The following is a 44,966-nucleotide window of genomic DNA, read 5'->3' as shown; positions in this document are numbered from 1 at the left end:
GCTTTTTGCCATCCTGGCGTTTGTCGCTCACACGGGCAACGCGGTACTTGGTGGGGCCGCCCTGTTCTCGATGGGGATCGGCCTCGGCGTTCCGCTGCTGATCATCGGCTTGGGCGCGGGCACGCTGCTGCCGCGCGCGGGCGTCTGGATGGACGGCGTGAAGGTTTTCTTCGGGGTGGTGCTTCTCGCGGCCGCGCTCTGGATCGTCTGGCCGGTGCTTGGCGTGGCAGTGCAGATGTTGCTGAGCGCACTATGGCTCCTGATCGCGGCTGCGTCGCTGGGACTCTTCTCGCCGGCCACGGCTGCCGGCTCGATCTGGCGTCGGCTCGGGCGTGGCCTTGGCGTTGCGCTGACCGTATGGGCGGCTGTGCTGCTGGTTGGTCTTGCGGCCGGCTCGTCTGACCCGCTCAAGCCCCTCGCCGTGTTGGCCGCACGAGGTGGCTCAGCAGAAGCGCCCGGCACGCCAACGGCTTCGACGGCTCCTACGGCGAACGACCTCACCTTCGCCCAGGTACGCTCATCCGAGGAGCTTGATCAGGCGGTCAAGACGGCTGCGCAGCCCGCCATGCTGGATTTCTATGCGGACTGGTGCGTCAGTTGCAAGGAGATGGAGAAATTCACCTTCAGCGATCCGCGCGTGCATGCCCGCCTGCAGCAACTCAATCTGCTGCGCGCCGACGTGACCGCCAACAACAAGGATGATCAGGCGTTGCTGAAGCGTTTCAACCTGTTCGGGCCGCCGGGCATTATCTTCTTCAATCAGAGTGGCGCGGAAGTGCTGCGTGTCGTGGGCTACGAGTCCGCTGACACCTTCCTGCGCAGTCTCGACCGTCTCGCCACACCGCCGCAGTCGTAAAAAAAACGGAGGCGCTCAGGCAGCGCCTCCGTTCGTATCGAGCCAACAGAGTCAATCAGATACCGTAACTGCCTCCCGTTCGGGCTGTTTGCGGTTACTTCTGCGCGCGCAAGATCCGGGCGGCGTCCAGCGCAAAGTACGTCAGCACCCCGTCAGCGCCCGCTCGCTTAAACGCGAGGAGGGATTCCATCATGGCCTTGTCGTGATCCAGCCAGCCGTTTTGCGCGGCCGCTTTCAGCATCGCGTACTCGCCGCTCACCTGATACACATAGGTCGGAAAACGGAACTCGTCTTTCACGCGCCGCAGGATGTCGAGGTATGGCATGCCGGGCTTGACCATCACCATGTCCGCGCCTTCTTCGATGTCCGCACGTACCTCGCGCAGCGCCTCGTCGGAATTGGACGGGTCAATCTGATAGGTCATCTTGTTGCCCTTGCCGAGGTTTGCCGCGGAACCGACGGCATCGCGGAACGGACCGTAGAACGCCGACGCGAACTTGGCCGAGTAAGCCATGATGCGCGTATGGATGTGATCCTCGCTTTCAAGCATCTCGCGGATCGCGCCAATGCGCCCGTCCATCATGTCCGAAGGCGCGACGATATCCACGCCAGCCTCGGCCTGCGCACGCGCCTGCTCGACGAGGATCTCAACGGTTGCGTCATTGATCACGTAGCCCGCTTCATCAAGCACGCCGTCTTGGCCGTGACTGGTGTACGGATCGAGCGCGACGTCGGTGAGCACGCCCAGATCCGGAAAGCGCTTCTTCAGTTCGCGCACGGCGCGCGGGATCAGCCCAGCGTCATTGATCGCTTCGCGCCCGTCGGGCGTTTTCAGCGAAGGCTCGATCACCGGGAATAGCGACAGCACCGGTACGCCCAGCTCAACGCATTGCTCGGCTACGGCCATCAGCAGATCGACCGATACGCGCTCGACACCGGGCATCGAAGGCACGGCTTGCCGGACGTTGTTGCCTTCGATGACGAACACCGGATAGATCAGGTCGTTGGTGGTGAGAATGTTTTCTCGCATGAGACGGCGCGAGAAGTCGTCGCGGCGCATGCGGCGCGGACGGTAGTGTGGGTAGAAGCTCATATCGAATGTCGTGGAAATAGTGGAGATGTCAAAAAACGCCCGCCTCCGCCTAGCGAAAACTCTTTTCAAGACAATGGTATATCATGACGATCGAGCAAGGCGCTTCGCGCTGACCTCCCCGCTTCTCCTCCCTGAGCGGGTGCCTGTCGTTTTTTCGATTAGGCTGTTTGGCCCGCCGTCAGTAGCGGCGGGTTTTTTTATGGACGCTCGAAAATGGGGCCGGGCAGGTTCCGCTCGGCACCCAAATCCTCCCCGCAAGCCTATTCGGCAGCAGCCGAATCATCCGTGGCGGCGGGAATCAGCCAGCTCTCGATCAGTTCGTGGGCCTCGTCCAGCCCGACACGTTTAAGCGCCGAAAACAGCTGCACAGTCAGTTCGCCCTGGTAGCCAGCGGTACGGTATTCGGCCAGCCCCTTCTGCGTCGCCCGCAAGGCGTTGATGCTCTCCTGCCGCGTCAATTTGTCGCACTTCGTCAGCAAGGTGTGGATAGGCTTGCCGGTCGGCGCGAACCACTCAATCATCGTGCGGTCCAGGTCGGTGAGCGGGCGGCGCGAATCCATCATCAGAATCATGCCGCGCAGTTGCGAGCGTGATTGCAGGTAGCTCGACAGCAGCGCCTCCCAATGCGCCTTGGCCGCGCCGGGCACTTCCGCATAGCCATAGCCCGGCAGATCGACCAGATGTGCGACGGGCTCATCAGCAGGACCGACCGAGAAATAGTTGATGTGCTGTGTGCGTCCCGGCGTCTTACTGGCGAATGCCAGACGTTTCTGGTTGCACAGAAGATTGATCGCAGTCGACTTGCCCGCGTTCGAACGCCCGGCAAACGCGATTTCAGGTTGCGCAGTGGCCGGCAAATCACGCAGGTGATTGACGGTCGTATAAAAACGGGCTTGATGGAGCAGGAAGGACATGGGGAGAACCAGGATGTGAGACGCCGGGGAACCCGGGCTGGGGACGGGTCAAGCCCGACTGGCGCCTAAGCGATTAGCGAGTTATTGTACAATACGATGGTTTACTGAAAACCTGAGGGGCCAGCGCGCGTGCCTCCGCGGTAAATCAGTCGCCGTCGTATTTTGCAGAACCTCTAATTCCCACAAGACGAAACAGGGTGTGCGAATGAATCGACTGTGCAAAGCTCTGATGGTGTTCCAAGTAGCGGCAAGTCTTTCAGGTTTAGCAGTTCAGGCGCGAGCAGCAGATCCGGCAAAACCGGACGTCAATCGGGGGCAGGCCATAGCGGCTCAGGTTTGCGCGTCATGTCACGGTGCCGACGGCAACAGCGCAGGCGGGGCCTATCCCAAGCTGGCGGGCCAGCATCCCGAGTATCTCGTCAAGCAGTTGATGGATTTCAAAACGCAGCCCGGCGCCAAGCAGCCCGCGCGCAATAATGCGATTATGGCTGGTATGGCTGCGGCGCTGTCCGACCAGGACATGGTCAACGTAGCCGCGTATTTCGCCGCGCAAACGCCGAAACCTGGCTACGCTCACAACAAGAACACTGTGCCGCTGGGCGAGAAGATTTATCGCGGCGGCGTGGCCGAGCGGGCCGTTCCGGCGTGTGCGAGTTGTCACGGTCCCACCGGTCAGGGCATCCCTGTCCAGTATCCGCGTTTGTCTGGTCAGTGGGCGGAGTACACGGTGACGGAACTCAATGCGTTCACCCAAGGCCCGGGGGCACGCAATAATAGCGATGTGATGCATACCATCGCGTCGCGGCTGTCGGATAGTGAAATCAAGGCTGTCGCCGATTACATCGCGGGCTTACATTAGGAAGTCCGCACGCAAGTGCAACCGGCCCGTCGAGGCCGGTGAAAAACAAGAAAAGGGTGATGGCGTCGTGCGCTTCGAGCGTCAGCGACGACCGTTCACCCTTTTTTGCTGTTCAGTCGGAGTGTGAATGAGCGTCACCACGTCGGAAATCGAAGTGAAGTCGGCCCAACGGCCCGTGCGTCGTAGCATCGAATTGCTAAGTTCGATGCGCTTTGCGATTTCATTGCTGGTGATCCTGGCTATCGCCAGCATCATCGGCACCGTTCTCACTCAGGACGACCCGTATCCCAACTATGTCAATCAGTTCGGCCCGTTCTGGGCCGATATCTTCCGCTCGCTGAGCCTGTACACGGTTTATAGCGCGTGGTGGTTCATGCTGATCCTGTGTTTTCTGATGGTGTCGGTGTCGCTGTGCGTGATCCGCAACGCGCCGAAAATGATCGCCGACATAAAGAGCTGGAAGGACAAGGTCCGCGAGTCCAGCTTGCGCGCGTTTCACCATAAGGGCGAGTTTGCGGTCCGCGGCACGCGGGCAGACGCGGCAGCCTTGCTCACTAAACTGTCGGGCCGGCTCGGCTACAAATTCGTCACCCGTGAGTCGAATGGCGCGACGCTGATCGCCGCCAAACGCGGTACGCTGACCAAGCTCGGCTACATCTCCGCTCACCTGGCAATCGTCATTATTTGTCTGGGTGGCCTGCTCGACAGCAATCTGCCTATCAAGCTGCAGATGTGGATGTTCAACAAGACGCCGCTCAACAGCAACACCGTGATCAGCGACATTCCCCCCGAACACCGCCTGTCGGAGTCGAACCCGACCTTCCGCGGCTACGCCTGGGTGCCTGAAGGTGAGCACGTTTCGACGGCGATCCTGAACCAGCCGACCGGCTCGCTGATTCAGGACCTGCCGTTCTCGATCCAGTTGAACAAGTTCATCGTCGACTATTATTCGACCGGCATGCCGAAGCTGTTCGCGAGCGATATCGTTGTGATCGATCACAAGACGGGCGCGCGTATCCCGGCGCGGGTCGAGGTGAACAAACCGTTTGAGTACGACGGTGTTTCGATTTACCAGTCGAGCTTCCAGGACGGCGGATCGCAGATGCAGATGACCGCCTTCCCCATGACGGGTGACACCGCGAAAACGGCGCCGTTCGCCGGCACCATCGGCAATAACGTGCCGTTGGGCAAGGCGGTTCCGGGCGCGGATGGGCAGACCATCGAATTCGCCGATTTTCGCGCCATCAATGTCGAAAACATCTCGAACGGCAGCGGCGCCAACGACGCGCGCGGCGTTGCCCATCAGACGCTCAAGGAAGCCTTCGACGAGCGCCTTGGCTCTGGCGCGAAGAGCTCCAAGCCGCTGGATCTGCACAACGTGGGCCCGTCGGTGCAGTACAAGGTGCGCAACAAGGATGGTCAGGCGCGCGAGTACAACAACTACATGCTGCCGGTGGACGTGGGCGGCGAGAAGATGTTCCTCGCCGGCATGCGCGTCAATCCGGACGATCCATTCCGTTATCTGCGCATCCCAGCAGACCAGGGCGGCACGGTCAACGAATGGATGAACCTGCGCGCGACGCTTGAAAACCCAGCCATGCGTGCCGCTGCCGCTCACCGTTTTGCACTGCGTTCAGTACCCGCTTCCAACGCCGATTTGCAGCGTCATCTGGAAGAGAGCGCTCTACGTGTGCTGACCCTCTTTGCTGGCGGCGATAGCAGCGTCGGCTCGGTGCAGGGCGGTCAGAATATTGGCGGCTTCCAGGCGATTGCGGCGTTTATCGACCGCTCGGTGCCCAAGGGCGAGCAGGAAAAGGCGGCCGCGCTTTTGCTGCGTATGCTGGAAGGATCGACGTGGGATTTGTGGCAACTGGCCCGGGAACAGGCCGGTGAACCGGACGCGACGGCGACGGCCGACACGAGTCTCTTCATTCAAAGTTCGATCAACGCGATATCTGACAGCTTTTTGTATGGTTCGCCGGTCTATTTACACCTCGACTCATTCAAGCAGGTGCAAGCTTCGGTATTTCAGTTGACGCGCGCGCCGGGCAAAAAAGTCGTGTATCTTGGCAGCCTGCTCCTCGTATTGGGCATCTTCTCGATGTTCTACGTCCGCGAACGGCGTCTCTGGTTCTGGATCAAAGATACCGATCACGGTACGAACGTCGTGATGGCCATGTCGAGCGCACGCAAGACGCTCGACTTCGACAAGGAGTTCATGCAAACGCGCGACGCTGTCGGCGCCGCGCTGGGCGCCCGACCCACTGACGCAGCCGACCACGCCAGCACCTCGGGTGCAGCACCGTCCGCAGGCTCACAAGATTCGACCCGGTAAGATCATGGACTTGACTCAGGTTTCCTCATCCCCGTCACGCGGCAATACGCCGTCCAAGAATGCGCCGGCCGGTCCCGCGCCGTATCCGGGATTGCTTGACGAGCGTCCCTTCCTGAGGCGACTCGGCCTGTTCGACTGGCTGTTCGCTCTGGCAATGGTGGCGGGTGCGGGTTTCGCGCTGTGGCGCTATCACCCGTTCATGAACTACTACGACAAACTGGTGCTGGTGTGCGCAGTGCCGGTGTTCGTCACGCTCGGCTGGCGCTGGAAACCGGTGCGTTTGCTGATCCCATGTATCGCGGTGCTGTCGCTATTCGCCATTCAGGTTTATCAAGGTGACCTGACGCGCGCGGACAGCACGTTCTTCCTCAAGTATTTCCTGTCGAGCCAGTCTGCGATCCTCTGGATGAGCGCGCTCTTCGTGCTGGCCACGTTTTTTTACTGGATCGGCCTGCTGTCGCGCTCGCCCACGGGCGCCGCGATCGGCTCGAAGATGACGTGGGCCGCCGTGCTGATGGGCTTCGTCGGGATGATGGTGCGTTGGTATGAGTCGTACCTGATCGGTGCGGACGTGGGTCATATTCCCATCTCGAACCTGTATGAAGTGTTCGTGCTGTTCTGCCTGATCACTTCGCTCTTCTACCTGTACTACGAGCAGCACTACAACACCCGCGCGCTGGGCGCGTTTGTGTTGCTGGTGATCAGCGCCGCGGTTGGCTTCCTGATGTGGTACTCGATCTCGCGCGATGCGCAACAGATCCAGCCACTGGTGCCGGCGCTGCAAAGCTGGTGGATGAAGATTCACGTCCCGGCGAATTTCATCGGCTATGGCAGTTTTGCGCTTTCCGCGATGGTCGGCGTTGCGTATCTGGTGAAGGAACACGGCATGCTGGTTGATCGTCTGCCGGCGCTTGATGTGCTCGACGACCTGATGTACAAGTCGATCGCGGTCGGCTTCGCGTTCTTCACCATTGCTACGATCCTCGGCGCGCTGTGGGCGGCGCAGGCGTGGGGCGGCTACTGGAGCTGGGACCCGAAGGAAACCTGGGCGCTGATCGTGTGGCTAAATTACGCCGCCTGGCTGCACATGCGGCTGATGAAGGGACTGCGCGGCGCCGTCGCTGCGTGGTGGGCGCTGACAGGCCTGCTGGTGACGACTTTCGCGTTTCTCGGCGTCAACATGTTCCTCTCCGGGCTGCATAGCTACGGGAAGCTGTAAGATCTGCCGTCTTGAACCGACTAAGAACCGCCGAGTGCTGCGCACCGGCGGTTTTTTCATTGTGGCGGAATATCCGTGCATCCAGTGTGTTCGTCAGAACAGTACCTATGGATGCGTAGTCGAACGGTCATCAACCTGGCCCGCGGGGCCGGCAGGAGTTGCATATGTGGATCAAGCGACCCGACAGGGCGGCGCTGCAAGGCGACGACATCGCTCACAGCGAGATCACACCCCAACGGGTGTACCAAAGCCGCCGGCGAGTGCTGCAGGCCATTGGCGCGGCTACGGCAGGCAGTCTGATTGGCGTGAGCGGAGAGGCGCTCGCTGAGTATTCTTCGCCGGACGCAAAGGGTAAGAAGCTGGCGGCGAAAACCAATCCGAAGTTTGTTGCGGTGGACAAGGTTACGCCTTACAAAGACATTACCACCTACAACAACTTCTACGAGTTCGGTACCGACAAGAGCGATCCCGCGCAGAACGCGGGAACCTTGCGCCCCCACCCTTGGCGCGTGAGCGTTGAAGGAGAGGTGAAGAACGCCAAGGTGTATGACATCGACGATCTGCTCAAACTGGCGCCGCTCGAAGAGCGTATCTACCGGCATCGCTGCGTGGAAGGCTGGTCGATGGTGATGCCGTGGATCGGGTTTCCGCTGTCGGAACTCATCAAGCGCGCTGAGCCGACCGGCAACGCTAAATACGTGCAGTTCATCACGCTCGCGGATCCCTCGCAGATGCCCGGTCTTGCGACGCCGATCCTCGACTGGCCGTACTCCGAAGGATTGCGGATGGACGAAGCGATGAATCCACTCACGTTGCTGACCATGGGCCTCTACGGAGAAGTGTTGCCCAATCAGAACGGTGCGCCGATCCGTATCATCGTGCCTTGGAAGTACGGCTTCAAGAGCGGTAAATCGCTGGTGAAAATCCGCTTTGTGGAAAAGCAGCCCTCTACCAGTTGGAACACGTACGCGCCGACCGAATACGGCTTTTATTCGAACGTAAATCCGAACGTCGACCATCCGCGCTGGAGTCAGGCAACCGAGCGGCGCATCGGCGAGGATGGGTTCTTCACGCCGAAGCGCAAGACGCTAATGTTCAACGGGTATGGCGACCAGGTGGCGTCGCTTTATCAGGGCATGGACCTGAAAAAGAACTTCTGATGGGAAACGGCGATGGCCTCTGAAACGCAAACTCCATCCGACACCGCCGTGCGCCGTATGCCGCCGCCGGCGAAGCGCTCCGCCGCGACAGGTGCGCGCTGGGTGGTGCCGGCGAAGATCGCGGTGTTTGTGGCGGCATGGTATCCGCTCGCGCGGATCGTGTTCTTCGGCTTGACCGACCGGCTGGGCGCCAATCCCATTGAATTAATCACGCGCTCGACGGGATTGTGGACGCTCGTGTTCCTGTGCATCACGCTGGCCGTGACGCCGCTGCGCCGGCTGACCGGTGTGGCCGCGCTTGTCCGCTTCAGGCGCATGCTTGGTCTTTACACGTTCTTCTACGCCACGCTGCACTTCACCACGTATCTCTGGTTCGACAAGTGGTTCGACGTGGCCGCGATCTTGAAGGACATCGGCAAACGGCCGTTCATCATGGTCGGCTTCGCGGCTTTCGTCCTCCTGATCGTGCTCGCGATCACCTCGCCGCGGGCAATGGTGCGCAAGCTCGGGCGGCGCTGGCAGACCTTGCATCGCGCCATCTACGCGATTGGGGCGCTGGCGATCCTGCACTTCTGGTGGATGAAGGCGGGCAAGCATGATCTGTTGCTGCCGAAGATCTACGGCGCGATCATGGTGGCGCTGTTGGGATGGCGCTTGCTGGTCTGGTTGCGTGAGCGGTTTGCGATGGCTCGTAAAAAGCGGTGACCGCACGCTGCACTGGCGTCACCGTCCGCACCGGCGGAGACTGCTTTATCCGAGAACAAAATCCGAGAACAAAAAAGGCGACGCCGCATTACCGGCATCGCCTTTTACCTGGAGGGCGCAGCGCGAACGGCGCTACCCGCGTCAATCCGGCAGAACGGCTTCGCCAGCGAACAACTGCTTGACCTCTTCGCGAGCGCGCACCACGTGCACCTTACCGCCGTCCACCATAACTTCCGCGGCGCGCGGGCGTGTGTTGTAGTTCGAGCTCATCACGAAGCCGTACGCGCCGGCCGAGCGCAGCGCGATCAGATCGCCCGGTTCGACAGCCAGCAGGCGTTCACGTCCCAGCCAGTCGCCGCTTTCGCAGACCGGACCGACCACGTCGTAAACGTGAGCCGGCACATCGCGCTTCACTACGGGTTCAATCGCGTGATAGGCCTCGTACATGGCGGGTCGTGCGAGATCGTTCATGGCTGCATCGACGATCGCAAAATTCTTCTCGGCGCCGGGCTTCAGAAACTCGACGCGTGTGAGCAGGATGCCCGCATTGCCGACCAGCGAACGCCCCGGCTCGAAATACACCTCTCGATGCCCGTGACCGCGCGCTTCAATGCGATCGAGCACGGTACGGACGAACTCGCCAATCTCAGGCGGCGTCTCGTCGTCATACGTGATGCCTAAGCCGCCACCGACGTCGATGTGACGAATCTTCAGGCCGTCTGCTTCAATCTGGTCAATCAGTTCGAGCAGTTTGTCCACGGCGTCCAGATACGGCGCGACTTCGGTAATCTGCGAGCCGATATGGCAATCGATGCCGACCACGTCGAGATGCGTCATTGCGGCAGCGGCGCGATATGTGGCACGTGCTTCATCGAACGCGATGCCGAATTTGTTCGACTTCAGGCCCGTGGAAATGTATGGGTGCGTTTTCGCGTCCACGTCCGGATTCACTCGCAGCGAGACCGGAGCCGTCTTGCCCACCGACGCCGCCACCGTATTCAGACGGTCGAGTTCGGGAATCGATTCGACGTTAAAGCCTTTCACGCCGGCCAGGAGCGCCTCGCGCATTTCCTCGGCGCTTTTGCCCACGCCGGAAAAGACGACGTTCTCGGCTTTGCCGCCAGCGGCAAGTACGCGGGCCAGTTCACCGCCCGAAACGATATCGAAGCCCGCGCCTAGACGCGCAAACACGTTAAGCACCGCGAGATTGCTGTTTGCCTTGACGGCCACGTGGACGCTGGCACGGCGTCCGGCGCACGCGCCGGCATATGCTTGCCATGCGTCGGTCAGTGCGGCACGCGAATAGACGTACAGCGGAGTGCCGAACTGTTCGGCCAGCGAGACGGCGGACACGCCTTCAGCGTGCAATACGCCGTCGACATAGGCAAATGCGGATCGAGTCATGCGAAAGTCTTATTGATCGGGTGTGCTGCTGGAGGCAGGCAGTTGCGGCGCCGATGCAGCGGCGTCCGGTGCGGTATGCAGTTCGGTTTCCGGCGACAGCGACAACGGCGTGCCTGACGTATCGGGTATCGTCCCCTCAGGCGCCTGGGCAGTGGTTTTTGCGGCGTCAGGAGACGGAGCGAGGGTTTCGTCAGTGGGTTTGGCGGGCAGCGGCGGCACGGTTGGCAGGTAGAGCGCGCCGCGCTGACCGCAGCCAGCTAGCGCACAACCTGCGAGAATGACCAATGCCGCTACAATCGCCCGGGGCGCCCTTGGGCGGAGCGCTCTCGAGCGCATCCGAGAAACGACTCGCATGACTGTCCCTGAATAAATAATCGTTGGAGTTTAGCATGTCCGATAGCGAATACCTGACCCGCGCCGAGGCTGCGCTCGCGGCCATTGAGCGTGCCATCGACTACACCGAAGCCGACATCGAATTCGAGCGAAGCGGCAATGTTTTGACGCTTGAATTCGAGAATGGCACGAAGATCATCGTCAATCTGCAGCCGCCCATGCGCGAGATCTGGATCGCCGCGAAAGCGGGCGGTTTCCATTTCCGCTACACCGACGACGCGTGGCGCGATACGCGTAACGGCACCGAGTTTTTTGCTGCGTTGTCGGACTATGCGACGCAACAAGCCGGCGAGCCGGTTCACTTCGAGCCGTAAGCACTGGCGGTCAAAGCTGACGCCTCGGTTGATTTGCGGTGGCGCCTGAGCGGGTGGAGAAACCCGCCACGGGTGGCCGCCGGCACGGCCGTCCGGTAAGCCCAGAATCTCTAGTGGCCGCGGAACAGATTCATGATGTCCTGTTTCTCCTGGTCGCCAACCTGTTCCGGAGCCGGTGCCGATGCAGCCGCGTCGCTGGCTTCGGCGTCGAGCGTGGCCTGGCTGACGCCGACCGTCGCAACGAATCCGTTACCCGGCGTGAAGTTATCGAAATACAGTTCGTCGCCCAGCGTGACCACGCCTTCGGGCATCGGCATCTTGTATTCCGGCACCCCCTTCAATGCCTTAGCCATGTAGTCGATCCACACCGGTAACGCGAGACCGCCGCCGGTTTCCTTGTCGCCCAGGCTGCGCGGATTGTCGTAGCCGATCCATGCCACCGCCGTGAGGGTGTGCTGATAGCCACCAAACCATGCGTCACGCGAATCGTTGGTCGTGCCGGTTTTGCCGGCCAGGTCCGTACGTTTCAAGACATTGCTTTTCGCACCCGTGCCGCGCTGAGCGACGCTCTGCAACAAGCTGTTCATCACGTAAGCGTTACGCACGTCGATCGCGTGCGGCGCGCTTTGTCCCGCGACAAGCGGATGGGCCTGCGCAACCACAAGACCACGCTGATCGGTGACTTCCGCAATCAGATACGGGTTGATGCGATAACCGCCGTTGGCAAACACCGAGAAACCGCCTGCCATCTGCAAAGGCGTGACGAGTCCGGCGCCCAATGCCATCGGCAAATAAGCCGGATGGCGATCCGCGTCGAAGCCAAAGCGCGTGATGTATTGCTGCGCGTACTTGGGACCAATCTGGTTGAGGATGCGGATCGACACAAGGTTCTTCGATTTCTGCAGCGCGGTGCGCATCGTCATGGGACCATCAAAGCCGCCACCGTAGTTCTTCGGCTCCCACGCCTGGCCACCGGTTTCAGCGGCGGTAAAGAAGAGCGGCGCGTCATTGATCACGGTGGCCGGCCCCAGTCCCTTTTCAAGCGACGCCGAGTAGATGAATGGCTTGAAGCTCGATCCCGGCTGGCGCCATGCCTGGGTGACGTGATTAAACTTGTTCTTGTTGAAGTCGAACCCGCCGACCAGTGCGCGGATCGCGCCGTCTTGCGGCACAACCGACACGAAGGCACCTTCCACCTGCGGCAACTGGGTAATGGACCAGGTGCCGTCGTCCTCTTTGACGACCCGGATGATGGCGCCAGGACGGATGCGCTGGTTCGGCTGCGCGCGTGGGCCAAGCGCGAACGATGCGAAGCGCAGGCCGTCGCCTGACAACGTTACGACGTTGCCGTCGGCAAGGGTCGCGAGCACCTGCTTCGGCGTCGAGGTGGTGACGACTGCCGCGAGGATCTCGCCGTTGTCGGGATGTTCCAGCAGCGCGTCGTCGATGGTCTGTTCACGCTCGTCCGGATCGCTGGGCAAATCGATGAACGCTTCCGGGCCGCGATAACCATGGCGCCGTTCGTAGTCCATCAAACCCTTGCGTAGTGAGCGATAAGCGAGGTCCTGATCGGCGGAATCGATCGTTGTTGTCACGTTCAATCCGCGCGTGTAGGCCTCTTCGTGATACTCGGCGTACATCATCTGACGCACCATCTCGGCAACGTACTCAGCATGCACGCTATATTCCTTGGCGGCGCTCTTGACGACGAGCGGCTGGCTGCTTGCTTCGTCGTACTGTTCTTGCGTGATGTAGTGCAGTTCGAGCATGCGCTGCAGGATGTACTCCTGACGAATCTTGGCCCGCTTCGGATTGACCACCGGGTTATAGGCGGACGGCGCCTTGGGCAGCCCGGCTAGCATGGCCGATTCCGCGAGCGTGAGGTCCTTCATGTTCTTGCCGAAGTACACCTGCGCGGCGCTCGCAAAGCCGTAGGCACGCTGACCGAGATAGATCTGATTCATGTAGACCTCAAGAATCTGATCTTTCGTCAGCTTCGACTCGATCTTATAGGCGAGCAACATCTCGTAGATCTTACGCGTGTAGGTTTTTTCGCTTGAGAGAAAGAAATTTCTGGCCACTTGCATCGTGATCGTGCTGGCGCCTTGCGTGGCGTGACCGTTGGTCAGTGCAACGAAACCCGCCCGTGCGATACCAGTCAGGTCGACCCCACCGTGATCGTAGAAACGTGCGTCTTCAATGGCCAGCACGGCTTTCTTGAGATTGTCGGGCACGTCCTGGATACGGACGATGTCGCGCCGCTCTTCGCCGAACTCGCCAATCAGCACATGGTCGGCCGTATAAATGCGCAGCGGCACCTTGGGGCGGTAGTCGGTGAGGGCGTCGATGGACGGCAGGTTCGGCGTGGCGACGACGAGGGCATATCCCAGCACGAGACCGGTGGATGCGATGCCCGCGACCACAAGAACGACTAGCCCCAGAAGGAGGTTTAACCACAACGAACGTTTGCGCTTTTCAGGCGCGGAGGGGGGTGACGCAGGGGACGAGGATTGCATATGAACACCAAAAAACAGTCCCGCGATTATAGCCGCCTGGGACGTTAGCTTTCGACATGCTTACGGACCCCGGTCGCGCCTCGCAGGGCACGACTTAACTGTAGCCGCTTTGAGATCGTATCGGGAACGGTGAGCGTCGCGTTAGCCATCTGGCCGAATATCGCTAGCTTTGGCGGCTTTGCACAATTGCCTCAGTGCCTGCGTCCGAATGGTTCGGCGTATGCGTCTCACGGGAGGTGTGTGTGATAGCGACCAGAAATTCGTTGCTCATGGCGGTGCGGCGTTTTGCTGCGGGAATCGACGTGGGGCCGCAAGCTGCGCGGCTCGTGGTGTTGAGCCGACGTACGCGAGGAGTCGATGCCGTGCGCCTTGAGTACGTGGCCGCGGAGCCGCTCGCCGCCGGCGCAATGGCGGGTATCGAGATCGTGGACCGTGGCGCCGTCAGCCGTGCATTGCGCAATCTGTTTGCCGGGCTGCCTCGTGCTTGCGCCAACCGTACGTTGCGCTGCGCGATGGCGCTGCCCGGCTCGGCGACGCTCATGTCAAGCCTTCCGTTGCCGGGCTTCAGCGGAGCCGGCGGCCGGGTGTTGGCTGACGCAACCACGCTCACGGCGATGGAGGCGGAGGTGATGAGCGAAGCAGAGCGCGTTGCTGGAATCGAGCGCCATGCCCTTGCGGTTGACTGGTTCATCGACGATTCGCCGCGTTGCGCGAACACGGTGACGATTGCGGCCGCCGCCCGTCAACATCTGGAGGCGCGTATCGAATGCGCAGCCGCCGCCGGCGTCACGTTGACGGCGATTGACGGCGAACCGCACGCTGCCTTGCGTGCTATGCGGCACACGGCGATGTTCGAACTCGAGCCGCACGAATCGTATGCAGCGATCTGGATCGGAGCAGACGGCGTGTATGGCTGGCGTATTCAAGACGAAGTGATCGTCGCCGACATGCGTTATCCAGCGCCTGAACACAACGACCTGGCAGACGCGCTGCGCGACCTCGCAGACGGTGAAGTCATCGGCTGCGCGATACTCGGCGGTGAAATCGAACTGCTGGACGGCGTTGGTTTCTCTATTGCCGATCTGGGCGACGTACTCGGTTGTTCGATGCTCCCGTTCGAATGCGCGTCGCTGGGAAAGTGCGCCCAACCTTTGCCCGTGGAACTGCTGCGTGAGCCAACCTACGCGGTCGCAGTCGGCCTTGCCTTGCGCGGGGTGATGGAATGACGTCGCTGAACTCACCCATGCCGGCTCGTGGCCACAGGTTCTGGATTGGTGGCTTCAACCTGTTGCCCTATCGGCGTAGCAATGCGCGCCGTGCGCGGCGGCGTTGTCTGATCGAATGGCTTGTCGCGGCGCTCTTAGGCTGCGCTGCACTGCTCGCCACAGTGGGATGGCAAGCATTTGAGCGGACACGACTCGATGCGCAGCGTACATCGAACGAGCGCGTACTCGCGCAACTCACTGCGCCGCTTGCCGAGCATGCGAGGCTTTCGCGTGAGATGGATGAGCGGGGCAAACGGGCCACCCGCGCAGTTGACTTGTCCATGCCATTGACGCGCCTCCTCGACCTTCTCGACACCCTAAGCGGCACGCATGCAGAAGGGGTGATCCTCCAGCAACTACACCAACGCCTCCACGAGACAGAGTTGCTCGCGACGGCGAACGATCCGGTCGCCTCTGCTGTCTGGCTCAAACAACTGGGCACCGTGCGTGGCGTGAAGGGTTCTGAGGTCACAGATTTACATCCGCTGGCTCGTGCGCGGCCCGGCACAACAGTGAGCGGCACTGGCGCGCTGGAATTTGCCGCTCGACTGCGTTGGGACGAAGAGGGTGAGCGCGAGAAGAACATTAAGCCGCAACGAGAGGCGTCCGCTTCGGTATCTGATGCGCGCTCTCGCGCGGCAGACAACTCGCGAGGTGCGCGATGAGCACGATCCTGACGCCACATGCCAGCCTCGCGAACGAAGCGTTGACTGCCTTCAATTGGATGAATCGGCTGCGTGTGCCTCTTGCCGAGTGGAGCCGCCGCAGACGGTTGCTGGTTGCCGTCGTGATCGCAGCGTCGGTGTACGGCGTCGGGGCGAACGCGTGGATCTCAGCCGATCTGGGCGGCATGCAGGCAAGCCGCGCGGCACTTGATGAAGTACAGCACCATGTGGAGCGGGCCAATCGTGCGCTCGCCCAATTACCAGCGCTGCGTCGTGATGTGGCGGCCTCACCCGTCGGCCTGCTGGCTGGCGAGTGGACTTCGGCTGACGATCTGCGGGTGGTGTCCCTTCTTGCGGCCCGCAGTGGGGTGTCATTGCTGACACTGACGCCAGGCGCGGCAAGCGGTGCAGGTCTGGACGCGATGCGCACGCTGCACTTCACCGCACAAGCCGATTTTCTACATCTGATGGTGTTTCTGCGCGGGCTGTCGGACCTGCCGGTGCTTGTCGTTCCCGAGGACGTTACAGCGAAGCGCAGCGGCAGCACGCTTGCCATCAGCGCGACGCTTCACGTCTTCAATGCGCTAAGCCCGGTATCGACGAGCCCTGAGCTTTTCGCGGACGACGATCTGGATGCCGACGACGAGGAGATGGTGTTCTACGATCCGTTTTCACCTCAGTCAGAGGCCGGTGGCGCGGCTGCAGACGCAGCACTGTTGCGGCTGGTCGGGACGCTGCGCGACCGTACTCGCCATCTTGCGCTACTCGAAACCGCTGACGGTGCGACCACAATTGAACGAGGGCAGCGTCTCGGTGACGATCGCGTCACGGGGATAGATGCATCCAGCATTACGCTGACGAATGCCCTCGGCACGCGCACGCTCTCCATGCCGGAGGCATCCTGATGAGGTGGCTGAATCGAACCTTCTCGGCGCTCGGCTGCGCTTTCGTTTGCTTATACGCTTCGGGTGGTGCGGGCGTGGCGCACGCATCGCTGCCACCGCTGCCTGCGAGCATGTCACTTGACGACACCGTTGCGCCCTATGACGCGCCACCGCTGCCACCCACCGCCGCGGCCGAAGTGCCCAACCCGTTTTCGCGCGGAGAGCCTTCGGACGAGTCAACAGCTTCCGCTCGTTCGGACACCGGCGACGGTGAATCAGCCAGCGATTCAATGCTCGAGGGGACACCGCTAGCGCCGCTTACCAAGGTGAGTTCTGCGAGTACAACAACACCACGCGACGATGCAGCTTCAAGCACGCTTGAAGGGCCGCCGGTGCCACTTGCTCCATTGCAGCGTCTCGGCGACGTAGCAGCGCGCACCGTCGACGACGGCGTGATCCCGGACAAGCCCATCACCCTCAACTTCCAGCACGCGGAATTGGGCGCGGTACTGCACGCGTTCGCGCAGTTCACCGGCCTGAACATCGTAGCTAGCGAGCGTGTGCGGGGGACGGTGTCGTTGCGGCTCGACAAGGTCTCCTGGCGCACTGCTTTCGACACCTTGCTTGACATCAACGGCCTGGCAATGGAACGGCACGGCAACGTGATCTGGGTCGCGCCGCTAGCGGACCTGGCGGCGCGCGAACGGCAGCGCTTTGAATCCCACGCGCGGGTTGCCGACCTGGAGCCGCTCGCCAGCCGCACCTTCGAGTTGCACTACGCGCATGCCGAGGACGTGAAACGGCTGCTCAGCGGCTCGGGAACGCAGCGCGTGTTATCAAAACGCGGCGCAGCGATGGCCGATCCACGCACTAATCTACTGTTCGTGACGGATCTGGAGGCGCGACTTGCGCAGATTGCCGAGCTGTTGAGGTCGATCGACCGGCCGTCGCGGCAGGTGTTGATCGAAGCGCGTATCGTTGAAGGCGAACAGGGCTTTTCGCGCAACCTTGGGATACGGCTTTCAGCGGCTGCGGCGAATACGGACGGCGGGACAGCGAAGGGGCTGTCAGGCGGCAAGGACGGGACGGTCTACGACTTGGCGGCGGGGCCGCTTTCCGGATTCGATGCAGCGACGGCCGGTCTCACGTTGTTCGCGGCTCATGCGACCCGCTTGCTCAACATCGAATTGAGCGCGCTCGAAGCCGAAGGGCGCGGCGAAACGGTCTCCAGCCCGCGCGTCGTCACCGCCGACCGGATGAAAGCTATCGTCGAGCAGGGCACCGAGTTGCCATATCAGGCAAAAGTCGGGCAGGGTGTCTCCGGTGTGCAGTTTCGTCGTGCCAGCCTCAAACTGGAGGTGGAGCCGCAGATTTCTCCTGACGGAAGAGTCGTACTGGATCTCGATATCGCCAAGGACAGCGTCGGCGAGCAAACCGAAGCTGGGCCGGCCATCAACACCAAACATGTGCAGACGCGCGTCGAGGTGGAGGACGGGGGAACGGTATCGATCGGCGGAATCTATGCGACAGATGACCGGGATGATGTGACTCGGGTGCCACTCCTGGGCAAAATACCCCTTTTGGGCGCACTTTTTCGCCATACGGCACACCGTGACAAACGCAGCGAGCTGGTTGTGTTCATCACGCCGCGCGTTGTGCAGACGAATTGAGCACCCGCCGCAGCTGCGGCCCGCAGGCTCGACAAGGCAGTCGCTTTGCCAGTAAGCTGCGGCACGAACCATACCGGATTAGCCAGAGGACACCGTTGCAAGCGCGGGACGAACACGCCAATGTATTTTTTGTAGGACTCATGGGGGCAGGCAAGACCACCGTGGGTCGGGCGGTGGCGCGCCGGCTGGATCGTCCGTTCTTCGATTCCGATCACGAAATCGAGGCGCGCACGGGCGCGCGCATCCCGGTCATTTTTGAACTGGAAGGGGAAGCGGGCTTTCGCGACCGGGAATCGCAGGTGATTGCGGATCTGACTGGACAGCAGAAGATCGTGCTGGCCACCGGCGGGGGCGCCGTACTGCGTCCCGAAAACCGCGAAGCGCTGCAAAACAACGGCGTTGTCGTCTATTTACGCGCCAATCCGCATGACTTGTGGCTGCGCACGCGGCGCGACAAGAATCGCCCGCTGCTGCAAACCGAAGACCCCAAGGGGCGTCTTGAGCAGCTTTACGAGGTGCGCGACCCGCTTTACCGCGAGTGCGCGCATTTCGTCATCGAAACCGGCCGGCCATCGGTCAACGGCCTCGTCAACATGGTTTTGATGCAGCTCGAGATGGCCGGCGTCGCCAAACATCCTGCGTCATAATGGCAAGCATGATTACCGTCAACGTCGAACTGGGCGATCGCGCCTATCCCATCCATATCGGCGCCGACCTGATCGGCCAGACCGCGCTGTTCGCGCCGCATATTGCCGGTTCTTCGGTCACCATCGTGACCAATACCACGGTCGATCCGCTCTACGGCGACGCGCTGCGGCAGGCACTGGCACCCCTTGGCAAGCAGGTATCGACGGTCGTGTTGCCGGACGGCGAGGCGCACAAGAACTGGGAAACGCTCAATCTGATTTTCGACGCGCTGCTCGGCGCGCGAGCCGACCGCAAGACGACGCTGATCGCGCTGGGCGGCGGTGTGATTGGCGACATGACGGGGTTTGCCGCCGCCAGCTACATGCGCGGCGTGCCGTTCATCCAGGTACCGACCACCTTGCTGTCACAGGTGGATTCGTCGGTGGGCGGCAAGACGGGCATCAATCATCCGCTCGGCAAGAATATGATCGGCGCGTTTTACCAGCCGCAGGCGGTGATTGCCGACATCGGCGCGCTGCGCACGCTGCCGGCACGTGAATTGGCAGCCGGCATCGCCGAGATCATCAAGACCGGGGCCATCGCGGATGCGGGTTTCTTCGACTGGATCGAGGCAAACGTCGGCGCGCTGAACCGCTGTGAGCCGCAGGCGCTCGCCGAGGCGGTCAAGCGTTCTTGCGAGATCAAGGCGTCAGTCGTGGCGGCGGACGAGCGCGAAGGCGGACTGCGCGCAACCCTCAATTTCGGCCACACGTTCGGCCATGCGATCGAAGCCGGTCTTGGCTACGGTGAATGGCTACATGGCGAGGCGGTGGGCTGCGGCATGGTGATGGCAGCGGATTTGTCCGTGCGCCTCGGCCACCTCGACGAAGACGCTCGCAAACGTCTGGTTGACGTGATCAAGGCCGCTAATTTGCCCACCCGTGCACCGGCGTTGGGCGCCGCGCGCTATGTCGACCTGATGCGCGTCGACAAGAAAGCAGAAGCGGGCGAGATCAAATTCATCCTGCTGAAGCGTTTCGGTGAAACGCTGATCGGCCCGGCACCCGACGCCGCCGTGGACGCCACGCTCGCCGCCGCCGTCTAGCGGCGGCAAGCGCAGCGTCTTTCGCGGGGTGCCTTCCATGTTTCGGAGATGCTGGTGAGTGAAAGCCGCAGCGACACCCTGAATCAATCGTCCAGCGGCGCCTTTACGAGCGCGCCGGCAACCTTACCCGCAGCTCCCACGCTCGCTGCACTTGAAGCCCATCTCGCGCCCTATGCGGCGCATTCTGCACAGTCTCGCGGGCGTCGCCATCCAGAACCTGCGCCTGGCGCGCGCACCGAATTCCAGCGCGACCGCGACCGCATCGTTCACTCCACCGCGTTTCGGCGCCTCGAATACAAGACGCAGGTGTTCGTGAATCACGAGGGCGATCTGTTTCGCACCCGGCTCACGCACAGCCTGGAAGTGGCGCAGATCGCGCGTTCGGTTGCCCGCAATCTGCGGGTCAACGAGGATCTGGTGGAAGCCATTTCGCTTGCGCACGATCTCGGCCATACACCGTTTGGTCACGCGGGGCAGGACGCCCTCAACGAGTGCATGCGCGAGCATGGCGGCTTCGAGCACAATCTGCAGAGCCTCGCTGTGGTGGACGATCTCGAAGAGCACTACGGCGCGTTTGATGGGCTCAACCTGTGTTTTGAAACGCGTGAAGGCATCCTGAAGCACTGTTCGCGCGAAAACGCGCGGCGCCTCGGGGCGCTTGGTGAGCGTTTCATTGAGGGGCGGCAGCCGTCCATTGAGGCGCAGATTGCCAACGTGGCAGACGAAATTGCGTATAACAATCACGATGTGGACGACGGTCTACGCTCCGGTTTGCTCACCGTCGAGCAGTTGGCCGAGGTGGAACTTTGGCAGGCGCATTTCGAGGCCGCGCGCGCGGACTATCCACGGATCGAAGGCCGCAGGCTGATCCACGAGACGGTGCGGCGGATCATCAACACACTGATCGTCGACCTGATCGATACGACGACCCAGAACCTCGCGCGGCACGCGCCGGCAAATCTCGATGCGGTGCGCGCCGCGCCGCCGCTGGTTGCACACAGCGCGAGCGTCGCCGCGCAAGCTGCAGCGCTCAAGCGCTTCCTGTTCAAGAACCTGTACCGGCACTATCGCGTGATGCGGATGGCGAACAAAGCGCGACGGGTGGTCATTGGGCTGTTCGACGCGTTCACCGACGACCCGCGCCTGCTGCCGCCGTCGTACCAGTCGGCTGATCCGGCGCAACAGCCGCGGTTGATCGCCCACTACATCGCGGGCATGACGGATCGCTATGCGCTTAAGGAGTATCAGCGGCTCTTTGTGATCACAGACAACTGAGCGGAAGACCTCGGGCCAGTCCACGACTATCCAGGAATGAAGCCGGCGCCCGGAAGACCGTTACGTCTCTCTGGCAGACAGGGCGCGGCCCGCTACGCAAGGCAGCGAGCAACTGCGCGCCCCATCACCCTCCGTCAGGAAACGCGGTCAGGGTCAGCCATCACGTCATCGCGCACGCGCGAACAGCGCTCCCGCAATCAACGCGATACCACCCACTATGGCAATCGTCTGCCATGGGTTTTCGTGCACATAGTCATCGGCCCCCGACAATGCGACCTCGGCGCGTTGGCGCACGACATCACGGGTGTCGTTCAGACGCTCGCGCGCGACATCCAGCCGCTTGCGCAACTGGGCGCGAAGCGCGACGGCATCGGCTTGTGTCCCGTCTGACAGGGTATCTTCGAGTTCAGACATCAATGAGCGAAGCTCAGTCGCGATGTCTTCTGCCGCATGGCGGCTATGGCGCGCAATACGGCGCGCGCGGCGGCTCGTCGTCGTCCAGGATTCGCCCAGGGCGTCTCTCGTGTTCGGTAGTGCAGTCATGGTCGCTCCGTCGTTGATGAGTCAAAGGGAAATCCCGCTGAAACCGAACGGGAAACACCCAGTGACGCAACTTCAGTGCCCAATGGAAAACAACTCACGAGCCAGCATGAAACCGCCACCCGCCTTAGCCGCAGGTGATTCCGTCTGGCAACCCGGCGGCATTATTTGCACCAGAACGGTGGCCTCGTTGGTCAAATTTACAAAGCGTCGTGTAGCGGCGCCCTGTTAGCCGCTTTTTCTCGCCGGGCAAATGAAAATGCCGCCATGAATGCATGACGGCATTGTTCAAGCCCCCAAAACTCGACTACCCTTAGTCTTACTGTCAGAAGCGATAACCGATGCTGACGTAGCTGACGATCGGGTTGAGCTTGATCTTGGTCTGCGATTGAACGTTGAGCGTACCGACCGGTGTCTCGGCGTTCGTGCTCAACTTCGCAGTGGCGCTGAGCGGCAAATACGACAGGGAAATACCGGCGAACCAGTGCTTGTCGATGTTGTAATTGAAGCCGGCATTAAACACGGGCTCCCACGAACTATCCGTAGATACCGAGGTCGGACCATGCAGTACCTGTTGCTCGAACGTGCCGTTGGTGATCTGCGCATCCGTGAACGAGACACGGCTGACACCAATGCCCAGATACGGACGGAAGCTCGCGTTTGCGTCGCGGAAGTAATACTTGAACAGCAGGGTTGGGCTCCACTGTTTTGCTGTGCCCAATGTGCCGTACGGCGCGAATGCGCCCGAGCCTTGCAGGTTGAACTTTGGCGGCACGCCGATCACGAATTCCGTCGCGATATGGTCGGTGACGAAGTAGCCGGCGGTAAAGCCGATGGTGTCCGCGTTATCGAGTGTGGCGCCCGTATTGGGAAGGGTCACGTTGACAGGCGAACCGCCTACGCTTGTTTCCTTGAGCGGATCGCTACTGGATTGAGGTGAAAGATGGAACCAGCCCGTTGTGATGTAAAAGCTTCCGGCCGATTGAGCGTGGGCTGCCGTCATGCAGGCAAGCGCCGCGATCCCCGTCATGGCCTGTTTTAAATTCATATGTGCTCCTCCAGAAAAGGCCCGCTCATTATGACTAGAACGTTTGAAACAAACCATACGCGAGTGTTAGAGCTTTCTCCCTAAGCCCCGCGTGGTTTCTGGCTCAGCCGCTTCCTGTCGAATCGCACGGGCGTGCGGCTTTTAGGACCTTCGGGTATATACCAACGCGACTATTGGATAATCCAGCATGGCACGGCTCGCACGTCTTTATGTTCCTGACCAGCCGCAACACGTCATCCTGCGCGGACTGGATCAGCAGCCCGCATTCATCGACGACCAGGATTACGAGCTCTTCATCGATTGTCTGAAGGCGGCTTCCCGAGACCATCACCTGTCCATTCACGCTTATGCGTTGATGCCGGGCGCGGTGCAACTGCTCGTCACGCCGACCGAGGAGTCGAGTTTGCCCAAGGCGATGCAGGCGGTGGGTCGCCGCTACGTCGCTCACTTCAACCGGCGTTACTCGCGTCGCGGCACGTTGTGGGAGGGGCGCTACCGGGCCACGGTGATCGAGGGCGAGCGTTACTTCCTGCTGGCAAGCCGCGTGGTGGAGATGTGTCCGGTGCGTGGGCAACTGGTTAGCGCGCCGGAAGACTATCGCTGGTCAAGCTATCGGCACCACATTGGGCTCACGCTGGACAGTCTGATTACCGATCATCCGTTGTACTGGTCGCTCGGCAACACGCCGTTCGAGCGGCAGCGTGCCTACCGCGAGCTGTGCGAACAACCGCTCGATGAGCGCGAGGCTAGCCAGTTGCAGCAGGCCACCCTCAAGGGCTGGGTGCTCGGTAGCGACTCCTATCGGGAGTGGGCGGCGCGGGCAGCGAATCGCAGAGTATCTCCGCTGCCGCGCGGGCGGCCCCGCAAGGTCCGCGAGACGCCCCAAACTCAATAATTCCTTCTGCTTCAGATAGCTGCAAAGAAAACGGCATCACCGCATGCCGTTTTCTTTGCACCGTTTTGATATGGAACCAATAAAAATAAGGTGCGATGCACCAATCGGATAATAGGGGTTCAATCATCACGTTTTATTTGCTATTCCATTGATTCGTCGCGTATATTCCGAATTCCGGCAGTTTCACGGCGCGCGCTGCATCAAGCCGCCTACGCAGTTGCAGCGAAAACTGCGGGCAACAGAAAAATGGTTCAACGGCCGCAACTGGCCCCTCACAGACGGTGTCCCCATGAACGACCACCAGCAACCGGCTTCCTCGGTTCCCGCCGCGCAAGGTCTCTATGACCCGCAAAACGAGCACGACGCCTGCGGCGTCGGCTTCGTTGCCCACATCAAGGGCAAGAAGAGCCACGAGATCATCGAGCAGGGTCTGAAGATTCTCGAGAACCTCGATCACCGGGGCGCCGTCGGCGCCGATCCGCTAATGGGCGACGGTGCGGGCATCCTGATCCAGATTCCGGACGGTTTCTACCGCGAAGAAATGGCCAAGCAGGGCGTGACCTTGCCGCCGTTGGGCGAATACGGCGTCGGCATGATCTTTTTGCCGAAGGAACATGCGTCGCGTCTCGCCTGCGAACAGGAACTCGAACGCACGGTGAAGGCCGAGGGACAAGTAGTGCTGGGCTGGCGCGATGTGCCGGTCGACCACTCCATGCCCATTTCGCCCACCGTCAAGGCGAGCGAGCCGCTGATCCGCCAGATCTTCATCGGCCGCGGCAAGGACATCATGGTGACCGACGCGCTCGAGCGGAAGCTTTACATCATCCGCAAGACCGCGAGCCACCGCATTCAGGCGCTCAAGCTCAAGCACGGCAAGGAATACTTCGTGCCGTCATGCTCGGCGCGCACGGTGGTCTACAAGGGCCTGCTGCTGGCCGGCCAGGTTGGTGTGTACTACCGCGACCTGCAGGACGAGCGCACCGTGTCGGCGCTGGCGCTGGTGCACCAACGCTTCTCGACCAACACCTTCCCGGCATGGGAACTGGCTCACCCGTACCGGATGATCGCCCACAATGGCGAAATCAACACGGTGAAGGGCAACGTCAACTGGCTGAACGCCCGTACTGGCGCAATCGCTTCGCACGTGCTCGGCGACGACCTGCCGAAGCTGTGGCCGCTGATCTATCCGGGCCAATCGGACACCGCCTCGTTCGACAACTGTCTCGAACTGCTGGTGATGGCCGGCTATCCGCTCGTCCACGCCATGATGATGATGATCCCGGAAGCCTGGGAACAGCACACGCTGATGGACGATAACCGCCGTGCGTTCTATGAATATCACGCTGCGATGATGGAGCCGTGGGACGGCCCTGCCGCAATTGCTTTCACCGACGGCCGTCAGATCGGCGCGACGCTCGACCGTAACGGCCTGCGTCCGGCGCGCTACATCGTCACCGACGACGACCTCGTGATCATGGCGTCGGAAGCCGGCACGTTGCCGATTCCCGAATCGAAGATCGTCAAGAAGTGGCGTCTGCAGCCGGGCAAGATGTTCCTGATCGACATGGAACACGGCCGCATCATCGACGACAAGGAACTTAAGGACAACCTCGCTAACGCCAAGCCGTACAAGAGCTGGATTGACGCGGTCCGGATCAAGCTCGACGAAATCGAGCCGAAGGCCGAAGACGTCGTCACGGAACGCCGCGAAGCCGCGGCCTTGCTGGATCGCCAGCAGGCGTTCGGCTATACGCAGGAAGATCTCAAGTTCCTGATGGCGCCGATGGCGCAAGCCGGTGAAGAAGCCGTCGGCTCGATGGGCAACGACTCGCCGCTGGCGGTCATGTCCACCAAGAACAAGACGCTCTACCATTACTTCAAGCAACTGTTCGCGCAAGTCACGAACCCGCCGATCGACCCGATCCGTGAAAACATGGTGATGTCGCTGGTGTCGTTCGTCGGTCCGAAGCCGAACCTGCTGGACACGAACAACATCAACCCGCCGATGCGCCTCGAAGTGTCGCAGCCGGTGCTCGACTTCAAGGACATCGCGAAGATCCGTGCGATCGATCAGTACACGGGCGGCAAGTTCAGTTCGTATGAACTGAACATCTGCTATCCGGTGGCCTGGGGCAAGGAAGGCATCGAAGCGCGTCTCGCGTCGCTGTGTGCGGAAGCCGTCGATGCGGTGAAGTCCGGCTACAACATGCTGATCGTGTCGGACCGCAGGACCGACCGCGATAACGTCGCGATTCCGGCGCTACTCGCCACCGCCGCGATCCACACGCACCTCGTGCAGCACGGTCTGCGCACGAGCGCGGGTCTGGTCGTCGAAACCGGTTCCGCGCGTGAAACGCACCACTTCGCACTGCTCGCGGGCTACGGCGCGGAAGCCGTGCACCCGTACCTCGCCATGGAAACGCTGGCCCAACTGGCCGCCGGCATGAAGGGCGACCTGTCGGCGGAGAAGGCGGTCTACAACTTCACGAAGGCGGTTGGCAAGGGCCTGCAGAAGGTCATGTCCAAGATGGGCATCTCGACCTACATGTCATACACCGGCGCGCAGATTTTCGAAGCGGTGGGTCTCGCTGAAGACCTGGTGTCGAAGTACTTCCGCGGCACCTCGTCGAAGGTGGGCGGCATTGGCCTGTTCGACGTTGCGGAAGAGGCGATTCGTCTGCATCGCGACGCGTTCGGCGACAACCCGATTCTCGCCAGCATGCTCGACGCTGGCGGCGAGTACGCCTATCGCGTGCGCGGCGAAGAACACATGTGGACGCCGGATGCGATCGCCAAGCTGCAACACTCGGCGCGCAGCAACTCGTATCAGACGTACAAGGAATACGCGCATCTGATCAACGATCAGACGAAGCGTCATATGACCTTCCGCGGCCTGTTCGAGTTCAAGTTCGACCCGACCAAAGCGATCCCGCTCGACGAAGTGGAATCGGCGAAGGAAATCGTCAAGCGTTTTGCGACGGGCGCCATGTCGCTCGGCTCCATCAGCACGGAAGCTCACGCTACGCTGGCTGTGGCGATGAACCGCATCGGCGGCAAGTCGAACACGGGCGAAGGCGGTGAGGATGCGAACCGTTACCGCAACGAATTGCGCGGTATTCCGATCAAGACTGGCGACACAATGAAGTCGGTGATCGGCGACGAGGTCATCGTCGACATTCCGCTGAAGGCGGGCGATTCGCTGCGCTCGAAGATCAAGCAGGTGGCGTCGGGCCGTTTCGGCGTGACGGCGGAATATCTCGCCTCGGCTGATCAGATCCAGATCAAGATGGCGCAGGGCGCGAAGCCCGGCGAAGGCGGTCAGCTGCCGGGTCACAAGGTGTCTGACTACATCGGCAAGCTGCGCTACTCGGTGCCCGGCGTGGGTCTGATTTCGCCGCCGCCGCACCACGACATCTACTCGATCGAAGATCTGGCACAACTGATCCACGATCTGAAGAACGCCAACTCGGCGGCCAGCATCTCGGTCAAGCTGGTGTCGGAATCAGGCGTCGGCACGGTGGCCGCTGGTGTGGCGAAGGCGAAGGCCGACCACGTCGTGATCGCCGGTCATGATGGCGGCACGGGCGCATCGCCGCTGTCCTCACTCAAGCATGCCGGCACGCCGTGGGAACTCGGCCTCGCTGAAACCCAGCAAACGCTGGTGCTCAACCAGTTGCGTGGCCGCATCCGTGTGCAGGCCGACGGTCAGATGAAGACCGGCCGCGACGTCGTGATCGGCGCGCTGCTCGGCGCGGATGAATTCGGCTTCGCGACGGCGCCGCTCGTCGTGCAGGGTTGCATCATGATGCGCAAGTGCCATCTGAACACCTGCCCGGTCGGCGTTGCGACGCAAGATCCGGTGCTGCGTGCGAAATTCCAGGGTCAGCCGGAGCACGTCGTCAACTTCTTCTTCTTCGTTGCAGAAGAAGTGCGCGAAATCATGGCGCAACTGGGTATCCGCAAGTTCGAAGACCTGATCGGTCACGCTGAACTGCTCGATACGAAGAAGGGCATCGAGCACTGGAAGGCGAAGGGTCTCGACTTCTCGCGCGTGTTCTATCTGCCGCAGGTTGCGGAAGAAGTGGCTCGCAAGCACGTCGACGTGCAGGATCACGGCCTCGATCGCGCGCTCGATCACACCTTGATCGAAAAGGCGAAGGCTGCGATTGAGAAGGGCGAGCACGTCTCGTTCATCCAGCCGGTGCGTAACGTGAACCGTACAGTGGGCGCGATGCTGTCCGGCACGATCGCGAAGAAGTATGGCCACGACGGCTTGCCTGATGACACGGTTCATATCCAGTTGAAGGGCACGGCGGGCCAGAGTTTCGGCGCGTTCCTCGCGAGAGGCGTCACGCTGGATCTGGTCGGTGACGGCAACGACTACGTCGGCAAGGGTCTGTCGGGTGGCCGCATCATCATTCGTCCGACCAACGATTTCCGCGGCAAGTCGGAAGAGAACATCATCTGCGGCAACACGGTGATGTACGGCGCGATCGAAGGCGAAGCGTTCTTCCGCGGCGTCGCAGGCGAGCGTTTCTGCGTGCGTAACTCGGGTGCGAAGGCAGTGGTGGAAGGCACCGGCGATCACGGTTGTGAATACATGACGGGCGGCACGGTCGTCGTGCTCGGCGAAACCGGCCGTAACTTTGCAGCCGGCATGTCGGGCGGCATCGCTTACGTGTTCGATCCGGACAACAGCTTCGCCGGCAAGTGCAACAAGTCGATGGTCGCGCTCGATCCGGTACTGCAACAGGCCGAACAGGAACGCACGGTCGACAAGGGCCTGTGGCACGCGAACGAAACCGACGAGGTAGTGCTGAAGGGGCTGATCGAACGTCACTTCCAGTTCACCGGGTCGCCGCGTGCGAAGGCGCTGCTCGAAAACTGGGATGCGTCGCGCCGCCAGTTCGTGAAGGTGTTCCCGACGGAATACAAGCGCGCGCTCGGCGAAATGGCCGCGAAGAAGGCGAAGAGCGAAGTGCTCGCCGCGTAATTCGCAGCAAGCAACGAAATCCCCTAGATGTACCCGCCGCCCTCGTGTGCGGCGGGTGACGATTCCCCACCTGTACAGATAGATAAGAGAACCACATGGGCAAGGCAACCGGTTTTCTCGAGTTCGAACGCCGCCACGAGGCGTATGAAGCTCCGCTCACGCGTGTGAAGCACTACAAGGAATTCGTCGCGGCGCTGTCCGACGACGACGCGAAGATTCAAGGCGCACGTTGCATGGACTGCGGCATTCCGTTTTGCAATAACGGCTGCCCGGTGAACAACATCATCCCGGACTTCAACGACCTGGTGTTCCATCAGGACTGGAAGAACGCGATCGAAGTGCTGCACTCCACCAACAACTTCCCGGAGTTCACGGGGCGCATTTGTCCGGCACCGTGTGAGTCGGCGTGTACGCTTGGCATCAACGACGACCCGGTTGGCATCAAGTCGATCGAGCATGCGATTATCGACAAGGCCTGGACCGAAGGTTGGGTCGCACCGCAGCCGGCCAAGCACAAGACCGGCAAGAAGGTCGCCGTGGTCGGATCCGGCCCCGCCGGTCTCGCCGTTGCGCAACAACTGGCGCGCACGGGGCACGATGTGACCGTCTTCGAAAAGAACGATCGCATTGGTGGGCTGCTGCGTTATGGCATCCCCGACTTCAAGCTCGAAAAGTGGCTGATTGATCGCCGCATGCGTCAGATGGAAGCCGAAGGCGTGACGTTCCGCCCGGGCGTGTTCATCGGCAAGGATCCGCTGCCGGGGCACATCGCCAACACGGCGAAGGAAACCGTCACGCCGGACGAACTGAAAGAGCAGTTCGACGCAGTCGTGCTGACGGGCGGTTCGGAAACACCGCGCGATCTGCCGGTGCCGGGCCGCGAGCTGGAAGGCATCTACTATGCGATGGAATTCCTGCCGCAGCAGAATAAGGTCAACGCGGGCGATAAGGTTCCGGGACAACTGCTGGCCAAGGGCAAGCATGTGGTGGTGATCGGCGGTGGCGATACGGGTTCCGACTGCGTCGGCACCTCCAACCGTCACGGCGCGAAAGACATCGCGCAGTTTGAATTGCTGCCGCAACCGCCGGAAGAAGAGAACAAGCCGCTGGTGTGGCCGTACTGGCCGGTCAAGCTGCGCACCTCGTCCTCGCACGAGGAAGGCTGCGGGCGCGACTGGTCGGTGGCGACCAAGCGCTTCGAAGGCAAGAACGGCAAGGTTGAAAAGCTGATTGCGGTGCGCGTCGAATGGAAGGACGGCAAGATGCAGGAAGTGCCGGGCTCCGAATTCGAAATGAAGGCTGACCTTGTGTTATTGGCAATGGGCTTTACGCAGCCGGTCTCGCCGGTGCTCGAAGCGTTCGGCGTCGACAAGGATGTGCGCGGCAACGTGCGCGCCTCGACGGAAGGCGACAAGGCGTACTACACCTCGGTGGACAAGGTGTTCACTGCAGGCGACATGCGTCGCGGGCAGTCGCTGGTCGTGTGGGCGATCCGTGAAGGGCGCCAGTGCGCGCGCTCGGTCGACGCGTTCCTGATGGGACATTCGGATCTGCCGCGCTAAGTGTTTGTCCAGCCCGTGACGATGAACGCGGGCTGACCACTGTTTGCAGGAAGAGGTGGAGACGACAAGGCAGTACCCAAAGCCGGGCACCCGTAAGGGTGACCCGGCTTTTCTTTTGGAGCGTGGAATTACGGGCGACAGAGCCGGTGCGGTGTCGGCCGCGGCGGCGCGGGTGTGACGTCAAGACAGTGTTACGCGCATCAATGCCACGCGATCGATGGTCACGAAGCTTGAGATACTGTTACGGGAGCGGACGCTTGACGAGGAGAGGGTGAAACACGATGCAAGCGAATGAGACACCGATGGACGGCATATGGCAGCGCTGCTTTATTGCACTGGCTCCCGACGCGGCGACGCGCCATGCGCTTGCTGCGATTGAGGTGCCAACCGGCGCGCGTCGCGTGCCGTATGAGCAGTTGCATCTGACGATGACGTTTATCGGTTCGCTCACCGTGGCTCGGTGTGACGCGCTCGCTGAGAGGTTGGCGGAGCAAGACGCGCCGCTCGAAACCGCCGGGGTAACGGGCATTGAACATTGGCCAGGTGCCGCACATCCACGTCTGACGGTGGCGACCTTGGCAATGACTGACGCGTTGGTGAAACTGGATTGGCGAATCCGTTCGCTGATGATCGACCTCGGCTTACCCGTGGATGCGCGCGCCTTCCGACCGCACATCACGCTAGCGCGCTTTGGCCGCGAAGCGGGCGCAGTTAACCACCCGGTGCGGCCCAACCCGAACCTGACGGCCCGTTTCGAATCACTGATCTTGTATTCGAGTACCTTGGCGCGACACGGCGCCCGGTATCGGGCGTTAGCGAGTGCGGCGATCGGAGGAGAGAAGTAATCTGGCGAACCGGAGTCAGAACGCAGGCAGATAGGCGCCGACTGCGGATTTAACGGACTGCGCACAGAGTGCGAAAAGGCGGCAGCCACGAATCACGAACCACCACTAGCGGCACGCAAGCCAGTCTATCGCCGCCGATACCGTTCAACAGTGAGCCCCTCCAGGTCAATCTCCGGCGTCCGCCCCACCACCAGTTCAGACACTACCCGCCCAGACCCCATCGACATCGCCCATCCCGTCGACCCATGCCCCACGTTCAGCCAGAGCCCCTCAACGCCAGAAGCGCCGAGTAAAGGCGCGCCATCCGGTGTCATCGGCCGGCGGCCGACCCAGAAGTGCGCGGAATTCGGCTTGGCCGCATGAGGAAACCAGTCGTCGAGTACCTTGAGCAGCGTCTGCAATGCCTGTTCTCGCAGCGTCGATTGCCGGTTTCCGAGTTCAGCCGTCCCAGCGACCCGCAGATTGCGGCCAAACCGGGTGATAGCCGTCTTGAGAGACTCATCCATCAACGCAGCGCGCGGCGCCTTCTCGTCGTCGATCACAGGCAGAGTCGCCGAATATCCCTTGACGGGATAGAGGGGCACCTTCACGCCAAGTGGCGCCAGTAATGCCGCGCTATCCACGCCGAGCGCAACCACTACTGCATCTGCAGCTAACGTCTCGCCGCCACGCTCACCCTCGATCCGCACGCCGCGCGCTGTACCGCCTTGAACATCCAGTCCCGTCACCCGGGTATCAAAGCGAAACAACACACCATGGTTCTCACAGATCGCCCGCAATTCACGAGTGAAGCGGGCACAATCGCCGGCCTCATCGTCCGGCAGATAAAGCCCTGACACGGGCGTTTCGCGAGCCCAGCGCAAGCCGGGCTCGATATCCACACATTGCGCAGGGCTCATTTCCTGAAACACGATCCCCCCATCACGGAGCACGGCCAGCGCAGGCTGCGCCAGTTCCACGTCGTACTCGCTGCGAAAGAGTTGCAGATAGCCCTGACTGCGGCCGTAGTCAAACGGGTAACGCGAGCGGAATTCATGCAGGCAAGTACGGCTGTAGTACGCAATGCGCTGCATGCGCTGCTTGTTCACACGGAAACGTTCGAGGTCGCATTCGCGCAGCCAGCGTGCGATCCAGCGCCATTGGGCGGGGTCGAACGTCGGCCGGAAGATCAGCGGCGACGCTGGCTTGAAAAGATATTTGAGGATCTTCGTCGGCATCCCCGGCGCGGCCCATGGCGTCACGTAGCCAGGTGCAATCACGCCGGCGTTGCCGAAACTGGTGGCGAGCGCAACGTCCGGCTCACACTCGATAACCGTGACCTCGCACCCCTGAGCACGCAAATAGAACGCGGTGGCCACGCCAATTACTCCGCCGCCTAAAACGATCGTATTCATATTTGTGCCCGGCCGTTCAGGATGCGGCGCCCGTCGCCGGCAGCGCCTTGCCCCGGGTTTCGGGCAGGCACAACGCGGCGGCGATCACCAGCAAGTAGCCTGAGCCAGCGACGAGCCCCATGGCGTTGACGAGCGTCATTGACTGCGAAAGCGTACCAACGAGAATTGGGAAGAACGAGCCAAGCCCGCGCCCGAGGTTGTAGCAAAAGCCCTGACCGGAGCCGCGAATCGCATTGGGATAGAGCTCCGACAGATATGCGCCGACCCCGGCGAAAATCCCCTGCACCACGATGCCAAGCGGAAACCCAAGCAGCAGCATGGTGCTGTTGGTGACGGGCAGCATCGTGTAGACCATGCCAAGCACGAACGAGCCAATCGCGAACAGGATGAACGAGGCGCGCCGGCCGATCTTGTCGCACAAGACCGCCCCGACGATATAGCCGGTGAACGACCCGATAATCAGCACGATCAGGTAACCGCTGGTGTTGAATACGGACAGATGTCGCACGGTCTTCAGATACGTGGGCAGCCAGGTGGTGATCGCATAGTAGCCGCCCAGCATGCCGGTGCACAGCACGCTGCCGAGTAGCGTGGTCTTGAGGTGAGGACCGGCGAAGATCTGCAGGAAGTGGGCGGTCTCGACACCGCTCTCGCGCGCCTTGCGCGTGGCGAGGAAAACGTCCGGGTCGCTCACGTTGCGGCGAATATAGATGATCCACAAGGCAGGCAGCAGTCCTACCCAGAAGCAGGCACGCCAGGCGTACTGTTCCGGCAGCAGCGCGAACGACGCCCAGTAGATGATCGCCGCCGCAGCCCAGCCGAACGACCAGCTGCTCTGCACCGTACCCACGGCCTTCGCGCGATGCTGAGGCGAGCGAATCGTCTCGGCCATCATGATGGTCACCACCGACCACTCGCCGCCAAAGCCGATGCCCTGCAGCGTGCGCGTGGTGAGCAGTTGCCAGAACGAATGGGTAAAGCCTGACAGGCAGGTGAAGACCGCGAAGGTGGCGATGGTCCATTGCAGGACCCGTATGCGCCCGTAGCGATCAGCCAGAATGCCAGCGAGCCAGCCGCCAATCGCTGACGAGATCAGCGAACTGGTCGCGATCATGCCCGCTTCGCTTTTGGTCATGCCCCAGGTGGCGATCAGCGTGGGGATCAGGAACGAGTAGATCATGAAGTCGAACGCGTCGACGGCGTACCCGCCGAAGCCCGCGTAGAGCGTGCGGCGCTCGCGCGTCGTCAACTCCGTGAACCACTGAAATGACGCCATCCCCTCTCCTGTCGACCAGCGTTGCTCACTCTGGTGCCATGCAAGATTATTGCGGTCTTCGGGCGGATGCACCCTGTTGCGTCGCTATTTTACGACCCCGTACCATACGCGGACCAGTTGGACCAAAAAACCACGCCGGTCGTGTCGCAGGTTGACTGACGGGTATGCACCGGGGTACGGGAGCTAATTTCAGATTCTTACCGACTCCTACGATGTAACCCGCCCGTGATTTTTGACGGGTACACTTCGACGCGGCGCTCATGGTTATATGCCTTCCCTCCGTCCTGAGGCGACTGCGCCCCTTACCAATACATTCAATGGATTTCTCTGCGACAGTTCGCTCACGTGCGACCCGCTCCGGCATGGTGTCTCCGCCCCTAAATGTCCGAAATGGTGAACCCGGCCCGCGTCGCGCCTTCCTGAAGGGTGCGGCCAGCGCATGGCTGCTGTCGGGATTCGGCAGCACGTTGCTGTCGGCCTGCGGCGGTGGCGGTATTTCGTCCAACGTACCGGACACCCCGCGGCTCGCTTCGGTGAACAACTTTCGCGACATCGGCGGCGCGGGTGGCGGCTATCCGACCGTCGATGGCCGGCAGGTGCGGCGCGGCATGTTCTATCGCTCGAATGCATTGACCTTGAGTCCAGCCGACAAGGCGGTAATCGACACGCTCAACATTGCGAGCGTCTACGATCTGCGTACACCGGGTGAGACGTCCCGCAGCGCCGATGTGATGCCCACCGGCGCGGTGTACGTGAATATCAACGTGCTTGGCCAGAGTGACCAGACGGTGCCGCCGCCCGATCTGCAAGGTGGCGCCATGGCGTGGATGGAGGCGGCCGAGCGCGCCTACGTGACCGGCACAGCGCAGCGCGCGGGCTACGGTTCGTTGCTGACGCAACTCGCGAGCGCCGACGGTGTTCAACTGATTCACTCGCAGGCAGGCAAGGATCGCACCGGCTGGGTTGCGGCCATTTTGCTTAGCATCGCGAACGTGCCGCTCGACATCATCATGCAGGATTATCTTTTGACGAATGCCTACGCCGCCGAGACGATCAAGGTCGAGATCGCGGCGGCGCAGACACAAAACGGGGCCGCTGCCGCCACGCTCGACGCACCGCTCTTCGGCGTACAGGAGAGTTTTCTGCAGGCTGGCTTCGACCAGGTGCAAGCGAGCTACGGCACCATGACAAGCTACCTCACCATGGGCCTGGGCTTATCGCAATCCACCATCGACGCCTTGCACGACCGGCTTGTCATCTAGGCGCGCCGGTACACGTCGCCCCAGTGCACTCACGACAGTTGAAGAAAAAGCGGCCCGCCCACACAAGCGTGTGGCGGACCGAAGAGGGAGGCCATCGAGGAGGCCGGGGCGAACTATACGTGCGCCAGGAGCGGCGCTGCTTGCCCGGTAAGGTCGCGTAAGCGCCCGTAGACGCTCAGTCTTCGAGCTGCAGACATGGCAGGGCGATGCGCACGCTCAAGCCGCCGCTCGGATGGTTGTGGACATCGCAGCGTCCGCCGCGATCCAAAGCAAGGCGCGAGACGATCGCGAGCCCGAGGCCGCAATGGCCTTCACCGCCGCGCGCCGCGTCGAGGCGGACAAACGGTTTCATCGCAGCAGCGATCCGGTCGTCCGGGATACCTGGCCCATGATCGCGGACGCTGATCAGCCAATGCTGGTCGTCACGCTCCGTCACGATCTCGACCGGCGGCGTGCCATGCTCGAGGGCGTTGTCCACCAGGTTCGTCACGAGTCGGTCGAGCAGCGTGCGTGGCAGCGTGAATTGCGGGCCGGCCCGCAGATCGAGGCGAAACAGGGGGACGTCGGCGCTGTCATCACTGTCGTTGCCATCGGTGCTATTGCCCGTTTCAGCGGTATCAGTGGAGGAGAACTGTTCGCGCAGGAAGGCTTCGACGCTGACAGGCGGCCCGGCATCCGCCGCCTGTCCGGCAAACTCCAGGAACTGCTGGACGATATTGGTCAGCGAGTCGACATCGCGGATCAGTCCGGCGCGTTCGTTTTCCGCCACCAGCACGCTGGCGCGCAACTTCAGGCGCGTCAGCGGCGCCTTCAGATCGTGCGCAACACCCGCCAGCATCACGGCCTGATCGTCGCCGGCTTCGTTTAGACGCCGCATCATGTCGTTGAACGATCCGATCAGATCGCGCAACTCGCGCGGCCCCTGCACGTTCACCGGCTCGGGACGTCCGCCCGCGCCGAAGGCACGCGCAGCAAGCGCGACGCGCGACAGCGGCCGTTGCATCTGCCACACGGCGAGCAGCGAAAGGATCAGCGCGGCCAGCAGCATCGATACGGTTTCGATGATGAAGCGCGGGCGTGGGGGAATGTCCACCGGCACCACGATCCACATCGATTTGCCTGGGTAGCGCACCCATAACCGGGGCGGCCGCGCATCATCCACCTCGATCAAAGTGCCGGCCGGCATGCGGGCTTGCAAATGCTGGCTGAGTTCGAGGAACTGCCGTTCAGTCGGTTGATGCAAATGGATGGTGCTCGGCATATTCCACGTCGGCACCAGGTGCACGCGCATGGCGGGTGCGAGGTCGGCGCCTTGCACCGGTTCGCCATTGGCCGCCTGCAGCATCAGCAGAATGCCGCGCGCAAATCCGTCCACCTCATGATGAGGCGGCTGCATCACGACCAGGACGAACCAGCCGGCTTGAATTGCCAACAATACCGCCGTCGAGAGCAACGCCATTCTGCCGAATAGCGTGTTCAACGGGTTTTTCATGAGTCCACCGCGCCCTCGATGGAGAAGGGGGTGCCGTCGGCGTCGGGCACGAACACGTAACCCTTGCCGCGCACCGTCTGCACATAGCAGGGGGTGGAGGGATCGTCTTCGATCACGCGACGCAGACGCCAGATCGGCACATCCAGACTTCGGTCGCGAAAGGCGAGATTGTCGCGATGGACCAGATCGTGGATCAGCACGCGTGAGAGCACTTTGTACGGATTGTTGACGAAAATCTTCAGTAGCGCGAATTCACTATCGCGCAACGCGAGACGCGTGCTGTCGCGCGACAGGCTGCGGGTGGCGAAGTCGAGTTCGAACGGGCCGAAGCGATACGGCTTGCGTGCTTCCGGCGCGCTGGTGGTGGACGGACCGCGCCTGCGCAAGACCGTCTGGATGCGGGCGAGCAGCTCACGCGGGTCAAACGGTTTGGTCAGATAGTCGTCTGCGCCGAGCGACAGACCGACGATGCGGTCCGCCACAGTGCCGCGCGCGGTCACGAAGATCACCGGAATGTCGTCACCGGCGGCGCGCAGCGCAGTGAGCGCGCGCAGACCGTCGGTGTTCGGCATCATGATGTCGAGCACAACGACCGAGGGCCGCTCTCGTTCGAGGCGGCGTTGCAAATGCGTGCCGTCGTGGAGCACGGAAGCGTCGAACCCGTTCGATTGCAAAAAGCGGCAAAGCAGATCGCGTACGACCGGGTCGTCGTCGACGATAAGGACCTGTGGATTCATCTCGAAATTTTAGACTGGCGCGCACGGCAACAGGCTCACTGTTTTCTTACCAACACTTACGCAACCCCGCCAGGCTCGGCACCAGCTAGCGCGCGGGGCGCTGGACACCTTACCGCGTAAGGCTAACCAGCTAATCCCCAGACTTAAACTTGGCAATATAAATTGCGGATTAAGGGATGCATCACGCCTGCTTTTGCTTACTTTCTATCCCTCTGAGGAAAGAATTTGCGTCGGATAGAAACGGCTCGTAAGCACCGCTGAAAACCGCGCGTTCCTTCATGCTTCGTGGCTCGCCTCACCGCGTGATGATTCGGCCTGTAGTACATCGCCGCCGCAATTCTTCGGCTCACGGTCCGGTCCTTACCACCGTGCCTTCGATGTTGCGGCAATCGAATCGGACCACCCAACGTCACGCGAGGCACCTCATGACTGTCCAGAACAATCTCCGCCCTACCACTTTCCCGCCCGTCCCGCGCGAACGGCCGGCCGCTGCGCCTGAGACGACGGCCAAGCCGGAATCGCAGCCGTCTGACTCGGCCGTGCCCGCATTGCCGAGTGGTCTGGTCGGCAACCATGTCAATACGACTGCCTGACGCATTGGGAGCGCCTGTGTCGATTTTGCGTGTTTTCAAGCGGTGTTTGCGCGCCGCGAGCTGGCTGGCGCTCGGCGCTGCGCTCCTGCCCATCGGCGGCTGCGGCATAGCCGCACTGCCGTGCCGGCTGACGGCGGCAACGCTCGATATCGTGCCGATGGTCGGGCACGCCGCCGCCACGCCGTTCAACGCTTGCGCGTCAGCGCTCGATTGAATCATGAACGCCCGACCGTTCGTCCGTGCGCGTCGCAGCTTCCCGGTTGGCCGCCCGGGTTGTCGCCCGGTTGGCTGTTTCCGTCACTGTTCTGGAATGCGCGGGGGCAGCCGCGGCGGTAGGCGATTTGCTACTGCGTTGGCGGCCCTGTTCGCCGGGACCTTACTGAGCTTCACGGTATCCGCTGCTTACGCGGACTCCGCGGTGCACGACGCACTTGCGTCGAAACGTATCGCGGCCGACGCGCACAAGCATGCAACTGATGCGCCATTCGCCTTTCGCGGCATCGCCCTGGGCATCACGCTCGATGAATTTCGCGCGGGTTCGTCTGTGCGGGCGACGCCGATCGGCAGCGTGCCGGTCTGCGAGACGGACATGCTGGCGGGCGAACTCGGCATGAGTCTGAAGACGAGCGAGAGTCTGACGGTGGCGTGCCGGTGGGCGCATCGCACGGCCGAGCGCTGGGCGCTCTCGCAGGCCGTCGTGGACGGCGCGCCGTCACAGGAGCATGTGCTGCGTTTTGCGCGCGGAGACGGGCAGACCGCGTTGCGCCTCTACGAAATGTCGTTCGTGATCGATGACCTCACGGCCGCCGATTTGCGCGATGCGCTAGCGGCTCGCTACGGACCGCCGCAACTCATGACGAGGAACCTGTCGGCGGGCAGCAGTCCGGTTCCCGTCTATGTATGGGAAAACGCCGTGAGCTCGATCACGCTGTGCTTTTTGCCGGCCAGTCATAACGGCACGCTGACCTATCTTCTGAAAGACCCCGACGCTTTTGTGAAGTCGCTCGTGCGCCAGTGGCAGGCGAGCAGCGCCGACGCCGGTTGATACGCACCTTGCATGGGCCACTCAATTTGTGCCGTCAACGCATTGGCGGAGGAATTTCTATGACACCGTTACGCCTTACTGTTGCGCTCGGCGCCGCACTGAGCCTTGCAGCTTGCGCGGGCCATCAGACGTCGATCGTGGACACGCCGATGCTGCCGCCGCTCGTGACCGCGCCGCTCAACGTGAATACGCAAGGGGCGATCTATCAGGCTGGTTCGTCGCTGTTGCTTTATGAAACGCCGCGCGCCCAGCATATCGGCGATGTGCTGACGATTCGCCTGTCCGAGTCGTATAGCGGCAACAGTAGTGCCAATACGACGGCGACCCGCGACAGCGACATCACTGCGACTGCTGCGGATCAGTCTACCGGCACGGCTGCGCGTTTGGCGAGATTGTTCAACATCGGGTCCGCCGCCACGGATTTCAAGGGGCAGGGCGCGATGACGGACACTAACGGCATGACCGGCACGCTGGCGGTCACAGTGATCGGCACCATGCCGACTGGCAATCTGCTGGTGTCGGGCGAGAAGGTGATTGCAATGAACGGCAACAACGACCGCTTGCGGCTTTCCGGTATCGTCAATCCTAAGGACATCGAAGCAGGCAACTACGTGTCGTCGAGCAAGGTAGCGAACGCGCGCATCGAACAGGCCGGCAAGGGCATCGTCAGCGATGCAACGACGGTGGGTTGGCTGCAGCGGATGTTCCTGAGCGTGCTGACGTTTTGATGGATTTCGCTGCGGGTGCGCCGCGCTCGCTGGGTGAGCGGCGCGCCGTGTCGTTCAATAGTTGAGCGACCAGGCGACCAGGCGACCAGGCGACCAGGCGACCAGGCGACCAAGCGACCAGGCCGGTAACTGACTCTGCGATTTGCTGTGTCAGCCCCTCTGTACTTCGGCGTACCGCCGAGGCCCAAACCTACTCACTAAGCGTCGGGCAACGCAGGCGCGCAGCGCTCAGCGGCGCCGATCTCTCCATCTGGCACGAACACATAACCTCGTCCCCAGACCGTTTGCACGTAACGCGGCTCGGACGGATCAACCTCGATCAGCCGACGCAGCCGCCAGATCGATACGTCGAGACTGCGGTTGCGGTGCGCTTCGCTATTGCCGTGCAGCTTCTCCAGCAGTTGCGCGCGTGTGAGCACCGTCATGGAATGCGTGACGAAGACCTTCAGCATGGCGAATTCGCTCGAACGCAGCGAGATACGTTCGCCGTCGCGGCGCAATTCGCGCGCCGGGAAGTTCACCTCGAAACGACCGAAGCGATACGGTGCACGGTTTTCCGGCGCACCGGGTGCAATAGCGCCACGACGCCGCAGCACAGTGCGAATGCGCGCGACCAGTTCGCTGGGTTCGAACGGCTTGCCGAGATAATCGTCCGCACCGAGTTCGAGACCGATGACGCGGTCAATCACATCGGCGCGCGCAGTCAGCAGGATGACGGGGATATCGTCACCGGCAAGACGTAGCGCACGCAGCGCGCTGATGCCGTCCAGCTCCGGCATCATGATGTCGAGCACGACAAGCGAGGGCCGCTCGTTCTGCAGCATGCGCTGCAAGGCCATGCCATGTTCGAGCACGGAGACGGAGTAGCCGCGGCCCTGTAGATATTCGCGCACCAGATCGCGCACGACGGGGTCGTCGTCGACGACCAGAATGGATTGGTTCATTGCGCCGATGTTAAGAGATACGTCTCAGCGCGGGTAGCGTGCAATGCTTTCTAAACCTTTCCCGGGTAAACGCAGGCAAGCATCGACGCACGGCACACCCCAACGTAGCGCGTGCCGTACGCATCAGTTGATCTGCGAAGTCTGAATGGTCTGCGGGCGCAATTCGGTCCGATCGACCACCATCTTGTCGATCATGCCGCTGAGCTTGACCGACGCATTCGAGAAACGGTCCACGCCGAGCTCGCCAGTCTGATAGCGCGCGGTAACGAGAATGTGGCCCTGCTGGATCAACGTGAGGTCGATCACTGCGAGGTACTGCACCGGGTCGTCGCTAAACGAGCGCCGTCCATAGTCGACCGACGCGTTGTAGATGAGCCGCGCTTCGCAACTCGCGGGCGAGGTGCCCGGATTGTAGACGTCCGAACTGATGCCGCGCCGGTCGAGCGCGAGTTGCAACGAAGGGACGAAATCGCCGACCGACACGGTCTGGTTCACCTCGATGCACACCGCGCTGAGGGACGCGGGCCGGCCGTTGACAAAGGTCGGCGACGAGTAGTTCGACGCGATGGCATAGCCCGCCTGAATCACGGAGCCCGTGGCGTCGGCTGCGGTGATCAGGGTCCACGCGCAGCCGTTGAGTCCGAAGCACAGCACGGCAGCAGCTGCGGCCCATGAGCAAGACCGTCGCCATCCCATGGACCATGCGAACCTCGTGGTCCATGGAACGACGGAGAGTACCGATGTGTGCGAGGCGGTCACGATGCCATCCCTTGATGGGTCCAGTCGGGAGTGAAGCGCAGGAACGACCGGCTCAACGCGCGATGCGCAGACGCAACTCGTTGGGACCCTGCACGCTTGCCGTCACGTTGATACGGCGGTCACCGTTGGTGACGACGAAGTGCTGGCGCGTCGGCGTGTTGAGGTCATGCACGACGTTCGGAAAACAGGCTGCGATATCGGCGCCCAGTTCTTCGAGCGGGTCGCTGACCACGCCGTCGGCTTCCCAATGCGCACGCCAGTGGCAGTCGTACGCATGCGAGTTGGCGCGGCAATCGTCGGCACTGGCGACGCCCGGCAGTTGCGCGGCCGGTTCGTCGTGCAGTTGCTTGAAGTTGGGGGCGTCGACGATGTGCTGCAGGGCCGGGCAGACATTCGGCGGCTCGGCGGCTTGCGCTATCTGCGCGGCCTGCACACTTGCTGAGAGCAGCAGCGCGGCTGCTCCAAACGCGATGGCCGGAGCGGCGGCGCGATGGGTGAGGCAACGGCTCATCCGCGTGAGTCGTTGGGTCAAAGGATTGAAGCGGCGATCGAATGACATGGCGGGAAGTCCGGTAACGGTGGATGGCGTGCGGGCCGGAGGCTTCTCGGTCCGCAGGTCAAATCGTCGCCGCTTGGCGCCATTTTCAAAGCATTGAACAGCTTGAACGGTTCGCAAATGCTTTCGAACTGTTCTCGCGTATTTCAGGATGTTGCGCGGGGTGAGGAAGGTGTCCGGCTTGCGAGTTATCCGAGCGTCCGTGCCCGGGCCGCGATCCTTGCGGATGTAGCCACGCGCGACGCCGTTTCAGCGCCGCGCGCGTGCAGCATCAATGTAGGCGGCGGCGCGGCATGCCGGCAGGCGAGCGCCGCACCGATGCCCGACCCGGCGCCGGTGATCGGCACCACAGGGTCAAGCGACGGGCCACTTATGCGGCAACCGGTTCACCCGAGCGCTCGACATCGAGCGTCTCCTCATGGAACGCAGCCAGCGATTCACGGTGCGCGACGCTGACGATCGCCGCCTTCGGCAGGCGCTGCGTGAAGAGGTGATAGAGGGCCGCTTCGTTGGCGGCATCGAGCGCGCTGGTGGCTTCGTCGAGGAACAGGTAGTCCGGCTTGTGCAGCAGCACGCGCGCACCGGCGAGACGTTGCTGTTCCCCCGGCGACATCACGCGCGCCCAGTGTGTGGATTCTTCCAGCCGGTCCACATAATTTTCGAGGCGGCAGGTACGCAACGCTTCGCGGCATTCGTCGTCGGTGTAGGTGTCCGCCGAGGACGGGTAGGTGAGCGCTGCTTTCAGCGTACCGATTGGCATATAGCTCTGCTGCGGGATGAACATCATGCGTGCATTCACGGGTGCGTCGATCGAGCCATCGCCGAACGGCCATAGGCCTGCGAGCGCCCGCATCAACGTGCTCTTGCCCGAACCCGACGGGCCACGCACCAGCCAGCGCGAACCCGGCTGGATGGAGATGTCGCGGATCTGCGAGAGCGCTTCGCCGTTCGGCAGTGCAAGCGTCAGACCGCCGGTGGTGAGTTCATCGGCATCGACGTAATGCAGGTTAATGCCGCCGTGCACGGTGGCCGGCGAGACGGATTCCTTCAGATGCGAGGCGTGCACGACGCGTTTGAATTCGCGCAGACGGTTGACGGTAGCGCGCCAGTCGACGAGGCTGCCGTAACTGTTGATGAACCACGAGAACGAATCGCTGACGGTGCCAAACGCGTTCTGGATTTGCATCAGCACACCAAATGTAAACGCACCGGCGAAATAGCGCGGTGCGGCGACAACGAGCGGAAAGATAATCGCGATCTGACCGTAAAAACTCAGCACGAAGCTCAGGCGCTTGGTGTACTTCATCACGCGCCACCAGTTGTCGCGAATGCGCTGGAACACGTTGTGTGCGTTGCCGCGCTCGGTTGCCTCGCCATCGTAGAACGCAATCTGTTCAGCGTTTTCGCGCACGCGGATGAGGCCGAAGCGGAAATCCGCCTCCACTTTCTGCTGCTGATAGGTGATCGACACGAGCGGATGGCCGAGCTTGTGAATCAGGAACGAGCCGCCCAGCGCGTAGAGCGCGGCGACCCAGACCATGTAGCCCGGAATCACCAGCGGCATGCCGCCCACGCTCAAGGTCAGCGCACCGGCAAGGCTCCATAGAATGGTGACGAACGAAATCAGCGTGACGACCGTCGAGAGCAGATCGAGCGACAGCGACAGGGTGCTGGTCGCGAATGACTGAAGGTCGTCGCTAATACGCTGGTCGGGGTTGTCGGCGAGGCGGTCGCGTTCGATGCGGTAGAAGGCGCCATCACCGAGCCACTCTTCGAGGTAGCGGGTGGTGAGCCACTGGCGCCAGCGGAAGCCGAGCATCTGACGCAGATAACGGCCGTACACAAAGAGGATGATCATCGCGAACACGATCACCGAGAACACGCCCATCAGGTGAGGAAACTCGTGGACGTTTTTGGCTTGCAGCGCGTTGTAGAACTCGCCACTCCACGTGTTGAACTTCACGCTGAGCCAGACGTTGGCGAGGTTGATCACGATGATCGTGACGAGCAACCCCCACGCGATCTTCCATTCTTCAGAGACCCAGTAGGGCTTGATCAGACTCCAGGCAGAGACTTTGTCGTCTGGGTCTGGCGCGCTGGCTGTAGTGATATTGGGTGTCATGAGCATCCTGAAGAAATGGCGGTCCGCCGGGCTGGCCCGTTTTGGGTTGGCCTGGGGCTGGCCCTGCTTTGCCTTGAATTGCCCCGCTCCGGTCCGATCCAGATGCCGTCTGGCCACATGGACCAAATGGTGTGGATCAAGCCGCGTGAACCGGTTCGCGGCGGACTGGTCCGACTTCGGCCAGTCCACGGCGCCAAGGCAAGGTATGGCAAGTCAGGTTCGGGCAACAAGCTCGACAAGCTTCTGGCCGATTCTGGCCCGAGCGCCTTAAGCGGAAATTAATTTCGGGGGCCGCATCAATTGGTCTGGTCGTGCAGGCATCCTCTGCTGGCATTGTGCCAGAGCGGTGAGCGTCGCCACACGAATTGGCGCCACGCCCGCTGTGCGCCTGCTGGTTTGCTGGCGCGCCGCGTTTTATGGTCTAATGACCTTCGACGAAACAGGGGTGCTTTGCGCGCGGCTGCACGCCGCGGTGAGGCTGAGATAAACCCTTTGCACCCGATCCGGGTAATACCGGCGCGGGAAGTTTCCGGAAGTCAGTCAGTCTTCCATTTCCCCGCCGGGGCAGCGTCCGTCACTGGACGCGCCGTTTGCCCGGCCGGCCTCGCCCGCCGGTTTCGTCCTTGGGTACGTGCGCTTTTTGCCGTACGGAAAGGATACGATGACCGCTCATTCTTCAGTTTATTACCCCGTTTGCTTCCGCGTCGCTGATGATGCGCTGCTCGCATTGCGCGCGTGGATGGGGCCGCGATGAACACCTCTACTTCTCCGGATTTCGCCATCCTCGGCGGCGGTCTGTGCGGCCGGCTGGTCGCGTGGCGTCTGGCTGGCGCAGGCTACCGCGTGGCCCTGTACGAACGTGGCGACGCTGCTGGCACGAACGCCGCCGCATGGGTTGCGGCCGCGATGCTAGCGC

The 44,966-nt window shown here is 61.8% G+C and carries 39 protein-coding genes and 1 riboswitch; of the genes, 24 read left to right on the top strand and 15 right to left on the bottom strand.

The features are described from left to right. A partial coding sequence (locus WCA85_RS28190) for a thioredoxin fold domain-containing protein (RefSeq protein WP_424068151.1) occupies positions 1 to 856 on the top strand: 856 nt, incomplete at its 5' end. A gap of 94 nt (positions 857 to 950) precedes the next feature. Here WCA85_RS28190 and hemB read toward each other — a convergent pair. Further along, positions 951 to 1,949, bottom strand: coding sequence for a porphobilinogen synthase (hemB, locus tag WCA85_RS28185; protein ID WP_424068150.1), 999 nt, complete (start codon positions 1,947 to 1,949; stop codon positions 951 to 953). Between the two features lie 260 nt (positions 1,950 to 2,209). Further along, positions 2,210 to 2,863, bottom strand: a complete 654-nt coding sequence (gene yihA, locus WCA85_RS28180; protein WP_424068149.1) for a ribosome biogenesis GTP-binding protein YihA/YsxC — start codon at positions 2,861 to 2,863, stop codon at positions 2,210 to 2,212. Between the two features lie 205 nt (positions 2,864 to 3,068). Here yihA and WCA85_RS28175 point away from each other — a divergent pair, with 205 nt between their 5' ends. The 5 genes from WCA85_RS28175 (at position 3,069) to msrQ (ending at position 9,141) form a co-directional block, all read left to right on the top strand. Continuing rightward, positions 3,069 to 3,722 carry a c-type cytochrome gene (locus WCA85_RS28175; RefSeq protein WP_424068148.1) on the top strand — a complete coding sequence of 218 codons (654 nt, stop codon included), beginning with the start codon at positions 3,069 to 3,071 and terminating at the stop codon, positions 3,720 to 3,722. Between the two features lie 127 nt (positions 3,723 to 3,849). Further along, on the top strand, positions 3,850 to 6,057 hold the full coding sequence (locus tag WCA85_RS28170) for a cytochrome c biogenesis protein ResB (RefSeq protein WP_424068147.1): 2,208 nt from the start codon (positions 3,850 to 3,852) through the stop codon (positions 6,055 to 6,057). 4 nt (positions 6,058 to 6,061) lie between these two features. After that, positions 6,062 to 7,276, top strand: a complete 1,215-nt coding sequence (ccsB, locus tag WCA85_RS28165) for a c-type cytochrome biogenesis protein CcsB (protein ID WP_424068146.1) — start codon at positions 6,062 to 6,064, stop codon at positions 7,274 to 7,276. 164 nt (positions 7,277 to 7,440) lie between these two features. Beyond that, entirely contained in the window at positions 7,441 to 8,436 is a 996-nt protein-coding gene (msrP, locus tag WCA85_RS28160; protein ID WP_424068145.1) for a protein-methionine-sulfoxide reductase catalytic subunit MsrP, read from the top strand. Between the two features lie 12 nt (positions 8,437 to 8,448). Beyond that, the gene (gene msrQ, locus WCA85_RS28155; protein WP_424068144.1) at positions 8,449 to 9,141 is read left to right on the top strand and encodes a protein-methionine-sulfoxide reductase heme-binding subunit MsrQ; all 693 of its coding nucleotides are present in this window, start codon (positions 8,449 to 8,451) and stop codon (positions 9,139 to 9,141) included. A gap of 141 nt (positions 9,142 to 9,282) precedes the next feature. Here the strand turns inward: msrQ and lysA are convergent, their stop codons facing one another. Continuing rightward, entirely contained in the window at positions 9,283 to 10,545 is a 1,263-nt protein-coding gene (lysA, locus tag WCA85_RS28150; protein ID WP_424068143.1) for a diaminopimelate decarboxylase, read from the bottom strand. A gap of 9 nt (positions 10,546 to 10,554) precedes the next feature. Continuing rightward, entirely contained in the window at positions 10,555 to 10,881 is a 327-nt protein-coding gene (lptM, locus tag WCA85_RS28145) for an LPS translocon maturation chaperone LptM (RefSeq protein WP_424068156.1), read from the bottom strand. Between the two features lie 53 nt (positions 10,882 to 10,934). Between lptM and cyaY the strand changes: the two genes are divergently transcribed. Further along, a complete protein-coding gene (gene cyaY / locus WCA85_RS28140; RefSeq protein WP_424068142.1) occupies positions 10,935 to 11,252 on the top strand; it encodes an iron donor protein CyaY in 318 nt (105 codons plus the stop codon). Positions 11,253 to 11,362: 110 nt separating this feature from the next. On the opposite strand, the gene WCA85_RS28135 is transcribed toward cyaY, so the two are convergent. After that, on the bottom strand, positions 11,363 to 13,768 hold the full coding sequence (locus WCA85_RS28135; protein WP_424068141.1) for a penicillin-binding protein 1A: 2,406 nt from the start codon (positions 13,766 to 13,768) through the stop codon (positions 11,363 to 11,365). A gap of 245 nt (positions 13,769 to 14,013) precedes the next feature. Here WCA85_RS28135 and pilM point away from each other — a divergent pair, with 245 nt between their 5' ends. From pilM to WCA85_RS28100, 7 genes are all read left to right on the top strand, one after another. Next, positions 14,014 to 14,994, top strand: a complete 981-nt coding sequence (gene pilM / locus WCA85_RS28130) for a type IV pilus biogenesis protein PilM (protein ID WP_424068155.1) — start codon at positions 14,014 to 14,016, stop codon at positions 14,992 to 14,994. Continuing rightward, positions 14,991 to 15,698 (top strand): fimbrial assembly protein, encoded by a 708-nt coding sequence (locus WCA85_RS28125; RefSeq protein ID WP_424068140.1) that lies wholly within the window; start codon positions 14,991 to 14,993, stop codon positions 15,696 to 15,698. Before pilM ends, WCA85_RS28125 begins: the two co-directional genes overlap by 4 nt. Continuing rightward, a complete protein-coding gene (locus WCA85_RS28120; RefSeq protein WP_424068139.1) occupies positions 15,695 to 16,603 on the top strand; it encodes a hypothetical protein in 909 nt (302 codons plus the stop codon). The genes WCA85_RS28125 and WCA85_RS28120 overlap by 4 nt, the downstream gene beginning before the upstream one ends. Beyond that, the gene (locus WCA85_RS28115) at positions 16,603 to 18,252 is read left to right on the top strand and encodes a type IV pilus secretin PilQ (RefSeq protein ID WP_424068138.1); all 1,650 of its coding nucleotides are present in this window, start codon (positions 16,603 to 16,605) and stop codon (positions 18,250 to 18,252) included. Before WCA85_RS28120 ends, WCA85_RS28115 begins: the two co-directional genes overlap by 1 nt. A 95-nt stretch (positions 18,253 to 18,347) precedes the next feature. Then, positions 18,348 to 18,899 (top strand): shikimate kinase, encoded by a 552-nt coding sequence (locus tag WCA85_RS28110; RefSeq protein WP_424068137.1) that lies wholly within the window; start codon positions 18,348 to 18,350, stop codon positions 18,897 to 18,899. 8 nt (positions 18,900 to 18,907) lie between these two features. After that, on the top strand, positions 18,908 to 19,984 hold the full coding sequence (gene aroB / locus WCA85_RS28105; RefSeq protein ID WP_424068154.1) for a 3-dehydroquinate synthase: 1,077 nt from the start codon (positions 18,908 to 18,910) through the stop codon (positions 19,982 to 19,984). Between the two features lie 54 nt (positions 19,985 to 20,038). Continuing rightward, the gene (locus WCA85_RS28100) at positions 20,039 to 21,259 is read left to right on the top strand and encodes a deoxyguanosinetriphosphate triphosphohydrolase (protein WP_424068136.1); all 1,221 of its coding nucleotides are present in this window, start codon (positions 20,039 to 20,041) and stop codon (positions 21,257 to 21,259) included. A gap of 165 nt (positions 21,260 to 21,424) precedes the next feature. On the opposite strand, the gene WCA85_RS28095 is transcribed toward WCA85_RS28100, so the two are convergent. Beyond that, positions 21,425 to 21,802, bottom strand: a complete 378-nt coding sequence (locus WCA85_RS28095; RefSeq protein ID WP_424068135.1) for a DUF883 family protein — start codon at positions 21,800 to 21,802, stop codon at positions 21,425 to 21,427. Positions 21,803 to 22,124: 322 nt separating this feature from the next. Further along, entirely contained in the window at positions 22,125 to 22,847 is a 723-nt protein-coding gene (locus WCA85_RS28090) for an OmpW/AlkL family protein (RefSeq protein ID WP_424068134.1), read from the bottom strand. Positions 22,848 to 23,034: 187 nt separating this feature from the next. On the opposite strand from WCA85_RS28090, the gene WCA85_RS28085 reads away from it, so the two are divergent. The 4 genes from WCA85_RS28085 to thpR all read left to right on the top strand — a co-directional run bounded on the left by WCA85_RS28085 (position 23,035) and on the right by thpR (position 31,142). Then, on the top strand, positions 23,035 to 23,742 hold the full coding sequence (locus tag WCA85_RS28085; RefSeq protein ID WP_424068133.1) for a transposase: 708 nt from the start codon (positions 23,035 to 23,037) through the stop codon (positions 23,740 to 23,742). Between the two features lie 289 nt (positions 23,743 to 24,031). Then, positions 24,032 to 28,735, top strand: a complete 4,704-nt coding sequence (locus WCA85_RS28080) for a glutamate synthase-related protein (RefSeq protein WP_424068132.1) — start codon at positions 24,032 to 24,034, stop codon at positions 28,733 to 28,735. A gap of 95 nt (positions 28,736 to 28,830) precedes the next feature. Then, complete coding sequence (locus WCA85_RS28075; protein WP_424068131.1) at positions 28,831 to 30,297, top strand: glutamate synthase subunit beta; 1,467 nt, start codon at positions 28,831 to 28,833, stop codon at positions 30,295 to 30,297. 302 nt (positions 30,298 to 30,599) lie between these two features. Further along, on the top strand, positions 30,600 to 31,142 hold the full coding sequence (gene thpR / locus WCA85_RS28070) for an RNA 2',3'-cyclic phosphodiesterase (RefSeq protein WP_424068130.1): 543 nt from the start codon (positions 30,600 to 30,602) through the stop codon (positions 31,140 to 31,142). Between the two features lie 125 nt (positions 31,143 to 31,267). Here the strand turns inward: thpR and WCA85_RS28065 are convergent, their stop codons facing one another. Together WCA85_RS28065 and WCA85_RS28060 are read right to left on the bottom strand one after the other, a co-directional pair. Continuing rightward, the gene (locus WCA85_RS28065; protein WP_424068129.1) at positions 31,268 to 32,536 is read right to left on the bottom strand and encodes a D-amino acid dehydrogenase; all 1,269 of its coding nucleotides are present in this window, start codon (positions 32,534 to 32,536) and stop codon (positions 31,268 to 31,270) included. Positions 32,537 to 32,552: 16 nt separating this feature from the next. Further along, positions 32,553 to 33,812 carry an MFS transporter gene (locus WCA85_RS28060; RefSeq protein WP_424068128.1) on the bottom strand — a complete coding sequence of 420 codons (1,260 nt, stop codon included), beginning with the start codon at positions 33,810 to 33,812 and terminating at the stop codon, positions 32,553 to 32,555. 362 nt (positions 33,813 to 34,174) lie between these two features. On the opposite strand from WCA85_RS28060, the gene WCA85_RS28055 reads away from it, so the two are divergent. Further along, positions 34,175 to 35,074 carry a tyrosine-protein phosphatase gene (locus WCA85_RS28055; RefSeq protein ID WP_424068127.1) on the top strand — a complete coding sequence of 300 codons (900 nt, stop codon included), beginning with the start codon at positions 34,175 to 34,177 and terminating at the stop codon, positions 35,072 to 35,074. 175 nt (positions 35,075 to 35,249) lie between these two features. Here the strand turns inward: WCA85_RS28055 and WCA85_RS28050 are convergent, their stop codons facing one another. Together WCA85_RS28050 and WCA85_RS28045 are read right to left on the bottom strand one after the other, a co-directional pair. Beyond that, entirely contained in the window at positions 35,250 to 36,566 is a 1,317-nt protein-coding gene (locus WCA85_RS28050) for an ATP-binding protein (RefSeq protein WP_424068126.1), read from the bottom strand. Then, the gene (locus WCA85_RS28045) at positions 36,563 to 37,303 is read right to left on the bottom strand and encodes a response regulator (RefSeq protein WP_424068125.1); all 741 of its coding nucleotides are present in this window, start codon (positions 37,301 to 37,303) and stop codon (positions 36,563 to 36,565) included. Before WCA85_RS28045 ends, WCA85_RS28050 begins: the two co-directional genes overlap by 4 nt. 425 nt (positions 37,304 to 37,728) lie before the next feature. Here WCA85_RS28045 and WCA85_RS28040 point away from each other — a divergent pair, with 425 nt between their 5' ends. The 4 genes from WCA85_RS28040 (at position 37,729) to WCA85_RS28025 (ending at position 39,669) form a co-directional block, all read left to right on the top strand. Next, positions 37,729 to 37,896 carry a hypothetical protein gene (locus tag WCA85_RS28040; RefSeq protein ID WP_424068124.1) on the top strand — a complete coding sequence of 56 codons (168 nt, stop codon included), beginning with the start codon at positions 37,729 to 37,731 and terminating at the stop codon, positions 37,894 to 37,896. Between the two features lie 16 nt (positions 37,897 to 37,912). Further along, positions 37,913 to 38,110, top strand: a complete 198-nt coding sequence (locus WCA85_RS28035) for a DUF6726 family protein (RefSeq protein ID WP_424068123.1) — start codon at positions 37,913 to 37,915, stop codon at positions 38,108 to 38,110. A 96-nt stretch (positions 38,111 to 38,206) separates the two neighbouring features. Further along, positions 38,207 to 38,941 carry a hypothetical protein gene (locus WCA85_RS28030; protein ID WP_424068153.1) on the top strand — a complete coding sequence of 245 codons (735 nt, stop codon included), beginning with the start codon at positions 38,207 to 38,209 and terminating at the stop codon, positions 38,939 to 38,941. A gap of 59 nt (positions 38,942 to 39,000) precedes the next feature. Further along, positions 39,001 to 39,669 carry a flagellar basal body L-ring protein FlgH gene (locus WCA85_RS28025; RefSeq protein ID WP_424068122.1) on the top strand — a complete coding sequence of 223 codons (669 nt, stop codon included), beginning with the start codon at positions 39,001 to 39,003 and terminating at the stop codon, positions 39,667 to 39,669. A 197-nt stretch (positions 39,670 to 39,866) separates the two neighbouring features. Here WCA85_RS28025 and WCA85_RS28020 read toward each other — a convergent pair whose 3' ends face one another. From WCA85_RS28020 to WCA85_RS28005, 4 genes are all read right to left on the bottom strand, one after another. Further along, a complete protein-coding gene (locus tag WCA85_RS28020) occupies positions 39,867 to 40,613 on the bottom strand; it encodes a response regulator (RefSeq protein WP_424068121.1) in 747 nt (248 codons plus the stop codon). 123 nt (positions 40,614 to 40,736) lie between these two features. Further along, positions 40,737 to 41,309, bottom strand: coding sequence for a hypothetical protein (locus WCA85_RS28015; RefSeq protein ID WP_424068120.1), 573 nt, complete (start codon positions 41,307 to 41,309; stop codon positions 40,737 to 40,739). A gap of 115 nt (positions 41,310 to 41,424) precedes the next feature. Then, positions 41,425 to 41,931 (bottom strand): hypothetical protein, encoded by a 507-nt coding sequence (locus WCA85_RS28010; protein WP_424068119.1) that lies wholly within the window; start codon positions 41,929 to 41,931, stop codon positions 41,425 to 41,427. Between the two features lie 367 nt (positions 41,932 to 42,298). Next, complete coding sequence (locus WCA85_RS28005) at positions 42,299 to 44,050, bottom strand: ABC transporter ATP-binding protein/permease (RefSeq protein WP_424068118.1); 1,752 nt, start codon at positions 44,048 to 44,050, stop codon at positions 42,299 to 42,301. A 431-nt stretch (positions 44,051 to 44,481) separates the two neighbouring features. Continuing rightward, a riboswitch (TPP riboswitch) is annotated at positions 44,482 to 44,592 on the top strand. A gap of 208 nt (positions 44,593 to 44,800) precedes the next feature. On the opposite strand from WCA85_RS28005, the gene WCA85_RS28000 reads away from it, so the two are divergent. Continuing rightward, positions 44,801 to 44,966, top strand: a 166-nt coding sequence (locus tag WCA85_RS28000; protein ID WP_424068152.1) for an FAD-dependent oxidoreductase, incomplete at its 3' end; no start/stop codon positions are given.

This window comes from Paraburkholderia sp. (assembly GCF_049581445.1).
GTDB lineage: Bacteria > Pseudomonadota > Gammaproteobacteria > Burkholderiales > Burkholderiaceae > Paraburkholderia.
This window is presented reverse-complemented; position numbering and strand designations above follow the sequence as displayed.

Coding starts and splice junctions, on each gene's coding strand:
- hemB (WP_424068150.1), bottom strand. CDS start 1,949: ATGAGCTTCTACCCACACTACCGTCCGCGCCGCATGCGCCGCGACGAC.
- yihA (WP_424068149.1), bottom strand. CDS start 2,863: ATGTCCTTCCTGCTCCATCAAGCCCGTTTTTATACGACCGTCAATCAC.
- WCA85_RS28175 (WP_424068148.1), top strand. CDS start 3,069: ATGAATCGACTGTGCAAAGCTCTGATGGTGTTCCAAGTAGCGGCAAGT.
- WCA85_RS28170 (WP_424068147.1), top strand. CDS start 3,850: ATGAGCGTCACCACGTCGGAAATCGAAGTGAAGTCGGCCCAACGGCCC.
- ccsB (WP_424068146.1), top strand. CDS start 6,062: ATGGACTTGACTCAGGTTTCCTCATCCCCGTCACGCGGCAATACGCCG.
- msrP (WP_424068145.1), top strand. CDS start 7,441: ATGTGGATCAAGCGACCCGACAGGGCGGCGCTGCAAGGCGACGACATC.
- msrQ (WP_424068144.1), top strand. CDS start 8,449: ATGGCCTCTGAAACGCAAACTCCATCCGACACCGCCGTGCGCCGTATG.
- lysA (WP_424068143.1), bottom strand. CDS start 10,545: ATGACTCGATCCGCATTTGCCTATGTCGACGGCGTATTGCACGCTGAA.
- lptM (WP_424068156.1), bottom strand. CDS start 10,881: ATGCGCTCGAGAGCGCTCCGCCCAAGGGCGCCCCGGGCGATTGTAGCG.
- cyaY (WP_424068142.1), top strand. CDS start 10,935: ATGTCCGATAGCGAATACCTGACCCGCGCCGAGGCTGCGCTCGCGGCC.
- WCA85_RS28135 (WP_424068141.1), bottom strand. CDS start 13,768: ATGCAATCCTCGTCCCCTGCGTCACCCCCCTCCGCGCCTGAAAAGCGC.
- WCA85_RS28125 (WP_424068140.1), top strand. CDS start 14,991: ATGACGTCGCTGAACTCACCCATGCCGGCTCGTGGCCACAGGTTCTGG.
- WCA85_RS28120 (WP_424068139.1), top strand. CDS start 15,695: ATGAGCACGATCCTGACGCCACATGCCAGCCTCGCGAACGAAGCGTTG.
- WCA85_RS28115 (WP_424068138.1), top strand. CDS start 16,603: ATGAGGTGGCTGAATCGAACCTTCTCGGCGCTCGGCTGCGCTTTCGTT.
- aroB (WP_424068154.1), top strand. CDS start 18,908: ATGATTACCGTCAACGTCGAACTGGGCGATCGCGCCTATCCCATCCAT.
- WCA85_RS28095 (WP_424068135.1), bottom strand. CDS start 21,802: ATGACTGCACTACCGAACACGAGAGACGCCCTGGGCGAATCCTGGACG.
- WCA85_RS28090 (WP_424068134.1), bottom strand. CDS start 22,847: ATGAATTTAAAACAGGCCATGACGGGGATCGCGGCGCTTGCCTGCATG.
- WCA85_RS28085 (WP_424068133.1), top strand. CDS start 23,035: ATGGCACGGCTCGCACGTCTTTATGTTCCTGACCAGCCGCAACACGTC.
- WCA85_RS28080 (WP_424068132.1), top strand. CDS start 24,032: ATGAACGACCACCAGCAACCGGCTTCCTCGGTTCCCGCCGCGCAAGGT.
- WCA85_RS28075 (WP_424068131.1), top strand. CDS start 28,831: ATGGGCAAGGCAACCGGTTTTCTCGAGTTCGAACGCCGCCACGAGGCG.
- thpR (WP_424068130.1), top strand. CDS start 30,600: ATGGACGGCATATGGCAGCGCTGCTTTATTGCACTGGCTCCCGACGCG.
- WCA85_RS28065 (WP_424068129.1), bottom strand. CDS start 32,536: ATGAATACGATCGTTTTAGGCGGCGGAGTAATTGGCGTGGCCACCGCG.
- WCA85_RS28060 (WP_424068128.1), bottom strand. CDS start 33,812: ATGGCGTCATTTCAGTGGTTCACGGAGTTGACGACGCGCGAGCGCCGC.
- WCA85_RS28055 (WP_424068127.1), top strand. CDS start 34,175: ATGGTGTCTCCGCCCCTAAATGTCCGAAATGGTGAACCCGGCCCGCGT.
- WCA85_RS28050 (WP_424068126.1), bottom strand. CDS start 36,566: ATGAAAAACCCGTTGAACACGCTATTCGGCAGAATGGCGTTGCTCTCG.
- WCA85_RS28045 (WP_424068125.1), bottom strand. CDS start 37,303: ATGAATCCACAGGTCCTTATCGTCGACGACGACCCGGTCGTACGCGAT.
- WCA85_RS28040 (WP_424068124.1), top strand. CDS start 37,729: ATGACTGTCCAGAACAATCTCCGCCCTACCACTTTCCCGCCCGTCCCG.
- WCA85_RS28030 (WP_424068153.1), top strand. CDS start 38,207: ATGCGCGGGGGCAGCCGCGGCGGTAGGCGATTTGCTACTGCGTTGGCG.
- WCA85_RS28025 (WP_424068122.1), top strand. CDS start 39,001: ATGACACCGTTACGCCTTACTGTTGCGCTCGGCGCCGCACTGAGCCTT.
- WCA85_RS28020 (WP_424068121.1), bottom strand. CDS start 40,613: ATGAACCAATCCATTCTGGTCGTCGACGACGACCCCGTCGTGCGCGAT.
- WCA85_RS28015 (WP_424068120.1), bottom strand. CDS start 41,309: ATGGGATGGCGACGGTCTTGCTCATGGGCCGCAGCTGCTGCCGTGCTG.
- WCA85_RS28010 (WP_424068119.1), bottom strand. CDS start 41,931: ATGTCATTCGATCGCCGCTTCAATCCTTTGACCCAACGACTCACGCGG.
- WCA85_RS28005 (WP_424068118.1), bottom strand. CDS start 44,050: ATGACACCCAATATCACTACAGCCAGCGCGCCAGACCCAGACGACAAA.